The following is a 57,671-nucleotide window of genomic DNA, read 5'->3' as shown; positions in this document are numbered from 1 at the left end:
AACTGGCAACCAATCCTGACCTGGCCAGCCGGGTTCGCGGACTGGCCAGTCAACACCGCTTTTTACGAGATCCGGATCAGGAACTGATTCTGAACCCCTGTTATGCCACTGCCATCGCCGCACATCTGCTGATACCGGGCAGCGAATCCGTTCAGGACATCGAGTTCCCACAACTCACACAGCGTTGGTGCCATATGAACCAAACGTCAGAGCTTACCGTCGTTCAGAACATCGACCAGTTAAGGCTGCAACTGTTCACATAAAGTTTATTTACTGTCTGTGACAGCCGTGGTACAAAACGCGCCGAATTTATCACCAACTGACATTTAAGAATGACCGCGTCACTTTCCGGAAAAGAAAAACTCGAGTTTAACAAGTTACAGAAGCGACTCCGGCGGGAAGCTGGCCGCGCAATCGCTGATTACAACATGATCGAAGAAGGCGACCGTATCATGGTCTGCCTGTCTGGCGGCAAAGATTCCTTTACCATGCTGGACATTCTCATGAGTTTGCAGAAAAGTGCACCGGTCAACTTTGAGCTGATCGCGGTTAATCTCGATCAGAAACAACCGGGCTTTCCTGAACACATCCTCCCGGAGTACTTAAAATCCGTCGGCGTTCCGTTTCATATCCTTGAACGCGACACTTACAGTATCGTTCAGGAAACGGTCCCTGAGGGCAAAACCACCTGCGGAATCTGTTCGCGTCTGCGTCGCTCCACAATTTATGCCTTCGCGGACCAGATTGGCGCCAACAAGGTAGCCCTTGGTCATCACCGCGATGACATTATCGAAACACTTTTCCTGAACATGTTTTACGGTGGCAAACTCAAGGCGATGCCACCCAAGCTGTTGAGCGATTCAAAGTCCAATATCCTGATTCGCCCGCTCGCCTATTGCCGGGAATCAGATATCGAAGAGTTCGCTCGGCTTAAGAACTACCCGATCATTCCCTGTAATCTTTGTGGCTCACAGGAAAACCTGCAACGGCAGAACATTAAAGCGATGTGTCGTGAATGGGAGAAGCAATTTCCAGGCCGTATTGAAAATATTTTCCGAGCGATCGGGCATGTGTCCCCCTCACAATTGGCGGATCGGTCTCTTTATGACTTCGAATCGCTGGAAATCAGCGCCATTCCTATGACGCCAATGAATGATGTAAGTGAATACTCACCGCTTGCTTCAACGGTAGTCAACACCTGGGTTCCAGAGGAGTCGGAACTCAATGGCAATGATACATTTGAGGTAGATCAAACGACAATTTAATGTATGATTGATATCTATCAATATTCAGTTTGTTTGGAGTCTTTGAATGGCACTCACCACAGCCTGTAAAAACTGCAGCCTGCACCCTTTGTGCTTACCTCTGGCATTGTCGCATGATGATATGGATGCGCTGGATGCCATCATCAAGCGAGGACGTCCGGTGCAGAAAGGTGAGCACCTGTTTTACCAGGGCGACGAATTCAAATCGGTTTTCGCAGTACGTACTGGAACAGTCAAGACTTACACTCTGACTAACGAAGGTGAAGAACAAATTACCGGCTTCCATCTGGCCAGTGAGCTCGTCGGGTTGGAAAGCTACGACTCCATTACTTACCCGGCATCTGCCAAAGCGCTGGAAACGACGAATGTCTGCGAAATCCCAGTTGACCGTTTAGATGAACTGTCCGGTAAAATGCCGGAACTGCGTCGCCAGTTGATGCGTCTGATGAGCAAAGAGCTACGTGAAGAACAGCAGATGATGCTGTTGCTGAGCAAGAAAAGTGCAGAAGAACGCATCGCATCTTTTCTGATCAATCTGGCAGCCCGATTCAAACGACGCGGCTTTTCCGGAACCTCTTTTCGTCTGACCATGTCTCGTGCAGACATCGCCAACTATCTGGGTCTGGCCGTTGAAACCGTCAGCCGTGTTTTCACTCGCTTCCAGAAGCAAGGACTTCTCGAAGCCACCGGTAGTGCGAAAGACATTGTGATCAGTAACTTCGATGAACTGACCAACATTGCTTCGCTGGCAGAATGTGAACGTATTGAGTTGGGCGTTGAAGCCGGATAAGTCAAGCAACTGATCAACCAATCGCTCGATCAGTGCTTCTTTCCTGATTCAGATCAAAACCTCTCCAAGACCGATTACTACACTGAATTGTGTGGAGATTCTGTCTAAGAGAGGTTTTTTTATGTATATGGATGCCGTAGTTTTTTCCGGGCTGGCCGTCGTTGGGCTGATGGTGGCGTTCTTTGGTGGTGTTGTGTATTTCCTGCGTAAGGACGCTAAACAGCATTCCCACGAAAAGTAATCAACTGTTTGCCATGAGTTGCTGATACCGACGAATCATCCATCCTGCGATTGAGATCGTCGGTGGGATCTTGGGCAGATCATCAATATCAAACCAGCGGGCATCGGCAATTTCACCGACCGCTGGTACGATCTCGCCGCCGGCGTACTCCGCCTGAAACCCGAGCATGAGCTGATTTGGAAATGGCCACGCCTGACTGTTCAGGTACTGCAGGTTGCGCAGCTCCACGTTCACCTCTTCTTTAACTTCTCGCATCACCGCCTGTTCAGCCGACTCTCCGGATTCAATGAAGCCCGCCAGCGTGCTGTACCAGCCCTGCTCCTTGTGCTTTTCCCCCTGAGCCAATAACACCTCACGACCGCGGGTAATCAAAACGATGATGCACGGCGATATGCGCGGATAGAAACGCAAACGGCAAGGTTCACACTGTTTGGCGAACTCACCTTCAACCTGAGTCACCGGTTGCCCACACTGGCCACAAAACCGATGCTGTTTCACCCAATCAAGATGAGCCCTTGCCCGCGCGCACAACATAAACTGGGTTTCCCCGAGGTAAGCAACATCGCGCAGAGTGCAGGAGTCCAAGGTTTCATCAGAGTTGCGAAGGCGCGCCGTAAAATAGGCGTGACCGTTCAACAGTGCCACAAATTCCAACTCATGCACCTCTCCTGGGAGTCGAGACCCATCCCAAGCGACGGTATCACCGTTCAGGATGATTCGGTCTTCGTACCAAAGGATGTAACGGCTGTTCGGACCCGGTTCAGGGCCCTGCCCGGGCAGTTCTATCCGGTGTGCACCCAGTTCGTATAACATGAAACGTCCATCAGAGTTCTTTCGTCACCCGAATGATGTCATCTTCATGTACGGATTCAAAGCCGTAATGGCGAGCCAGCCCCAGCATTGGCGCATTTTCCGGCAAGACATCCGCCACAATGGTACGAACTTTCAGGCTTTCAGCATAACGGAAGGTTTTTTCCATTAACCTGCCAGCCAGCCCGGTCCCCTGAGCTTGTGGCGCCACCATGATCGAAAACTCAATCTCATTGCGATTAATGTCCCACCAGAGACGCATTTCGCCGATCATCAGTCCTTGGGACATCGCGACAAAAACCATTTCCCGCCGGTAATCAATCTGGCTCATAGTCGCCAACTCGAGATGCTCAAACTTCAGACGGCTGTAGAAGAACCTTAAGCGCAGTTCTTCCGAACTGAAGCGACCAAAAAAGGCTTTGAGTTCCGGCTCGTCTTCACCCCGTATTGGACGAATCATGATGGTTTTGCCGTTTTTCAACAGCACTTTTTCTTCCATATGCGCCGGGTATGGATTCAAGGCCGGACGGAGCTTTTCACCAATGGACGCTGCCGCGCCTAACACAATGGGTTCCGCATCATTCTGCAGTAACAGATTTACTTCAACTCCGGACAGTCTCGGATTATCAATCACCATTTGAGACAAAGCGACACAATGCTGTATCAGGACCTTCATATCACCGGCGACATCCTGGCTGCGTTCCAACAGTACCTGATACCCATGTGAGCGCTGAATCATCTGTTTCGCCAACGATGAGTTGATGGGCACTAAGGCTACCTGCCGATCCGCCAGCATATCGGCATGAGAACCGCCCTCGCCGAAAAAGATCAGCGGTCCATAGGTATTATCCCGGGTAATTCCCAAGCTGAACTGCATCGCATCGACTTTACGCCGCATCGGCTGGACCGCCCAACCCAGGATGCGGGAGTCCGGCATTCTGCGGTTTTTCTCTTCAATCAGTTCCGACTGTGCAACGCGCAGTGCCGCCTCATCAACAATTTCAATCTTGGAACCTCGCCATCGGGCCGCCGGCGTTTTCTGATAAGCAAATGGGTAACTGTAGGTCTGATGCACAATCCGCAGCGCGGCTGGAAAAAAGCGCGGCGTCAATCGGGATACCAGGCGTTCAAAATCGGTATCAAACGTACTGTCGACCAGCGTGAAGCCATAAGCTCTCAAAAGATAACGAGACTCCGGCCAGGTCAGATAGTCGCGTCGGTTCCGGCGTGCCTGATAGATCACACGCTTGGCTTGGTCATGATCTGGTTGAAAGTCCAGGGCATCGGTTGTCGGTGTTTCGCGCAGCTTCTCTTGAGCTTCAGTGTGCTTGGAAAGTGTTATATAGGCGTTTACCGCTTCCGTTGGAGAATCAAAGTTTAGTAATCCACGGCCATCAAAAATCCGCCGGGCTTCCTGGGTCGTCAATCCACCCAGAAAACAGGTGAGAATCAGGCGACGCGAGCGCTTAATGTGTTTAAGCAATGTCTCCGCCACCGAGGTAGAATCTGAACGACGGTTGGGTGAGTGGATGACCAAAATAGCCCCAAGACCGGGTTGTCGCTCTAACTGCTGTAAGAGCCCAACATAATCATCACCAGACGACTGTGGCGGCAGAATTGCGGGATTGCCACCGGTCTCTTCGGTGTACCAGGTATGAGCCCTGATATAGTCTGATTCGATCGGCGAGGCCAACTCTCCCGATTGTCTTAACAGGTTCTGACGGGCAAGCATGGCGGTGCCCATACCGTTACTGACAATGGCCAGATTACGGAAATGCAGTGGCTTTGAGCGGGACAATATTTCCAATCCGCCAAACAGCCCATCGACGGTATCAACCTGCAAAACCCCGGCTCGGGCGAAAAATTCAGCGTCAATCTTCTGAATATCAGTGACACCGTTCGGCAGTGCATCGGTTGAATGGGTGCGCAGTGCCAGTACTTTTTTGGAACGTGATGCGGCCCTGAGTGCGGTTAGCAATCGATTGGCATCACGGATCTGCTCCAGATGAATAAGAATGGCCTTAACCCGCCGGTCTGCAGCCAGATTATCAACGACATCGGAAATCCGGATATCAGCGCTCGCGCCCAATGTCAAAAAATGAGAAAAGCCAATGCCCCGGGCGCCCGCCCAGTCCAGCAGTGCGGACCCAAGTGCAGCGGAATGGCCGATGTATGCAGCAGAGCCCGGTAGCGCATCGAGGTGGGTATAGCTGGCGTTCATGTGATGATCTGGCACCAGAATGCCCAGACAGTTTGGTCCCATGAGTCGTATGCCGAGTTCGCGGGCAAGTTCTCCGATCTTGGTGTTCATAGCCGGATTAAAATTTAACTGACGAGCCAGTCCACCTGTCAGAATCAGGGCAGCGCGAATGTTCAATCGCCCCATCTGTCGTAAAACACGGGGGATCACTTCGGGAGGGACACAGAGAATGGCCAGATCGACCTGGGTTTCAATTTCGCGCAGATAACGAACACAGGGATAACCGAAAACCTGATCGTAACCTTTCAGGTTGACAGCAAATATCGGATGCTCAAAAGATGAACTGCGCAGATTCTGAAGAACCAGGCCCCCCATACTGCTTTCGCGCTCGGAAGCACCGACAACAGCGATCGCCTTTGGAGCAAAAAATGAACTCAGGTCGGGCATGTTTACACCAAAGTCGGGATGTATTCGAAATACTCTAGACCTATAATGCCTGTGAATTCAATGGCCTGCATCAACGATGACGAAAACCGCATTTATTTATCATGAGCATTGCGAACTGCATGACATGGGTGAAGACCATCCTGAGTCACCACGGCGGACGGAAATCATTCGCGAACGGTTGATTGAGTCGGGTTTGATGGAGCAACTCCTGCCCCTGAAAGCCTTTCAGGCCACTAAATCGCAGATTCTTCGGGTGCACCACAGCACTTACGTAGATCAACTGGACCGTATCAACCCCAAGTATGGTCTGATTCAGGCCGATCCAGACACCCTGATGGGGCCTTACACCTATGAAGCCAGCTATCTGGCCGCAGGTGCCGGCATTCAGGCCGTTGACGGTATTATGAACGGGGCGTTTAACCGGGCATTCTGTGCCGTTCGTCCACCTGGACATCATGCCGAACCCAACGTAACGATGGGATTTTGCTTTTTCAACAACATTGCCGTTGCCGCTGAACACGCTCTCAAGCACCACAAGCTTTCTCGCGTGGCCATCATTGATTTCGACGTCCACCAATGCAACGGCACCATCGAAATGTATGAAAACCGTCCTGAGGTGATGATTTGTACGAGCTTCCAGCACCCTTTCTACCCTAACAAACATTGGGCGCTTGAGCACCCTCACATACTGCTGACACCGATGGTTGCGTTTTCAGACTTCCGAGATGTGAAAGAGGCCTGGCAAAACGAATGGCTTCCCGCCTTGATTGAGCACCAACCAGAAATGCTGTTTATCTCAGCAGGGTTTGATGCTCATACCAATGACCCGATGGGGCAGATTAACTGGCAGACAGACGACTATTACTGGTTAACAGAAGAGCTGAAACACTTTGCCGACAGCCACTGCCAGGGCCGCATTGTCTCCATGCTGGAAGGTGGCTATGACCTTAAGTCGCTGGCTGACAGCGCGGAACTGCATATCCGGAGTCTCAGTAACCCATAACAGCCTGATGGCACTGCTGAGTCAGTCCGCCTCCAGATCGCGATAAGGTACTTCCCGATCGGGTTCTTCCAGACTGATCCGGCCCAATGCGCCAGAGCGAAAATCTTTCAGCACAACTTCGCTCACCCGATGCCAGTCGACTTCTTTACCCCGAACACAGGCACGCTTTCTGGCGATCATTGCCATGGTATCCATGGCCGTATCGGCAACTTCAGACAGTTTGTATCTTGCCATCAACGCCTCAGGGTAGCGCTGCGCCAGATAATCCACAGTAAACAAAGCGATGTCTTCATACTCAACGGCCGTATCCCGAATGGCACCGCTGGCTGCCAGCCGATACCCACCCACTTCGCTGTCCGGTGAGGGCCACATGATTCCCGGCGTATCCATCAGAGTGAAATCCTGCGCTAACTGAATTTTTTGTTGATTTCGGGTAACGGCCGGCTCATCACCGACGCGAGCAATTTTTTTCCCGGCGAGACCGTTAATTAATGTCGACTTACCCACATTCGGAATACCAACGACAACCGAACGCACCGGTTTGCCCACTGTTCCCCGATTAGGCACCAACTCCCGGCAATAATCGGTCACTTTAGCCAACTGCTTTCGATTGCTCATAACCATGGGAACGACACGGATATGACGCTCTTGCTCAAGATGCCGCTGCCACTTTTCAGTCACTTCGGGATCGGCCAGATCGGACTTACTCAACAAACGCAGTACCGGCTTGTCCCGCCGTACCTTGGTCAGGATCGGGTTCATACTGGACAAGGGGATGCGAGCATCCAGTACTTCAATTACCACATCAATTTTTGGAATGATCTCACTGATCTGCCGGCGAGCTTTGGCCATATGACCAGGGAACCAGTTAATTTTAGCCATCTGTTCTGTCTGTTGAGGAAAACCCGCAGTATATCACGAGCCAGCCTTCGCCTTCAGCTAGTGTACTGAAGAGACCCGCCCCTTCGGCGCAGATGCTCACTTGGAGTGCCTGGTTATCGCTTACTCACGTTGAAAACCCAAATGACTCATTCGCGGTCTGACAGAAATAAGCCTCACTAATCGAAATGAGGTTGTACTGAAACTAAGAACGATTTCCCTGCAGCCCGCCGGTGTGAATAACAACCGTTCGCCAACGTCGAAGCGCTTCAGACTCGTGCCACCATTGATCGACGGCATGCACCACTTTCGACGTATACACCGGGTCTGTCGACACCCCAGTAGTCTCGGTAAACAAAACTCTGAACGCCTGCTGCTCAGTGGTCAACTTACCAAACCCCCGATCCGCCTGGGGCACTAAAAGCTCGAGTGGCTCTGTAGCAATGCTCATTTCCATGAGCCGCATAACCAGTGACTGATAATGCTGAGGATCTCGATAAACAGGGACACCGACCACCCGAACCCCCTGAGGTGCCGCCCGTAACAAGCCTGCCAATGTTGCGCCCGAGCCTACTGCACAGACAACGCAATCAATATCTGACGGTAAATACTGCCACCACTGCGACGACCCTTTGATGGCTTGTTCTGACCAGCCGCCCTCTTCGATTGCAAAGCTCTCAGGAAAACGTGAGGTCCAAGTTTGCCAAAACTCGGTTTTATGACGTTCCTGATAATCTTTAGGGGGCAAAAATTCAAGCTGCATGCCCCATCGCTGACAATCCGCTAATGTTGGGGTCAACTCCTGTTCCGGAAAACCACGCACCAACCCTACCGACGCCAGACCCGTTGCACGAGCGGCCCAGCTCAACGCATGTAAGTGGTTTGAATACCGGCCGCCGACCGAAATCAATGTGGACGCCTTTTGTTTCGTGGCTTGCTGAAGCAATGGCCTCAGCTTGAACAGCTTGTTACCGGATACAACCGGATTCAGTAAATCTCCACGGAGAATCTGCAGTCCTGGTCGACCGGGCCAGTCTGTTAAAGGGAGTGTTTCAGGAAATACCAGCCCCTTCGAGAGCAAATCATCTGAAGGGGCTTTCGGGTGAGGGAACAACGATTCGGTTAGCTGGACTTGCGAAACATTGCTATGTTTCCGCCAGCAACGCGGTGTTTAACACAGTGATTGCTGATCCCCGGCTGGAAGTCAGAAGGCGTATCCACTCGCTTCACGGGCACACCGCATTCTTCGCACTCAGGGCTGTCGTGATGTACCAACCAGGCCTTGTAGTGCTCCAGGGTTACCGCGCATTTTTGCGCCGCCACGGCCAGCGGTTTCTCTAAATAATCTTCCAGCTGACGGGCCGGCAAGCTGATGTGCCCGGCCCCCGGGTGATAAGCAACGAACACCAACTCCAGCTGTTCCATTTTCGAAAAGAGATCGTTCGAGTCAACCGCGTTATCTTCTGCTTCTGACAGCTCTTCTGCCAATCGCTCGTTTTCAGCCGTTAACTTACGCACCGACTGCGTCAACTCCTGAACTTTAAACTCGGTGGTCTTCAGAGATTCGAGCAACGATTGATTGCGGGCTTCCTGTTCAGCAGAAGTTTTATCATTTCGATCAGATTCTGTTTTCAGACTGGTGACCTGAGATTGGAATCGTTCTTTCTCTGACTGCAAACCCAGAATCTGCGCACGCAACTGCGCAATTTCGTTCTGCTTTTCTTCGAGAGTGTTGTTCAGCTCTGCCATTTCTGTAGTATTTGAGCTATTGGCATCGTGAACCTGCTGTTGATATCCACCCACTTTTTCGGTGAGTTCGGCATTTTGCACTCTTAGCGAGGCGATATCTTCCGCCAACTCTTCCATTTCAACTGATTTGGCTGTCAGCTCTTCTTTCAGATGAATAACTTCCTGAGTTTTTTCATCTTCTGCTTTGTTCTGATTCCTCAGTAACGTCAGGTACTCATCTTTTAACTGATCATATTGATCTTTTTGACTCTCGGCCTGTTCTCGTAACTGAATCTGCTCACGCTCAAGTTTGGTGTTTCTGGACTGCAGCTTTTCCAGCAACACACGATTCTGGTTAGACTGCTGTTCAAGCTCCTGAGCCCGATGACGGTAGCTCTGAGCTTCATTGCGCATAGCACGCTTTACCTGATCGATTTCATCTCGATACTTTTCTTCGAGCCCCTGCAGCGTCTGTTTTTGACGACTGATCAACAGGTCGACCTTTTTCTGGAACTCAGCAGCCTGAGCTTCCAGCTTCTGACGCACTTCATCATCATTGCCCACAACAGGAACATCCAGTGTCGGGACCTCAACGGTTTCAGACATCAGGGGAACTTCAGCCTCGGCCGCGTGAATAACTGGTGGTTCCTGTGCAAAGTCGTCCTCATCCTTGATCAGCCCGAGCTTGTTGCCGGCAACGGCTTCTTTTAATAATTGAAAATGATTGATATCACGCTGATTGGGCTCCCAAAGCTCTCGTTGATACCAAGACACAGAGCATTGACTTCGACAGGCCAAGCGAATGGGACCCGCCCCCAGATCAGGGCCAGGGCCGGCGTTATCAGCCAGGTGACGTAATGGGATGTTCCAGTCTTCATCGGCAAAGCCATTCGCATTGAACTCAATGTTAAAGGTCACAACGCTGTGTATTTTCAGACCCGATGTAATTTTCACATACGCCGCTTGGACTTCTTTGTTTGCAAGCTCAGTAACGCCAACAACACCATCGAGGACCGCTTCAAACTCGGAATAACGCATTTGTTTCACGATCGATTTCCGACCAAAGAAACAGATGGCTTCAAACAACTCTTTACTCTTCCTCGATGACATAGGCCGCCTCAATGCGCTTATAGTTATTACCTGGACACGCCGGTATTCTATTCAAACTGTGCTAAATCAACTGTGAATTGCTCAGCAGTTAATAAGCATGAGAACACTAAAGTGTCAGAATGTGACATAGTTTGCCTTTTACTCCACAGCATTCATTATTGCTATGCGCAGGATCAAATTCCACCAGCCTAGAGTAAATATCCGTTCAACAACCACTTTCAGTTCACTATGGACGAACGACCTATCCGATGGATTGCTAAGGTGAAGAGGCCTGACAGAACAACACCAGCAACCGAAGAACTCAACCGAACACAGGTCGAGCCATTGCATGCCCTGCAAGCCATTTGAGGCTTTAAGCTGATATGGTATGAATGAAGGAGAAGAACTCAGGGGCAGCATTTAAGCTGATAGACAGCCGCAGAAAAAGCAATCAAAGAAACATGGCGTTGGAGATTACTGCTGACGAACAATCAGGCTGAACTCCCTGACCAACCTCATAAATGAGGTGAAAGTGGCGGAACGGACGAGACTCGAACTCGCGACCCCCGGCGTGACAGGCCGGTATTCTAACCAACTGAACTACCGCTCCGCATTATGGTGGGTGTGAACGGGATCGAACCGCTGACCCTCGCCTTGTAAGGGCGATGCTCTCCCAGCTGAGCTACACACCCATAATGCTGATTTTACGTTTACTCAACGCCCTCTTTATCCTTGAGAGAAAGTGGCGGAACGGACGAGACTCGAACTCGCGACCCCCGGCGTGACAGGCCGGTATTCTAACCAACTGAACTACCGCTCCGCATTATGGTGGGTGTGAACGGGATCGAACCGCTGACCCTCGCCTTGTAAGGGCGATGCTCTCCCAGCTGAGCTACACACCCATAATGCTGATTTTACGTTTACTCAACGCCCTCTTTATCCTTGAGAGAAAGTGGCGGAACGGACGAGACTCGAACTCGCGACCCCCGGCGTGACAGGCCGGTATTCTAACCAACTGAACTACCGCTCCACGGCAAGATAGTACGCTTCTCAGCGACCCTTTAGACTTGGGTAAAGTAGCAGAACGAACGGGACGCGATGGCCCGGCATTCCGGCTCGCGACATAGCTTTTGCTTGGTCGCGTGATCAGGCTGAAACTCCCTGATCGACCTCAATACTGAGGTGAAAGTGGCGGAACGGACGAGACTCGAACTCGCGACCCCCGGCGTGACAGGCCGGTATTCTAACCAACTGAACTACCGCTCCGCATTATGGTGGGTGTGAACGGGATCGAACCGCTGACCCTCGCCTTGTAAGGGCGATGCTCTCCCAGCTGAGCTACACACCCATAATGCTTAATACTACTGCCTTTCGGCACCTTCTTGCAGGTCAGTCATAGAGACTGCTTGTCAAAAAGTGAGGCGCATTTTATCGATTTTCCCAATGAAGTCAAACATTTAGCTTACTTTTATTGCGCTATTTTTTAGTCTACAAAAACCAGCACCATTGCTGGCCAATAGGTGATCAGCAATACCACCGCTAACAAGACAATCATCATTGGCCAGGTTGCCCGGTACAGCTCGGCAATTGATCGCTTAAACCGATAACTGGCAATAAACAGGTTCATCCCAACCGGTGGGGTGAAATAGCCTATCTGCATGTTCGCGACAAAAATAATCCCCAGATGCACCGGATCGATACCATACTCCATCGCGATCGGCAAAATCAGCGGCACAATGATAATCAGGGCGGCAAAAATATCCAGAATCGCACCTAACAGCAGTAACCCGATGTTCAAGCACAGCAGAAACGCCCAACGACTATCAATGTTTGCCTGTACCAGCTCAAATACTTTGGCCGGAACCTGCATATCAACGAGAAAGTTGGTAAAGGCTAATGCAACACCCAGAATCAGGAGAATACCGCCCACCATTTTCATCGACTCAGCGGCGATGCGCGGTAAATCTTTGATTCTGACTTCCCGATAGACAAACACTTCAATAATCAACACATACAACGCCGTAATCGCGGCAATATCCGAGATCACCAACCAACCGCCCAATATCCCGCCTAAAACAATCAACGGAATGGCCAACTCCCACTTCGACACATTGAGGTGCTGAAGTACTTTGCTCATTTCAAACGAAGTTAATGGTAACTTTTGATGTCGGTGCACCCAAAGGGCATAGAGCCACAAAGATAAAATCATCAACAGAGCCGGGATGAACCCGGCAATGAAAAGATCCTGGATATCAACGTTCGCCACATCCATCTGTTGGGCCACGATACCGTACAGGATCAGCGGAATCGCAGGCGGCAGCAATAACCCCAGACTTCCTGAGGTTGTTACCAGCCCCAACGAGAATCGATCCTGATAACCGGCCTGCTTTAACGCTGGCAACAGTAAGGCACCCAAGGCGACAATCGTGACCCCGGAGCCACCGGTCAGCATGGTAAAAAATGCACTCGCCAACAGAACGATCAGGACCATGCCTCCTGGCAACCAGCCAAATGCGGCCTGTGAAAGGTTTACCAGGCGGTCCGCCGTTCGACTCTCACTGAGTAAATAACCAGCGAAGGTAAACAATGGCAAAGCAATCAACAGAGTATTTTCTGTGAGACGATATAACTCGATTGGCAAAACCATCAGATCTATGCCGGATGACCAAAAGCCCGCACCGGCACTGCTGAGAATGATGACAAAAAGCGGCGCCCCGAGCACCGCAGCAATTACAATCAGGGCAATCATCAAACTGTTCATGACAGCCCCTTCCAAGGCAAGGTCAATGCAGACCCAGCGAATCGCAAAGCCATCACAGCAAAGCCAATCGGCATAATCAGTTCAAACGGCCAAGCCGGCAAACCGGAAAAGGTTTGCATGCCATCCAGATACTCAAAATAGACAAATCGACCGGAATGCCACGCCATGATTGCGCAGGCACAGGCCGCAAACCCTTCGGTCAGTGACGTGACGATGATCAGGGGTCGCCCGGTTAAGTAATGCTTCAGCAAGTCCACTGAAATGTGCTCTCGTTCCCGCGTTGCGACCATCGCGCCCAATAAGGCAACCCAGAGCACCAGCAATCGATTGAGCGGATCAATCCAGAAAAGGCTGGTATCGAACACATTTCGAAGTACAACCTGAAGAACTGCGAACAGCATCATCAACAGTAAGACCCCCACCAACGCCAGTCGCTCAGCCCAGGCCCAAGAACGTGATATTGCGATGAACAGTGATTTCATGGTGACTGACGAACCTGATTCAACAAATCGGTAATACGCTGGTAAAGACCACGATCAAACTCACCGGAATCAATTAACACATCGATGGCTTCGCCCGCTTCTGCTTCGATCTGGCGACGGGCTTCGTCGTCTAACGAGGTAATGGTCAAGCCCAGGCTTGTTAACGCTTCAAAGGCTTTGCGATTATCTGTTCGCGCCAGTGCATCCAGACTCTCGGTGGCTTGGGTGAGCTCCTGCGTTACCACGGCAAGATCATCCTCGCTGAGAGGTTGTAAGGCTCGCTCTGATAACGCAATGAGCCCGTAGGTATACATGAACGGCGCGTCCGTCAGATAATCGACCCGACTGTACCATTGCAACGTTATGGCACCGACAGGCGGAGCCACCAACGCGTTAATCGCTCCGGTCTGCAAAGCCGTAAGCACGTCTGAAATGTTCAGTGCGATCGGATTGATATTAAACGCCTTGGCAATTTTGGCTGAAAAAGGATCATTGGCCGGCAACCAGAGTTTTTGTTCTCGCAACGTTTGGAGATCATCGACCGGCTCATTGGTCATGGCATAAGCAAAGCCGCCCTCTACCAAACCAAAGGTGATCCAACCACTGTCCCGAAACCCCTGAACCAATTCAGCATCGAACTGTTGCCGAACAGCATCCACCTCGGAAAAATCGCGGAACAACAGAGGAGCATTTAACACCTGTGAGTCCGGATAGGTGGCGGCCAGCGCGCCACTGTGAATAAAAGCCCCCTGCAACTGGCCAATACGGATCTTTCTTTGCACCGAGCGGCCATCGCCCATAACACCGCCAGGGTAGAACTTAAGCGTGACCCGTTGATCAGTCGCGGTTGCAATACGCTCACCCGCCTCACGCAGTTCCTTTAAGACGGCGTTTCCATCTGGATATTCAGTGGCAATTTTCAGAACCGTTGCCGAAACTGAGGAACTCAACAGCACCATTAACAGGAGCACTAATCTCATGTTGTTCACCTTAAAAATACGAATCTGACGACGCCAGCAACGCCCTTGCCTGCTCCTGAGCATAGACATTCTGCAGTGTGTAACCATCGACATAAGGATCTAGCGCCAGGGCTTCTTCTAAAAGCCGATCATGAAGCGCCTTATCAAAGAGCAATCGGGCAAAGTTACTCGCATAGTACACGTAGATGATCAGGTTCTGTTGCTCCCCTGCCTCAATTGCCCGTTCGTAATACCCTCTCGCAATGTCTGGTTTCCCGCCAAGACTGGGCGGTAAAATGCTGTTCATAACACCGAGATACAGTTGAGCGGTGCCCTTTTCGTGATTCGGTGCGATCGACACTACTTGCTTGAGTACAGCTTCTGCCTGGCCAAGTTGCGCTATCGCCAACCAGTCATCGGAGTTCGCCTGAATGTACCCCGCCCAGGAAGAACCTACGGCGTATAAATAAGGCAGGTCAGCTTCGCGATCCCATTGCGGCAGCTCATTGGATAGTCGATCGAGTTCCCATTCCGCCATACCACAGGCTTTTGAATCGTGTAAGCAAAACGCCTGAAAAGCGTGCTCTAACGCTTTTTCCGCCAACTTCTTACGACGTGCTTGCTGATCGTCAGGCACAAACACACCCGCATAGGCGCCGTTTAAAGAGGACGCGGTCAATTGCATTGAAGCGCTCTTCGGATAGGTTTCAGTGAGGGCGTCCACCATCAACAGATAACTTGGTAACCCTTCTTTAACGGTCTGTAAATCGTCGCTGTTGAGAATCGCCCCTGAAAGGTTAGAGGGCAGCTTTGTTGTGGCACAACCGGTCAGTAACATAAACAGCACTATGGTCGACAGGTGTTTCATTAACGTCATAATCTTTGGTCTCTCCAAGCCGATTTTGCCGCTCAGTATTAGGGTCGATTGTGAACAATACATCACAGCGGTCAGTCTTTCAGTCCGCGTCGTTTATCTCTTTTCTCGGAAATCGGATACTGCGTATAGATGGCCCAATAATCTGGCAACTTAAATCGCTCCCGCACCTGCTCACTGTAGGCTTCTTTTCTGGCTTTTGTTGCATCATACCCTTTGAAATGTAGCGTTTGCAGACAATCGCCGCACACCGATGGCTTGCCGTCGAACACCTTTTCACTGGTAGAAATTTGAAATGTACCCTGCTCGCCCGGGAAAGAAGCGCAGACACAAAGGTGATACCGGTTGTGGTCTTTGACCAAGACCCGGCTGTTTTTGTATACCAGAGTAAAGTCCAGTAACCGACTCAACTGGTGCGAGTCGACACGAATCCCTGTTCTTGCCAGGTCGGAACGCTCCTGACCCGTCAGATGAAAAGTTGGATCAAAAAGTTCAAAGTACCCCAGTGCGTCGGTACCTATTTTTTCCCGCATCGCATTGAAGGGTGCGAACGTCATAAAATCGGGTAGTTTCATCAGCGATATCGGTCCAATATAGTCGCAATACGGCTTTCCGCGTCAGTTCGCAACCGAAACTCAACCCGCCGTGAACGCTCGCTGTCTTCTTCACCACTTGTTTGCAGAATGGGCTTTGACGACGACAGGCCATTCGCTGTCATGTGTTCTTTAAGCCAAGCCTTCTCTGCCTGGACAGCAGGCAGTTGCAGTAGAAACTCCAGCGTTGAGCGCGTGCGGGCTTGACTGAGCCCCATGTTCAGGATGTACGCCTCATCCTCTCCACGGCTAACCCAGCCACTGGAGGTATGGCCTTCGATTCTGACTTCAGCGATGTCTTCTCGGTACTTTTCAGACGCAATAATATTCAAATATCTGGGGAAAAAGTCGCTCAGAATGACTTCAAACTCATCCTTCAGATCATTTTCACCTTTGTCAAAAATCAGTTCAGGTCGCCCAAAGCGTATACTCAGATCCGGATTGATTTCCGCCCCCCAGGTTTGCAGGTCAGGTTCAAACTCGTTGACCAGATCCTGATAGAGTTGCGTTCTGAGCTTATCGTAGAGTACAGCCACATCGCGGATTTTGTTCCGTTCAATTTCAGCATTGACCATGAACACGATGGCAACCAGCAAAAACACCATCATCAGCCCGGCCATTAAATCGCTGACGGAGACCCAGTGCTCTTCCTGTTCAATATGCTCTTCGTCGTTTCTCATTTGTCGGACTCGGCCATTCGAATCAAATCCTGCAACCGATCGGTCAGTGGCATATAGTCGTTAACAAATTTTTCGGACAGCGCCGTCAGCTGATAACCAAAGGTGGTTAACGCTTTAGACAGCTCGGCTTCCATCCCTGCTTCCAGTTGCTTGAGCTGCTTTTCATTCTGGCTGAGCAGAGACGTCAACTGCTCGCCCATCACCTGCTGAGATTTCTCGGTTCCTTCTATGAGCAACTCACTGACCCGGCCGGATGTTTGCTGAATACCCTCAGCGGTGGACTCCAGCAGAGTTCGCATTTGTTGTGATTGCCCCTCAACGGTTTCCTGAAGCCCCTTGGTCAATAGCATGATCCGATCTTCCAACTGAGGCAGCCCCTTCTGAGCATCGACGATCAGAGTGCTGAACGTTGTAAGATACTCCCGCAGATTTTCGGACTGGCTTTGCAGCGCACTTAACAGGGTTTCCATGTCTTCGGCAACCGACGTAAATGAGCGTGTCTGCGTGATCAAGCGCTCAAAAGACTCTGCGGCAACGACAGAAGACTTCGCACTGCGCTCATTTGCTTCCAGGAGCGATTCTATTTGGGTTTTGTTGTCTTCCTGCCAGGTCAGCATCCGACCCACGGCATCGTTTAATCGCTTAAAGTTGTCTCCATACTGCTCTTCAATACGGGTATTAAACTCTTTCATGACATGCGTAATGGCTTTTTCCAGGGCCGCGGTGTTCGCTTCTGTCATGTCCTGTTGATAGGTCGTCAATGCCGACAAGACCTGCGAATGCTGTTCGCGTTGCTGCTCAAGAAACTGATCACGCCATTGTAGCCAGTTCTGCTGATCCTCTTTGTCGTCAGTCGCAACTGCATTCGCAATGCGCTCTAGATGCCAGGCCAGATCGTCCATGGTCGCCGTCATTTTGGACTCTCGATGAGCCCGAACCCGCATGCTGGCAACCGCGTAACGGAACTTAATCGACAACGCCCCTAAAAGACCGGCAATGGACGTCCAGAATGCGGTTTTAAGTCCTTCCAGTAGCTCTGGAACACTGTCTTCAACAGCACCGGTATTAAACTCACTCAAGCCGAGCGCCACCCCTAAGAAAGTTCCGAAAATCCCGACACTGGTCAGAATACTGGGCGAATAGTTTGCGGTATGAGCTGAATAGACTGGGCCATGAAAGTAAATCATGAGCAGTACGATGACCCCGATGATTATCCAGGTCAGGGTCGAAAAAGACTGTAATAGTTCCATAATGTTGCCAGTAGAATGCGGATTGACCGCCACCTTGCAAAAATCAGTGGCCTGTTAAATAACACAATACCAATTTTTAAAGCCATAAAAAAAGGCGCCATTGCGAAAATGGCGCCTTCCCAGCGAAATCGATTCTGATCAACCGAAGTAGGAGAGCATAACCCCTGCGGCTACGGCTGACCCGATAACCCCGGCGACGTTTGGTCCCATCGCATGCATCAGTAAGAAGTTCTGGTTGTTCGCTTCCAGACCAACCTTGTTTGAAACCCGCGCGGCCATCGGCACGGCGGAAACCCCTGCAGATCCTATTAACGGATTAATCGGCACCTTGATGAACAGATTCATCAACTTAGCCATCAGTACGCCAGTGGCCGTACCGACGCAAAACGCAACCAGACCTAACGCCAGAATGCCCAGAGTTTCCACATTCAGAAACGCCGACGCGCTCATTTTCGAGCCAACGGCCAGACCCAGCATGATCGTGACGGTGTTCATCAACGCGTTCTGAGCGGTATCGCTCAAACGGTCGACAACACCACTTTCTTTCATCAGGTTCCCCAGGCAGAACATGCCCAGCAAAGGCGCCGCCGACGGCAGGAACATGGCGACCAAGAGCAGTACGACGATCGGGAAAATGATTTTCTCACGTTTGGAAACCACCCGAAGCTGTTCCATTTTGATTTTCCGCTCATCACTGGTGGTCAACGCCTTCATGATTGGCGGCTGAATCAGCGGAACCAGGGCCATGTAACTGTATGCGGCCACCGCAATAGCACCGAGCAACTCAGGTGCCAGCCGACTGGCAACGAAAATGGAGGTCGGACCATCAGCGCCGCCGATAATACCGATGGCGGCAGCATCCTGCAGGCTGAAATCGACCCAGCCCATAGAGCTCATCCATACCGCACCAATCACCGTGCCGAATATACCGAACTGAGCAGCGGCTCCCAGAAACAACGTTTTGGGGTTCGCCAAGAGCGGTCCGAAATCGGTCATCGCGCCAACACCCATGAAGATCAGCAATGGGAATACACCGGTGCTGATGCCGACTTTCGAGATGTAATACAGCAGGCCACCCACTTCGCCCATACCAGCCCCTGGAATATTGACCAGAATGGTGCCAAAACCAATAGGCAGAAGCAGTAGCGGCTCAAAACGCTTTGATATCGCCAGATAAATCAGGACCAGACCGACCAGCATCATGACAAATTGCCCAAATGACAAATTGTACAGACCTGAATCCAATATCAGTTGTTGAAACTTATCCATGAACTCGGCTCCTTAAAGCGTCAGCAGAGTATCGCCAACAGATACGGAATCGCCTTCTTTCACAGCGACTTGACTGACCGTACCGGCCTGCGGTGCACTGACTTCCGTTTCCATTTTCATGGCTTCCAGAATCATCACAACCTGACCCTCTTCAACGGCCTCCCCAGGGCTGACCAACACCTTAAAGATGTTACCGGCAAGCGGCGCTGGCACTTCGACGCCCGCGGATTCGGTTGGCTGCGGTGCTGCAGAAGCTTCCCCACCCTCGGTAATTGACGGGTTGTAGGTTTTTCCGTTGACAGTAACCGAGACGTCGCCTTTGGCATCCACAGAAGCCACATAGGATTTCCCGTTGACTTCGACGGTATAAACGCCTTCGCCACCAGCGGCCTTCGACGATGGCGCTGCGTCGGCTTCGGTCGGCGCGGGTTCAAACGCATCCGGATTGTCTCGATTTTCCAGGAACTTCAACCCGATTTGCGGAAAGAGCGCATAGATCAGTACATCATCAACTTTCGAATCAGCCAGACGGATGCCTTTTTCCTTGGCAATGCTTTCGAGTTCTGCGGTCAACTTGTCCAACTCGTTTTCCAGCAGGTCAGCTGGGCGGCAGGTAATCGCTTCAGCACCATCGAGCACCTTTTTCTGCAGGTCTTCATTGAACGGTGCCGGGGCTGCACCATACTCACCTTTCAGGATGGCCTGGGTTTCTTTAGAAATGGACTTGTACCGTTCCCCGGTTAATACATTCAGCACGGCCTGTGTTCCGACAATCTGAGAAGTCGGAGTTACTAATGGAATGTGACCAAGGTCTTCACGAACCCGGGGGATTTCAGCCAACACGTCATCAAACTTATCGGCGGCACCCTGCTCTTTGAGTTGGCCTTCCATGTTCGTCAACATGCCACCCGGTACCTGAGCAATCAGAATACGGGTATCGGTACCACGAAGCTGGCCTTCAAACTTGCTGTATTTCTTGCGGATTTTCCGGAAGTAAGTCGCAATGTCTTCAAGCAGTTCCAGGTCCAGACCAGGGTCCCGCTCGGTGCCCTTCAACGCGGCTACCAGCGCTTCGGTCGGTGAATGACCATAGGTCATCGACATTGAGGAAATAGCGGTATCAACATGATCGACACCGGCTTCAATGGCTTTTAACTGAGTCATGGAAGACAGGCCCGACGTCGCATGGGTGTGGAAAGAAATCGGGATATCCAGCGATGACTTCATCTGACTGATCAGATCGAAAGCATCATAAGGAGTCAAAATGCCGGACATGTCTTTGATCGCAATCGAATCTGCACCCATGTCCTCAATCTGTTTGGACAACGCCAACCAGTTTTCAGTGGTATGCACCGGACTCGTGGTGAAAGAAATGGTGCCCTGCGCATGAGCGCCCTGTTTACGCACCGCTTCCATTGCGCGTTGCAGATTGCGCGGATCATTCATGGCATCAAAGACGCGGAAAACGTCGACACCATTGGTAACCGCACGCTCGACAAACTTATCGACGACATCGTCGGCATAGTGCCGGTACCCTAACAGGTTCTGTCCACGCAGCAGCATTTGCTGACGGGTATTGGGCATCGCTTTTTTCAACTCACGAATACGATCCCATGGGTCTTCTCCCAAAAACCGGATACAGGCATCAAAGGTTGCCCCACCCCAGGACTCAAGAGACCAGTATCCAACCTGATCGAGCTTTTCGCAGATCGGCAACATGTCGTCGATACGTAAACGCGTTGCAAACAGAGACTGGTGAGCATCTCTTAGTACAACATCAGTGATTTTTATCGGATTTTTATTTGTTGTCATGGATTCTTACCTTTCAGAATCGAATAGTGCCGCAGCAACTGTTCAGGATGATTTTTGATGAATCTGTTTAATGGCCGCCGCCACGGCTGCGATTTCAGCGAGATCTTCACCTGAGTTACGATTGGAAACTTTGGAAGGCGTTTCAGGCTCTGCTGTGCCTGGCATTTGCATGATGATTTTTGACATTAACATGGTTCCGAAAACCAGTAACGTCAGGAAGACAAAAACGCTCCCCATCCCCATAAGCATGAGGTTGACGCCGCCCTGAATAAGCTCAGACATGGATTGATCCTTGTATGACCCGAGTAATTGTTGGCTGGACAGGGACCGAGCCATCGGACTTGGCTACGGACATTAACTGGAACATCAAAGCTCGCTCTGGCTATTGCCATCGCAAACCCGACACCATTTTCCAGTCACCTGTCGTTCAGAGTTCAAATGCCCTGAATTAACACCGTAGGTTACCTTATATTGACAAATCGAAGCAATAAAACCGCCGAACCATTGTTGCAACGATGCATTTCAGGGCCTCATGAGTCCTAGTCAGCAAAACGAAAATTTACGGTTGCAATAGGCATCGCCAAAACGCACAAAAAACTCGCCCCCGGCATGACAGCCCGGTATCCTTGCCACCCGAATTACGAACCGTTTGTTGTGATATGAGTATCTATTTGGCGCCGATGGAAGGCTTGGCGGATCACTATCTGCGCAAGCTCATCACCCAGTGCGGTGGGTATGACCTGGCCGTCTCAGAGTTTGTACGTGTTGTTGATCAGTTACTGCCCAAGCGCGTTTTTCTTGAGCAGGTCCCTGAGTTACACCAACAGGGTCGCACTGGCGCTGGCACCCCGGTACGGGTGCAACTTCTTGGCAGTCACCCCCAAGCTCTGGCCGAAAACGCCCTGCGCGCCATTGAGCTAGGCTCACACGGTCTCGATCTCAACTTCGGATGCCCAAGCAAAACCGTCAATGCCTCCAAGGGTGGCGCGGTACTCTTAACGGAGCCGGAAAGCATCTATGCTGTGGTTCGTTCTGTTCGAGATGCGCTTCCAGGCGATCAAACGCTGTCGGCTAAAATGCGACTTGGCTTTGAAGATAACTCCTTAATGTGGGAATGCGCCCACGCAATACGCGATGGTGGTGCGAACGAAATCATTGTGCATGCCAGAACGAAACAGCAGGGATACACGCCACCCGCCTACTGGCATCTGCCAGCGGATTTCGAAGCGCGCCTGGGTATCCCGATGATCATTAATGGCGAGATTTGGACACCGGCTGATGCCGGTCGCGCCCAACATGAAGCCAACTGTTCGTCGATCATGTTAGGTCGTGGTGCCGTTCGTAACCCATGGTTGGCGTCCGAAATTACGGGCCGTCACAATCAAAAGTCCGATTGGTCGCAGGTTCATCAGTTGGTTGTTCAGTTCTGGCAAGAGGTTACGCAACAGATGTCACCACGCTACTGCGCCGGACGTCTTAAGCAGTGGCTAAACCATCTCAGACTGAGCTTTGTTGAAGCAGAACGATTATTTCAGCGCATTCGACGGCTGAACACGATTGATGAAATCAACCAGGTTCTTCCCGGCTTTGGTGATGCGAACTAAATAAGACCTGGCTGACCACCATCTTCTATCAACAAAGATAATGCTAACCGGGTGGAAGATGACTTTAAGAGGGAGTTGGCGCGCCCGGCACGATTCGAACGTGCGACCGCCTGGTTCGTAGCCAGGTACTCTATCCAGCTGAGCTACGGGCGCGTACAGACCATGTCTTTTTTATACAGAGCTCATGTCCTCTGTTAAATTGGCGCGCCCGGCACGATTCGAACGTGCGACCGCCTGGTTCGTAGCCAGGTACTCTATCCAGCTGAGCTACGGGCGCTGACTGCAAAAGCAGTAAGTGGCGGAGAGAGAGGGATTCGAACCCTCGATGAGATTTCTCCCATACGCCCTTAGCAGGGGCGCGCCTTCAGCCACTCGGCCATCTCTCCAAACAACGGCGCGCATATTACCACGGTTTTTTTAAAATGAAAGAAAAAACTCAATAAAATTAACAGATTAGCGAATTTTATCGATGTGGAATATGAGCCGGAGTGACGGTCAGAACTTACTCGTCATCCTCTTCCGGATGCCCCATTTCCTTCTGAATACGCTGATAAATTTCTTCGCGGTGAACTGCGACATCTTTCGGCGCATTCACCCCGATTCGAACCTGATTACCCTTGACCCCGAGTACAGTCACCGTTACCTCATCGCCAATCATTAATGTTTCACCAACTCGGCGCGTTAAAATCAGCATTCACCAATCTCCTAAAATTCCTGGAACATTCCTGTTTTCCAGATGCCCACTCCTGTGCTTGAGGGCAAAAGTACAACAATCATGCCTAGTATTGTCTACAAATTAAATAAATAAAGCACAAACAGGGGAAAAATCACCCGGTGCTATCGTCTATCGGGTCACTCGCTTTGAATATCAAGCTCAAAGGCCGTGTGTAACGCTCTGACGGCCAGCTCGAGATACTTTTCTTCCAGCACAACAGAGACTTTAATTTCTGATGTTGAAATCATCAGAATGTTAATATTTTCAGCGGCCAGGGCATCAAACATCTTCGACGCCACCCCTGCGTGAGAACGCATGCCGACACCGACAATAGACACCTTAGCAATGGCGTTGTCTCCACGCACAGCCTGAGCGCCTAAATCTTCTGCGACCGATTCAAGCACCTGAACCACTCGCTGATAGTCATTTCTGTGCACAGTAAAGGTAAAATCGGTCGTGTTATCTTCCGCGACATTTTGAACAATCATGTCCACTTCAATATTGGCGGCGCTGACCGGCCCCAATATTCGGCTTGCCGCGCCAGGGATGTCAGGTACGCCAACCAGCGTCAGCTTGGCTTCGTCACGATTAAAGGCAATGCCTGATATTACGGGTTGTTCCATTTTCTGATCACCTTCAAATGTAATCAACGTGCCAGGCCCGTCAACAAAGCTTGACAGTACTCTGAGCGGTACTTGATATTTGCCAGCAAATTCAACCGAGCGTATCTGTAAAACCTTAGAACCCAAGCTGGCCATTTCCAGCATTTCTTCAAAGGTAATTTGCTCAAGACGTCGCGCCTTTTCCACGACACGAGGATCCGTCGTGTAAACACCGTCTACGTCGGTATATATCTGACACTCGTCAGCCTTGAGCGCAGCTGCAATAGCCACGGCGGAGGTGTCGGAGCCACCCCGGCCTAACGTTGTAGTATTACCGGACTCGTCCACACCCTGAAAACCGGCAACGACGACAACACGACCTTTTTTAATATCTTCCTGGATGGCATCGACACCAATCTCACGAATACGGGCTTTGGTGTAGGCACTGTCGGTGAGTATCTTGATCTGATCACCGGTATAGGACTTGGCGTCACATCCACGCTCGTGCAAGGCCATTGCCAACAACGCAATGGTAACCTGCTCACCGGTCGAGACCAGAACGTCCAACTCTCGCGGGCTGGGTTGGTCGGTAATTTCTGATGCCAGACCGAGCAGTCGGTTCGTCTCGCCACTCATTGCAGAAACGACAACAACAACGTCATGCCCTTCATCACGAAATGACTTAATTTTGTCAGCGACCGCTCCGATACGCTCAACTGAGCCAACAGAGGTGCCACCGTATTTCTGTACGTAAAAGGCCATATCGCTTCACATCAGTTTGACAGTTGTTGTTCCACCCAGGTCGGTACGGCCTGCAGCGCGTCCGGGATTTTATTAATGTCGCCGCCTCCGGCCATCGCCATGTCGGGCTTACCTCCGCCTTTGGCGCCCATCAGAGCTCCCACATCTTTAATCAGATTGCCGGCTTTGAAGGTAGCGGTCAGGTCTTTGGTTACACCCGCGGCTAACTGTACTTTTTCGCCATCGACCGCAACGATCAGGATGACGGCAGAACCGAGTTTCGACTTCATCTGGTCCATGGTTGAACGCAACGACTTAGCATCAACGCCATCCAGCCTTACAGCCAACACTTTAACGCCCTGAACGTCTTTAACCTCGCTGGTTAAATCACCGGCAGCCGCCGACGCCAGTTTATCCTTGAGTTTCGACAGCTCTTTTTCCAGGTCTTTACTGTGTGCAACCGCTTGTTGAACCTTGGATTCAAGTTGATCGACTGAGCATTTAAACTGCCCGGAGAGACGATTAACGACAGCATCCCGCTGGCGAATCTCCGCCAGCGCGTAGGGTCCGGCGACCGCTTCAACTCGCCGAATACCGGCCGCAATACCGCTTTCAGCAACAATCCGGAAGAGACCAATGTCGCCGGTCCGCTGAACGTGCGTGCCCCCACACAGTTCTTTAGAATAGGCATCTTCACCCATGGTCAGCACACGTACCTGATCATCGTACTTCTCTCCGAACAGCGCGACGGCACCTGCCGCTTTAGCGCTGTCGATATCCATCAGTTCCGTGGTGACTTCGGCGTTTGCCATAATGTGATGATTTACCAGCGTTTCAATTTGAACGAGCTCTTCAGCGGTCACCGCCTCTAAATGGGAAAAGTCGAACCGCAGCTTGTCGTGGGTAACCAATGAGCCACGCTGCTGTACGTGCGTCCCCAGTACTTCACGCAAAGCCGCGTGCAGCAAGTGAGTAGCACTGTGATGACGAGCTGTATTTTCACGCTCATTGCGCTGAACCTTTGCGGCAACACGATCATCAGTTTTCAATACGCCGTCAGTAACGCGCACCTGATGTAAGAAGTGACCTTGATGCTTCTGACAATCGATCACTTCGAGGCTTGCTGCTTCGGTGGTTATCACACCACGATCACCCGCTTGACCACCGGATTCCGCGTAAAATGGTGTCTGATCGAGAATCACCACCCCTTCATCACCGACTGACAACTGAGAAACGGTGTCTTCACCTCGCAACAACCGGATGACCTGCCCTTCCGCCGCCAGTGTCTCATAGCCTAAGAAATTGGTTGCGCCATCCAGAGCCAGATCAAGGTCCCGATCCATTTTGAATTTGTTCGCAGATTGTGCCCGTTTACGTTGTTCGGCCATGCGTGATTCAAAGCCGTCCTGATCGATATCCAAGCCTTTTTCTCTGGCAACGTCAGCGGTCAGGTCGGCCGGAAAGCCATAAGTATCATAAAGTTTGAAGACCAACTCACCCGGAATCACGTTACCCTCAATGTCAGCAATGCCCTGCTCAAGAATGGTCATGCCGTTTTCCAGAGTCCGGGCGAACTGCTCTTCTTCTATCTTAAGTACTTTGCGAACGTGATCGGCCTGTTCGGCCAGCTCAGGGTAGGCTTCACCCATTTGATCAACAAGATCATCCACCAACTTAAACAGGAAGAGGTCTTGGCAACCCAGTTTGTAACCGTGACGCACTGCGCGCCGGATGATCCGTCGGAGAACATATCCCCGTCCTTCATTAGAAGGAATCACCCCATCAGCGATTAAAAAGGCCGTCGATCGAATGTGATCGGCAATGACGCGCAGAGAACGATTTTCAATGTCTGTGCAGCCGGTAACGCGCATCGCTGCCCGAATGAGGGCCTGGAACAGATCAATCTCGTAGTTACTGTGAACCCCCTGCAGGATCGCAGCCAATCGCTCCAGACCCATGCCTGTATCAACAGAAGGTTTGGGTAACGGGACGCGGCTGCCATCCGCTAACGTATCGAACTGCATGAAAACCAGATTCCAGATTTCTATGTAACGGTCGAGATCATCGTCGGGGCTGCCCGGAGGTCCGCCAGGAACCTCTTCGCCATGATCGTAAAAAATCTCAGAACAAGGTCCACAAGGGCCGGTATCGCCCATCATCCAGAAATTGTCTTTATCGCCCAGTCGGGACAATCTATTCGGATCAACACCAATGTCGTTAATCCAGATATCAGCGGCTTCGTCATCGTCTTGATAGACCGTAACCCAGAGCTTTTCCTTTGGCAGACCCAACTCTTCAGTCAGAAAGGTCCACGCAAAACGTATCGCGTCCTGTTTGAAATAATCACCAAAGCTGAAATTGCCCAACATCTCAAAAAAGGTGTGGTGGCGAGCCGTATACCCAACGTTTTCGAGGTCATTGTGTTTACCTCCTGCACGCACACAGCGTTGAGCCGTCGTTGCCCGGCTGTAATCACGACGATCGGTTCCCAAAAACACATCTTTAAACTGGTTCATACCAGCATTCGTGAACAGCAACGTTGGATCGTCACCGGGTACAAGGGAGCCCGCTGGCACAACCCGATGTTCATGCTTTTCAAAAAACTCTAGGAAACGGCGTCTAATTTCGGAGGTTTTCATGCGTAATTTGGGTCTCTTTCCGGGTTCGGCTTCAAAAGGGTGTCAATAGTACACACAAGCGCGGCCAGTGGAAATAGCTCGATAGACCCGGGGTTGCTCGCTTTGGGAGCGACTGGGAGGGATAAATGGTGACGAAAAGACGGCTTCAGTCGGACGCGGATTGCTTCAACGTATCACAGACATACCGTATACAATCTGATGAGTATCCTCGATAAGACAGGAATCGATACACCTTCGCTTGCTGTTCAAAGCTGACACCGTTTGGGAACTTCCGCTTTGCCACGTCCAGAGCGGCTTCAAACCAGTCATGATCGAGCGATCCCAGAGCTTGCTCAACACGCTCTGCGATACCACGCTGGCGAGCTTCATTAACTATCCGAATAGGCCCTCGCCCTTTCATCAGCTGACTGCGCACCCACATTTCGGTGAAACGCTCATCTGATTGCAGTCCCTGCTCTTGAAGACGAGCAATCACCGCCTCGATTTGATCTGATTCTTCTGGAAACTTACGCGCCAATTTAGCTTGTAGCTCAGACTCTGAATGCTCCCGTCGGGCAAGGATATTCAGCGCCGTATTCCATACAGATGACATATTTGCCTCATAAGTAAAACGCCGGACTAAGGTCCGGCGTATCGAGAACTAGCGTTCAAGCTCAGGCTTTTTCAGCTTTCGATGCTGATGTCTTTGGCTTAGACTCAGCTTTTTCCTCAGCCTTAGCGTCGGCCTCAGCGGGCTTCACATCACTTTGATCTTCAAGATATTTAGCGCGAATCGCCGCTTCAATTTCCTGGGCCATTTCTGGATTCTCACCCAAAAACTTGGCGGCATTGGCCTTACCTTGCCCGATCTTGTTGCCTTTGTAGGAGTACCAGGCACCGGATTTTTCGACCAGTCCAATTTTCACACCCAGATCAATCACTTCGCCAAGGTGATAAATGCCCTTGCCATACATGATCTGGAACTCAGCCTGTTTAAACGGTGGTGCCACCTTATTTTTAACCACTTTCACCCGAGTTTCGGAACCGACAACCTCATCGCCATCTTTAATGGTTCCGGTTCGACGAATGTCCAAACGAACCGATGAGTAGAATTTCAGAGCATTACCACCAGTCGTGGTCTCAGGGTTACCAAACATAACACCAATTTTCATACGGATCTGGTTAATGAAGATGACCAGACAGTTGGCGGTTTTGATATTACCGGTGATTTTACGCAGTGCCTGCGACATTAAACGAGCTTGCAAGCCGACGTGGTGGTCACCCATTTCACCTTCAATTTCGGCTTTCGGGACAAGCGCTGCAACTGAGTCGACAATGATGACATCCACTGCATTCGAACGAACCAGCATATCTGTAATTTCAAGGGCTTGCTCGCCGGTATCCGGCTGAGAGACCAACAGGTCATCAACATTAACACCCAACTTACCGGCATAGTTTGGATCCAGCGCGTGTTCAGCATCCACAAACGCGCAGGTTCCGCCGGCTTTTTGCGCTTCAGCAATAACCTGGAGAGTCAGTGTGGTTTTACCCGAAGACTCCGGGCCATAAATTTCGACCACCCGACCTTTTGGCAGACCACCAATGCCCAACGCAATATCAAGCCCCAGAGATCCGGTCGAAATTGCGGGTACATTGACCTTTTCCTGATCACCCATGCGCATCACTGAGCCTTTACCGAACTGCCGTTCAATCTGACTAAGCGCCGCCGAGAGGGCTTTTTCTTTATTGGTATCCATGATGATCCCTTCCAAAAAATTATAAGTGCTGTATGAATGACCAGTATTTAAACACGTTTATTTTCCTGATGACAAGAAAATTTTTGTTAAGCACTGACCTGCTCTATCGGAGCAACAATGTGGAGGCTATGACAGCTCGTCGCCGCTTGAAATAAGAGAATGTAAAACCTCAAGCGCCGTCTCAACCGTCTGTCGGCGAACCTCTGAACGACTGCCAGTAAAATGATGGCAATCAGTGCGATTAAAACCGTCAGGTCCGGACCATGCAAACCACACCGTGCCGACGGGTTTTTCTGGGGAGCCGCCATCCGGTCCGGCGACACCACTGACAGCAACACACCAATCACTCTGACAATAACGTCGTCCATGCGCTGCCATTTGCTGAACAACGGTTTCACTGACCGCACCACACCGAACAATATCGTCGGAATGCACCCCAAGCTGCACTTTCATCGCGTTAGAGTAAGTGACCACACCGCCAGTAAACCACTGAGAACTTCCTGGCAGGTCCGTACAGTACGCTGCGATACCGCCACCCGTACAGGACTCTACCGTAGACATAGTCTGTTGCTTTGCCATGAGTCTCGCTGCGAGTTTTTCCAGTTCCATCAAACCTCCGGGTTTTGCTCTGTTGGCGATTGCCCTATGATTAGCCGCCTATTATCAACCGGCCATTTCAGGAACAACATGACCAAACAGGGCAAGTCAAAAACTGAACACACTCCAATGATGCAGCAATATCTGAAGATTAAAAAGCAGCATCCGGACGATCTGGTGTTCTATCGGATGGGAGACTTTTACGAGCTGTTTTTTGACGATGCGAAACTTGCTGCAAAGTTGCTGGACATTACCCTGACAAAACGAGGGCAAAGCGGCGGCCAACCGATCCCGATGGCCGGAATCCCGTTTCATGCCGCAGAAAACTATATTGCCCGACTGGTACAACAGGGGCAGACGGTGGCCATCTGTGAGCAGATCGGCGATCCAGCCACCAGTAAAGGACCTGTCGAGCGACAAGTGGTCAGGGTACTGACCCCGGGCACCCTCAGCGACGAGGCTTACCTGCAAGATCGACAGGAAAGCCTGCTGGCGGCTCTTTTTAACCACGCCGAAACCTGGGCCATTGCCGTACTGGACGTCGCCAGCGGCCGTTTTAATGTTTTACAAACACCCACGCAAGAAGAGGCGTTAAACGAGCTCGAACGTCTCAAACCCCGTGAGATTCTGTATGCGGAAGATCAAACCCAATACGAACTCAGCTATCAGGCCACTTGGCGGGCTCAGCCTGTTTGGTTATTTGATCTCGACAGCGCGGTTGAACAACTGAACCATCAATTCGGAACCAAAAGCCTGAGTGGCTTTGGTGTTGAAACTCTGACGGAAGCATTGAGGGCTGCCGGTTGCTTATTAAACTATGCCCGCGAAACTCAACGAGGCGAGCTGCCCCACGTCAATGCCATTGCGCCCGAGTTAACCAGCGACAGTGTTATCCTTGACAGCGCCACCCGACGCAACCTGGAAATTGACATCAACGTCCGGGGTGAAGAAAGCCATACATTATTCGCCTTGATGGATCATTGCAGTACGGCCATGGGCAGTCGCCGTTTACGACGCTGGCTGAATCGTCCACTGCGCGATCAGGATCAATTACGACAGCGCCAGGCCGCCGTCGCTATTCTGCTGGATGACTTCCGCTTTGAGCAGTTTCAACAACATCTCAAACCGATTGGCGACATTGAACGCGTCTTGGCACGAGTGGCCCTTCGTTCGGCCCGGCCTCGAGACCTGATCCGTCTTCGCGAAGCCCTCGCTGCCCAAACCGACCTGCAGAGTTTATTAGAGACCTGTGACAACAATGTCCTGCAAACTCTGCGCTCACAGTTAAACGTCGATCCAAAATGGCTCGATGAACTTAGGTCAGCGATACGCGACAACCCTCCGGTGGTCATTCGCGAAGGCGGTGTCATTGCCGAAGGTTACGACCATGAACTGGACGAACTGCGGGGGCTGGACTCCAATGCCGCTGATTTTCTGGCTGAAATGGAAACAACCGAACGAAATCGTACCGGGCTGTCGAGCCTTAAAGTCGGGTACAACCGGGTTCACGGTTACTATATTGAAATCAGCAAGGCTCAAGCCGCCGATGCGCCGGTAGAGTACACGCGTCGCCAAACCCTGAAGAATGCTGAGCGCTTTATTACTCCCGAGCTGAAAACGTTTGAAGACAAAGCCTTGAGTGCACGCAGTCGCGCGCTGGCGAGGGAAAAGCATCTTTACGATGAACTGGTTCAAAAACTGGCCGAAAACCTACCAGGCCTGCAGCAATTTTGTGAGGGATTGATCGAGTTAGACGTCTTGGTCAACCTGGCGCACTGTGCTGACCGGTTTGACTGGAATCAGCCAGAGCTGACCCATCAGAATATTCTGACCATTGAAGGCGGACGTCATCCGGTGGTTGAAGCGCTAAATGACACTCCCTTTGTCCCGAACAGCACTCAGCTTAGCTCAGACTGCCGAATGCAGATTATCACTGGTCCTAACATGGGCGGTAAATCCACCTATATGAGACAAGTCGCCCTGATTGCACTGTTAGGTTGTATTGGCAGTTTTGTGCCTGCAGATCGGGCCGTTATTGGCCCTCTGGATCGAATATTTACCCGAATGGGGTCTTCGGACGACATCGCCGGAGGTCGGTCTACGTTCATGGTCGAAATGACCGAGACTGCCAACATTCTTCATAATGCAACGCCCAACAGCTTGGTGATCATGGATGAAGTGGGCCGGGGAACCAGTACATTCGATGGCCTCTCTCTGGCATGGGCCAGTGCCGAACAGTTGGTGAGTCAGGTTCAGGCACTGACGTTATTTGCGACCCACTACTTTGAAATGACCACGCTCGGTGAGACCGAAAACGCCGTTCAAAATGTTCATCTGGATGCGACTGAGCATGATGATCGATTGGTCTTTCTGCATCGTGTTCAGGAAGGCCCGGCATCACAGTCCTACGGTATTCAAGTCGCTAAACTCGCTGGTGTACCAGAAACCGTCATCACCCGGGCACGTCAGCGGCTGGCAGAGCTTGAGGCGCAGCCTTCGGCCCCTACCGTCAAACCGGAGCCATCGAGAACGGCAGTTGTCGATTCGGCTCCCGCTCAGGCAGATCTGTTTGCGACCGCACAACATCCGATCATCGATGAACTGGAGCAACTGGATCTGGATAATCTGACACCCCGACAGGCACTCGAATGGCTTTATCGGAATCGGGAACGTTTATAAGTCGACCACAAAACCCGAATCGGGTATATGATTCAATCATTAAAAATATTTTTATATTTCCATCAGGAATAAGCATGCATCCTTTTGGTTTCAAACTTACCTTGAGCGAGATATGAACCGCCACTAGAATACCGGCACTGAAATTCCGGGAGAGAGACAAACATGGCTTTTGTTGTTATCGAAAACTGCATCAAGTGCAAATACACTGACTGCGTTGAAGTATGCCCAGTCGACTGCTTTTACGAAGGGCCAAATTTTCTGGTGATTCATCCCGATGAATGCATTGACTGCGCACTGTGTGAACCGGAATGTCCAGCCGAAGCCATTTTGTCAGAAGACGAAGTCCCCGCTGATCAGATCGACTTTATCGAACTGAATGCAGAGCTTGCTGAAGTTTGGCCGAACATTACTGAACAAAAAGACCCATTGCCAGACGCCGATGAGCAAAATGGCGTCCCTAACAAGCGTACTGAGTTGGCTCGCTGACACTCAATATCCGGCGCCAGCGATCGCTTGGCGCCAGACACTCAACTGCTTTTCAATAACAGAAAACCAGCCGCACCTAACATGATCGAACCAGCGCCTTTGTTCAGCAGACGAGCTTTGCGAGGCGTTTCAAAAAACGTCCGTGCCGACGCGGCAAGCGTTGCGATCAGCATTAACCCCATCATCAGACTGATCAACGTTAACACCGACACCAGAAGAATATCTCCGCCACTCAAGCGCTGCACGTCCAAAAACGTTGGTAAGAAGGCGATATAGAACAGGATAACCTTGGGGTTTGACGCTGAAATGGTGAACCCTTGAATAAACGCCAACACAGCCCCTCGACTGCCCGTTGGGCCGTCAAGTGCTGACGAAGACACCGGCGCTGTCCACATTTTCCACCCCAGATAGGCAAGATAGGCCGCACCGACAACTCTGATCAACAAAAATACTTCACCCCACTCCTGGGCAATGACGGCCAAACCAAAACACGCGGCGATCAGATACAGAATGTCGCTGACGACCATGCCAAATGCTAATAGCCAGCAACTGCGCCCTCCGGTCGACAATGCCCGGGCAATAATGGCAAAGACCCCTGGTCCGGGCGTTACACCAAAAATAAAGACGATGATGAAGAACGAAAATGCGGCTTCAAAGGTCATGAATGCCTGATCCCTGTCGATATCGGTACATAAAAAAAGCCTGTCTAGGACAGGCTTTCATTATACGGTTCCGAGGCTTTTAAGCACCAAAAAGTGCCGTCGATGTCAGGCCTTGCTTCTCCATGATATCCCGCAGCCTTCTCAGCGACTCGACCTGGATCTGTCGGACTCGCTCTCGGGTTAAGCCGATTTCCCGACCAACATCTTCCAAAGTGCTGGTTTCATAGCCGCGCAGGCCAAATCGTCGGGCAACGACTTCACGCTGTTTTTCAGACAACTCATCAAGCCAACGATCAATACTGGCTTTCAGATCATCGTCCTGGAGTGTATCGCTTGGATCACTGGCCCGATCATCAGAAATGGTTTCCAGCAAACTCTTTTCCGAGCTCGGACCAATTGGCGTATCAATTGACGTGACGCGTTCGTTGAGCGCCAACATCTTTTTCACGTCTTCGACGGGTTTTTCCAACAATTGGGCAATATCTTCCGGTGTTGGTTCATGATCCAGCTTTTGTGCCAGTTCACGCGCGGCCCGAAGATAAACATTCAGCTCTTTAACAACATGAATCGGTAGGCGAATCGTCCGCGTCTGGTTCATAATGGCCCGTTCGATGGTCTGACGGATCCACCAGGTCGCGTAGGTTGAGAATCGGAAACCACGCTCGGGATCAAACTTTTCAACGGCACGGATCAGACCGAGGTTGCCTTCCTCAATCAAATCCAGCAGAGTCAGTCCGCGATTAAGGTAGCGTCGGGCGATTTTAACAACCAGACGAAGGTTACTTTCAATCATACGTTTACGGCCGGCCGGCTCACCTTTGCGAGCCAATCGAGCAAAGTACACTTCTTCCTCTGGACTTAATAAAGGCGAAAACCCAATTTCGTTTAAATACAGCTGAGTGGCATCTAACGATCGCTGAAGATTACCGTTGGCGTTCAGGGCCTCCTGAAACTCGCCATCATCGCTCTCTTCTGCCTCAGCCTGGGTATCTTCAAATGCGGGGTTGTTCGCTTCGTTGATGGACAGTTCTTCGAAATTGCCGCCCATCAGATCTTTGAAGGTTTTAATCTGTTCATCAGCGATTGTCGCTGTCTGTTCCCTGAGATCCGCCATAATCTTTCACCTGTGATTCTGACTTACATTAACGGCAGGGAAGGCGTAATCCTTAACGATCTGGCAAATACGTTAAAGGATCGACCGGTTTCCCATTGCGCCGAATCTCGAAGTGCAAACCGGGCTGGTCACCCTGCTTACCCATCGTGGCAATCTGTTGACCCGAACGAACTCGATCTTTTTCTTTGACCAGCATTTCGTCGTTAAACGCGTATGCACTCAACAGCGAGCCGCTATGCTCAAGGATGATCAGGTTCCCATATCCCGGTAAACCATTGCCTGCGTAGACAACAACCCCATTTGTTGCCGCAACTACAGAATCACCAATTCGTCCCCTCAGATCAATGCCTTTTCGATCAGACACTCCAGCCCTATATGTTCGCACTATTTTCCCATCATGCGGCCAAGCCCACGATGCAGGCGGGGTTGATGTAACCGGTTTTAGGTCTTGTTGTGTGTCATTATTTTGACTGGGCTGGGAGTTAACATTTTGTGACGATGACGAACTTTGCGCGGGGGGGCGTGCCACTGCGGGTCGAGAAGGAGATGTCGGCGCTGCAGAAGACTCCCTGAGTGCCAGCGACTGACCCTCATAGATCCGATAATCTGAGCCAATTGAGTTGGCTCTGGCTAGCTTCTTATAATCCAGGCCAAATCGGAACGCGATTGAATACAGCGTATCACCGGGTTTAACGAGGTAGTAGCTCGGATTAGCGACTGATTGAGGTGCTCCTGCGGATTGTGTCGGCTCGGGCGACCTTGTTAGCGGCGTTCGGGGTTCCAATGACGAAAATCGCGCATCATTGATACAGCCACTTAACAGCAAGGCTGCAACAAACATGTACCTTATTTTTGACGCCGTAAACACCGACCCTTTCACCCCGCAAATGACAATGGTTATCAAACTTTTTGATCTGCAACCCGTCTCAGTTTTGCCTGTTTTATTACTGTAAATCAGTCAAACACAGTTTTACATGTCAAAAACATCTAAAAAGAACTATAAAAACCCCAAAAAAAGAGATTTCTATCACAGAAAAAATTTGATTTTCTCTATTTACCTGATCGAGCATGCAGAATTGAAACCACAACGATCCCAACAAAAAACGTCAAAACCGACAATCCAAGCCAGGCAGACTCCGTAGTCACCGAGGCGTATTCAGCAGGCAGATACCACCCTTCGTCAGTTTGCCAGGGCCAAACTTTTACTAAGGCCCCCATGACAAACCCCAGCATGCAACTGATCACAGCATTGTGCCACCGGCTCAACGCCCATTGCAGAATGCGGCTGACTGTCAGTATCCCTGCGGCGCAGCCTAAAGCAACCCACAGAATTGTGACCAACTCCCGCGCATGCACAGCCTCAACGATCACCGGGTATAACCCTAACAACAGCAGCATAAAAGAACCTGAAATGCCGGGTAGCAGCATGGCCGATATAGCCAGCGCGCCACCCAAAAATAAGGTTAAGGGTGTCGCTGTTACTTCCGTTCCAGACGCGGTAATGAGCAACAGGGCAATAATTAATCCAACCAGCAACAACAAAAGATCCGCACCGCTCCAATCCCGATTTCGCACCAGAAAAAACAATGAGGCCAGAATAACACCCATAAAAAACGCCCATACCGCGGGCGGACAGACCGTTAACAGCCAATGCATGAGGTTGAGCATAGAAAACAGGCTGATCAAAATACCACTGCCCACGCACAGCAGAAAGGTGCCATCAATGGACTGCCAGACGTTTCGGAACTCGCCCCGCCAGAGTTGTTGAACTAACGATGGACGAAACGCCGCCAGTGCGGCAATAAAGCGCTCATAAATACCGGTAATCAACGCCATGGTTCCACCGGAAACACCCGGCACAGCATCCGCAGCGCCCATTGCTGCGCCTTTTAGTGCCCAGACGATATAGTCCTTTTTCACTGTGTTTTTACTCCGCTTAACATTGGTACGAAGACCACCGGTTCAATTTGTTGAATGTCGAAATCTTCGCCGCGCTTATCGATCACCGTAAGATACTGTATTTCTTCACCAATCGGCATAATCAAACGCCCACCATCGGGTATCAACTGGTCCAGAAGCTCCGGCGGCGGTGACTTTGGCGCGGCCGTTCCGATGATCACGTCAAAAGGCGCCTGCGTCGGCCAGCCTAAAAATCCGTCTGCCATTTTCAATTGTGTATTGGTCAATCTTAACGTCCGCAATCGAGCCCGGGCTTTGTCCTGAAGGGGTTTAATACGCTCAACACTGAAGACTTCATCGACCAGTTTGGCCAAAACGCAGGTTTGAAATCCTGACCCGGTGCCAATCTCAAGCACCCGTTCATGATGGGGAGCGGCCAGTACCAGTTCTGACATACGCGCCACAATATAGGGTTGTGACAAGGTCTGCGAATAGCCGATCGGAACGGAGATATCCTCATAGGCTTTATGACCCAAGGCCTCATCGACGAACAGATGTCTCGGTACCTGATCAAAGCAGGCAAGTACCGCCGGGTGCCGAATGCCTTGCTCGATAAGCCGCTCAATCATGCGGGTTCGGGTACGGGATGAGGTCATGCCGATCCCTGTTAACGCCGGGTTTCGTTCACTCATCGACGTTTCCTGCCTCTGACTCAGTGTCCAGTTCAAACAGCTCGCTCAGGACAGTCGTGGCGTAAGCACCTGCCGGCAAAAAGAATGAAAAGACCGGATCTCCCTCGACGAACTCCAGCTCCGGTTGTTCGACAAACAATCGAAGCTTTCGAAATTGCCGCATGACTTTCCGACTTTCCAAGGCGTCAATCACTGCTTGATGTTCGGCGAGCTCACCTCTCTCGCGCTGATCCAGCTCTGGATAGGGTTCGCGGTTCAATCCAATCAGACTGGCACAGGCTGATAACTTTCCATCGGCACATCGTTGTACCGTGTCATCGTCAACCTCCGCACAATAAAAGCCGGTCTTCCCCTCGGTAAACTGAACAAAGTCGCCGGGAATCACCTGATCCCAGGTATTGGCTTCGATTCGATTCGAAAGCAGGTCATTAAACAGCCAGGAACGCACCGCAGAGAGAAATATAGACTGTTGATGACGAGGCCGTTTTTCCTGACCAAGCAGCAAAGCAACGCCGGTTTCAATATTCTGCCCCTGGCGACCAAAGCGCTGCGGACCAAAATAGTTTGGTACCCCTGTACGACAAACCTGAGACCAGTTTGACCGTATTACAGCCTCATCTGCACCAGTATTACGAACACGAATCCTAAAGCGATTCCCGATCAACTGACCGGTCTTCAACTTCCGATGATGACGGTTAACCGACAAAATCCGAACTCCGTCAACGTGAAAAAGGTGCTCCGACGGTGCCGTTTTGCCCGGCAAATGCACGGAAAACGTCTGACGGGTAATGCCATGACGATCTTTGAGCCCGGCATAGCTGACATCGCGAGGCTTACAGCCAGCCCAACGGGCGAGTTGACGAGCAACCCAAGCCGTATTCTGCCCATCTTTTTCGACCTCAACCCAGAGATGCTCGCCCTCGCCACTCGGTAGCTCAGGTAAACGTTCTTCAACTCTGAAATCGTCATTGTGTTGCTTTAGCAGGCCCGGGACCCGCTCAAGCCGCAGGCCGGTAGGCCAGGATAGCGTGGTCATTGCGCAGGACTCCGCATCAGCAGGCAGACTGCATGGACGGCAATACCCTCTTTACGGCCAACAAATCCAAGCTTCTCGGTCGTTGTGGCTTTGACATTAATGGCGTCAGCATTCACCTCAAGTACAGCGGCGATGGACGATTTCATCGTCGGTTTATGCGTGTTCAATCTCGGTGTCTGAGCAATCACCGTGATATCGGCGTTGCCCAGGGAATAGCCGGCATCAGTAACCTGACGATAAACCTGACGCAAGAGCTCCCGCGAATCAGCACCACGGTACTCGTCACTGGTATCAGGAAAATGCTCGCCGATGTCTCCCGCGCCAATTGCGCCAAGCAGCGCATCGCTCAGCGCATGCAGCAGGACATCACCGTCGGAGTGAGCCAGCAGCGCATGAGGGGCAGGAATATCAACGCCGCCTAGCCGTATATCACTTGGGGGCGATTGCTCATCAAAACGATGCACATCGTAACCATGCCCGATTCGAATCATGTTTCAGTCTCTTTACTTGTTAAGAACAGTTCAACAATGGCCAGGTCGTCGGCATGCGTCAGCTTAATATTGCGCCGTGAACCTTCAACCAGACCAACATTACCTTCATTCAGTTCGATTGCCGATGCTTCGTCCGTTACCGGAACAGACTGAGCAAGGCACCGCTGCAGCGCGGTGTGCAACTCGCCCAGCCGAAAACATTGAGGTGTCTGCACGGCCCAGAGCGTGGATCGGTCCAACGTTTCCACCTTCGTATCACTGAGTCGCCGTTTCGTGGTGTCCGTCACCGGGGTCGCTAATACGGCGCCGTCTCCGGAAGACTGACAGTAGTGGTACAGTTTCTCGACATCCGCTGTGGAAACGCAAGGACGGGCGACATCGTGCACCATCACCCAATCGTCCGCGGACACCCGTTGCTGCAACCAATGCAGTCCATTCAACACAGAGCCGTAGCGCTCATCCCCGCCATTGACGGTGGTCACCGACGGGTAGTTTGCCGCGATGTTTTGACCGAGCGAATCCCCTTCGGCCAGAACTAAGATGATCTGATCAATGAACGGGAGTGATTGGAACGCCGACAGTGTCCACTCCATAACGGACTTGCCGGCCACGAGGGTATATTGTTTGGGATGTTCTGACCCGAAACGTCGTCCAACACCAGCAGCGGGCAGAATTAAATGACAACTCACGGGGCATTACTCATCAGCAATCAGAACAAAGGTTTCACCGGGTTTTATCAACCCCAGGTTCTGCCGCGCGAGTTCTTCAATCGCGTCATTGCCGGATTTAAGATCGTCGACGCGAGCCTGAAGATTAGCATTAATCCGTTGCTGGGCAGCTAGCCGAGACTGCTCTTCGGCCACGCTATCCAACAGTCGACGATGATCCAGGTATCCGTTTTCAGCAAACCAAAAACGATACTGCAGCAACACAATCAGTATCAGCAATGCAATCTGGACCAGTCTCATATCCGCTCTCTTCAGGTGAAGACGCCATTTTCACGCATAAAAAAAAGGGAGCCAAGCCCCCTTTTTAAAATAACCGGATTATTTTCTCAGCTCAGAGAATCAAGCCTGGCCTTTTACTTCCGCCAGACCGCGGTATGGCGCTTTGTCACCCAGCTCTTCTTCGATACGAATCAGCTGGTTGTATTTAGCAACCCGGTCAGAACGGCTCATAGAACCGGTTTTGATCTGGCCTGCAGCGGTACCAACCGCGAGGTCAGCAATGGTTGCGTCTTCGGTTTCACCGGAACGGTGAGAAATCACAGCCGTATAGCCTGCGTCTTTGGCCATTTTGATCGCAGCCAGCGTTTCTGTCAGAGAACCAATCTGGTTGAACTTGATCAGAATAGAGTTTGCTACACCTTTTTCGATACCTTCTTTCAGGATCTTGGTGTTGGTTACAAACAGGTCATCACCGACCAGCTGGATTTTTCCGCCGAGCAGTTCAGTCTGGTGTTTAAAGCCGTCCCAATCCGACTCATCCAGGCCGTCTTCGATCGAAACGATCGGGAACTGCTTGGTCAGTTCTTCCAGGTACAGGTTGAACTCTTCTGAGGTGAAGACTTTACCTTCACCTTTCATGTTGTAGTTGCCAGCTTCTTTGTCATAGAACTCAGATGCCGCACAGTCCATAGCCAGGGTCACGTCTTTGCCCAGCTCGTAACCTGCTTGTTCAACCGCTTCTTTAATCGCTGCCAACGCTGCTGCATTGCTTTCCAGATTAGGAGCAAAGCCACCTTCGTCACCAACGGCGGTGTTCAGGCCTTTCGATTTAAGAACTTTCGCCAGGTTATGGAACACTTCCGCACCAATGCGCAGGCCTTCCTTCAAGGTTTTCGCGCCAACTGGCTGAATCATGAACTCCTGAATATCAACGTTGTTGTCAGCGTGCTCACCACCGTTGATGATGTTCATCATTGGCAGAGGCATTGAGTACTGACCGCTGGTGCCGTTCAGATCCGCGATGTGAGCGTACAGAGCAACGCCTTTGGCTTCAGCTGCGGCTTTGGCGTTAGCCAGAGACACGGCCAGAATAGCGTTTGCGCCGAAGTTTGACTTGTTTTCGGTACCGTCCAGGTCAATCATGACTTGGTCGATCGCTGCCTGATCCAGAGCATCTTTGCCCAGCAGCGCTTCGCGAATCGGACCATTGACGGCGTCAACTGCTTTGGTAACACCCTTACCCAGGAAACGGCTCTTGTCACCGTCACGCAGTTCTAATGCTTCACGGGAACCTGTTGATGCACCGGATGGCGCCGCTGCACGGCCTTTAAAACCACCTTCCAGAACAACATCCGCCTCAACGGTTGGGTTACCGCGGCTATCAATGATTTCACGAGCTTTAATTTCTACGATCTTTGCCATTGCTTAACTCTCCTGAGTAATAAACCAAATCGGGCTCTATTGTTCGGATTTGGCAGAACAAATTCTTGTTCAGGGTCAATCAAAATGTAGTTTTCTTACAAATTAGGCCCGCATTATAGGCATATACCCAAAAAATGCGAGCCTGAGGCAACCATTCATCGAGAATGATCGTTCACAGCTGAAATAAAACCACTAAATAGCCCATGCCCTTTTCGCGGCGTTGAAGTGAACTCCGGATGGAACTGACAGGCAACAAACCAAGGGTGGTCCGGATTTTCAATGATTTCCACCAGGGCGCCATCTGAAGACCGACCTGCAATGCGCAAACCAGCTTTTTCCAGGTCCTGAACGTAGTGATTGTTAACTTCGTAGCGATGGCGATGGCGCTCAACGATTCGATCTTCACCGTAGGCATCACGGGAAAGACTGCCTTCGGCCAGCTGACACTCCTGACCGCCCAGGCGCATCGTGCCGCCCAGATCCGTGCTTTCATCTCGCTCAACCACTTTACCGTCCGCCTCAATCCATTCGGTAATCAGACCGACAACCGGATGGCGGCTTTGGCGATCAAACTCGGTGGAGTGTGCGCCATCAAAGCCACAGACATTGCGGGCATACTCAATGACGGCCACCTGCATACCCAGGCAAATCCCCAGATACGGCACTTTGTTCTCCCGGGCATAGCGGGCCGCCTGAATCTTTCCTTCGACACCCCGGTGGCCAAATCCGCCGGGTACCAGAATACCCGATACGCCATCCAGCAAACCGGTGCCTTGCTTTTCCAGCTCTTCGGAATCGATGTATTTGATGCTGACTTTGGTTCGGGAACGGATACCGGCGTGATCAATCGCCTCAATCAACGACTTATATGCATCCAGAAGATCCATGTACTTACCGACCATGGCAATGGTCACTTCGCGGTCCGGGTTCAGTTTTCGATCGGTAACGTCTTCCCAATCGGATAAGTCAGGTGTTTCGCAATCCAGACCGAAACGCTCCACGACGAACGCATCCAGTCCGGCCTTGGCCAACATACCCGGAATTCGGTAAATGGTGTCAGCATCCAACAACGGGATAACAGCGCGCTCTTCAACGTTGGTAAACAGGGCAATTTTTCGTAATTCGGTTTTACCGATGGGTCGTTCAGAACGACAAAGCAACACATCCGGCTGCAGACCAATGGTACGGAGCTCTTTTACGGAGTGCTGAGTTGGCTTGGTTTTCACTTCACCGGCTGTGGCAATGTAAGGCACCAATGTCAGATGCATTGACAGTGCGCGTCGGCTGCCCAGTTCCACTTTTAACTGACGTACGGCCTCAAGAAACGGCAGCGACTCAATGTCACCGACAGTCCCGCCAATTTCGACCAGCGCAACATCCGCATCGCCCGCCCCTTCAATAACCCGGCGTTTGATTTCATCCGTGATATGAGGAATAACCTGTACCGTACCGCCAAGATAATCACCACGACGTTCTTTTTTCAGCACATCCTGATAAATCCGACCGGTGGTAAAGTTATTGCGCCGGGTCATGGTGGTATTCACAAAGCGTTCGTAGTGACCCAGATCCAGGTCGGTTTCGGCGCCGTCTTCAGTAACGAAGACTTCACCATGTTGAAATGGGCTCATGGTGCCCGGGTCGACATTGATGTAGGGATCCAGCTTAAGCAGCGTGACCTTCAGGCCTCGAGCTTCCAGAATTGCAGCCAATGAAGCGGAAGCGATACCTTTCCCCAAAGAGGAAACCACACCGCCGGTGACGAATATATAACGAGTCATAGAAGATCCCATCTAAAAAACAAAACCATCCCGGTGATGCGGGCGCGTCACTGGGAATTAAAATCAGGAATTGAGCTGTTCAAGATGGGAGATCAGCATAGCAAAGACGGGGGGTATCCTCAATCGGATTTTTGCCAATCCAGCACAAATCCGGGATTGTCACCAACGGCCAGATGGTCTGCGGACATCAGTTCATCGCCGGCGGCGACCAACTCTTTTCCGCTGAACAGTAGCGGCATCCGGTCGCGCAACCACGGTTTGACGCGGTACTCCTGTAACAGGCGCTTCAAGTCTCTTGATCGGGAACGCCCAAGCGGACGCAACATTTCACCCCCGGCCCTCAACCGCAAAGATAAATCGGGCAGTGTGACACTCAACCGGGGCCCTTCAGTGACCGTCTTAAGACGGACCGATCCGACGCCGGGCCAGACCAAGGCCTCATCCATCTGAACCAGAGGTGCCTGCGACGGAAGCGGCGAATCGGCCACCCAGTACAACGCCGGTCCATGTCGCTGGATAGTGCCTTCGCCGATTCTGACGGAAGGTCGAGCATCTTGCCGGGCATGGACAACTTCATCGAGAACGACTTCCAGTCGCGCTTTTGATGGAACTTTCTGACCCACGGTCGTCAGCCACTGATGCAAAAGCGACAAGATCTGGTCACGACTCAACTCGTCAAGTTGCACCATCTTTAGCCCCTGGTCATGAGACAACCGGTGCGCCAATGCTTCGCTCATATCAACAGACGACGTCTCCGTCCCGGCGATCAGCTGTTGCGTCTGCAGAATGCGCTGCCGATAACCCGGCCAGCGAGACTCAATCTTCGGTAAAACCTCATGCCGGAGAAAATTGCGGTCAAACCTTGTATCCTCATTCGACTCGTCGTCAATCCACCGCAACCCATGATGCTGAGCCATGAGTTCAATATCCTGTCGACTGGTGGTTAATAACGGGCGAATGATTCGATAACCATCCCGGTTTGATTCCTGAACCATCCCCTGAAGACCATGCTGGCCAGCTCCGCGCAACAGTCGCAGAAAAAAAGTTTCTATCTGGTCGTCAAGATGGTGACCCAGCAACAGGGTTCCGCCTTCGGGCATCACATTGGCAAACGCGTCATAGCGACGATCACGGGCATCCGATTCGATGCCCTGCCCGCGATTACCCACCTCAACAGTGCGGACGATACACGAACACCCTAACTGCTCGGCCTGAGCGACGCAGTGCTCTTGCCATTGTGTCGCGAACTCAGACACCTGATGATTAACATGGATGGCCGTAACCTGATCGGCTCCATAGGCCTGGCAAGCCAATGAGAGGAGCAAAATAGAGTCGACGCCACCGGAGTATCCGACATAGACAGGTGGTTGAAAATTTCGACGCAACTCACGTTGCAAATCCAGGAACATGTTTTCAATTTGGAGGGACGACACAGACACGCGATCCTAATCTAGCAGCCACAAATAGCGAAGTTTTTCACGATCACCGCGTCGCCACAACTCGGAACCTCGCGGAACGGCCAGCCGTTCCACATACACCGCGCCAAGCTTTTCACAAGTTCGAATCGAAGCATGATTATCGGGATTACAGGTTATCCAGAGCTGATGGTAGTGATTAGCCAGCGCAACTGTTTTCAACAACCGACAGGCTTCAACGGCATAACTGTGACCACGATAGGCCTTATCGATGCCGTAACCAACCTGACCGCCATAAAGAACCAACGGCTCGGCGTCACTGAGCCGTAAATCAATCTGTCCGACACGAGTGCCATCATGAAACACAATATCAAATAAATAAGCAGGCACCCCTTCCAGGGCTTCGTGCTCATCCAGCACTCGATTCAATACCAGCGCCAGCGTTTCACCGACGATTGGTTCGTTGAGAGAAAAGGTTGTGGATATGGCGTTCGTCACCCAGCACCTCCGGCCGGTCAGCCCTGTTCATCAGGGCAACAATGGAGATGAGTCGGCCTGCCAGGAACGAACAATCGGTAAACCGTTGATTCCGAAGGCTACGCGCTCATGCAGTCTGTTCATGAACGCGCTCCAGGGCTCGATCAAGCTCCGTAAGACATCAAACGCTCGTAACGCGTTGACAACAAATCATCCAGAGGCAACGTCTTCAGGGCCTCCAGCTGAGATTCTAAGGTCTGCTTGAGGCTGGCGGCCATTTCATCGTAATCACGATGAGCCCCGCCGAGCGGTTCTTTGATGACATGGTCTATCAAACCCAACTCTTTAAGTCGTGGCGCCGTAATGCCCATTGCCTCGGCAGCATCCGATGCCCGCTCTGCTGTTTTCCAGAGAATAGAGGCACAGCCTTCCGGCGAAATAACGGAATAGGTGCTGTATTGCAACATGTTCACCCGGTCCCCGACACCAATGGCCAACGCCCCACCAGAACCGCCTTCCCCGATCACCGTACAGATGATCGGCACCTGAAGAGAGGACATCTTCAACAGATTATAAGCGATTGCTTCGGATTGACCACGTTCTTCAGCACCAATACCCGGATAAGCGCCCATGGTGTTGATAAAGGTGATGACCGGCATCTTAAACCGTTCAGCAAGCTGCATCAGCCGCAATGCTTTGCGATAACCTTCTGGCCGCGGCATCGCAAAGTTGCGTCGTACGTTTTCCGCAACTTCACGTCCTTTCTGATGCCCGATGACCATGACAGGCTCACCATTCAGCCGAGCCGTTCCACCGACAATCGCAGCATCGTCTGCATAGTGACGATCACCATGCAGCTCATCGAAATCGGTAAATATCCGCTCAATATAATCCAGGGTATAAGGACGTCGGGGATGACGGGCAACCTGTGACACCTGCCAGGAGCTTAACTTACTGTAAATCTGCTCTGTCAACTTGCGTGACTGAGTGCTGAGCTTATCGATCTCACCGGAAATGTTCAGATCGTTTCGGTGACCAACCAGGCGAAGCTCATCAATTTTGGCGATCAGTTCAGCAATTGGCTGCTCAAATTCTAAATAATCCGGATTCATGTCTATTCCTATGTCGGCTGATGCCCTGATCAACACTGTTGGGCGTTTCAGCTCTATTGAGACGTTTTATCAGTATTCGGATCAGACTAATGGGTTGTCCGACACCGAGCAAGAGGCCCGGTGTCGATTGAGCTATGAACAAAAGTAAACAATAGTCATCCGTTATTGCGCCGTGCGCCAGAACAAATGACCAAGCCAACGCTCAAGGCTCAGTACCGGAACCGATACTGGTCGTCACCAAACTCAGTTTTCAGCTGGTGCAGCACCTCATCTTCGAGAGGAATCCGATAATCCCCGCCGAGCTCAATCATCCCGTTTGCCCGGTCATTGCGGTAAGCAATCCAGACCTTGCAACCCTGATCTTCCGGCAAATCGGCACGAAGGATTGGCTGCAATCGATTCAGGAAATCCCGGGAGGCTTCCTGCTGGACTCGGAACTCAATACCTTTGATCAGCGCCTGACGAGCTTCGACCAGTGTATAAACCCGTTGAGCCCGTATTCTGGGGCGATCATTGTAATCGTCCCAACCAGCTTCGGCTTCCACCACAATGACGGTGTCCGGGACGATGAGGTCTTTAAACTCAGTATAAACATCACCGAACAATGTCATTTCGATCCGACCGGTCCGGTCATCCAAAGTGACAATGGCCATGGTGTCACCACGTTGGGTTTGCCGCGTTCGTACGCCCATCACCAGACCCGCGAGGGTCTTGATATTACCTCTGCGCGCCCGTTTCAGTTCCTCAGCCGAACCATCCAGCTCACCAAGCCGTAACGTCGCCACCTGACGGACTTCATTTTCGAACTCATCGATGGGGTGACCTGTCAGATACAGACCCAAAGTATCTTTTTCGCCGGCCAGTCTGATTTTCAGCGTCGATTCCCGAACATGCGCGTACGGCTCATACACATCACCGGTTTCTTCAGCTTCAATCGCGCCAAACATGTCCATCATACCGGCCGCTGCGTTGGCGGCGCTCTGCTCTGCGGTCTTGACGGCGTCCGGCGTCGCTTCCAGCATCAACTGTCGATTGGGACCGATCGAATCCAGAGCACCCGCCTTGATCAACGCTTCAATGGAGCGCTTATTGACCTTTTTCGGATCAATGCGCTCACAAAAATCAAACAGGTCTTTAAACGGACCACCACTGCGACGGGCATTTACGATGGCTTCCACCGGCCCCTCGCCTACGCCTTTGATCGCACCAAGACCGTAAATGATCTGGTCTTGTTCGTTAACCGTGAAGTAGTAATCGCCGGCATTCACATCTGGCGGCAGGACATCGATGTTGATCTGTCGACACTCTTCGACAAAGATCACCACTTTTTCGGTGTTCTGAAGTTCCGATGACATGGTCGCGGCCATGAAGGCGGCCGGGTAGTGAGTTTTGAGCCACAGAGTCTGATAGGACACGAGAGCATAGGCGGCGGAGTGCGACTTGTTAAAACCATAGCCGGCAAATTTTTCCACCAGGTCAAAGATTCTCATGGCCAGGTTGCCATCCACCCCCTTGCCGATGGCGCCTTCTTCAAAAATGGCACGCTGCTTGGCCATCTCTTCGGGCTTTTTCTTACCCATGGCTCGACGCAGCATGTCTGCGCCGCCCAGCGTATAACCGGCAAGGACCTGGGCGATCTGCATCACCTGTTCCTGATACAGAATAATCCCATAGGTTGGCGCCAGAATCGGCTCCAGCCACTCATGCTGATATTGCGAGTCCGGATATGACAGTTCTTCCCGACCGTGCTTACGGTTAATGAAGTTATCGACCATGCCGGACTGCAGAGGACCGGGCCGGAACAACGCCACCAGGGCGATCATGTCTTCCAGGCAGTCTGGCTGCAGACGCATCACCAGATCTTTCATCCCCCGGGACTCGAGCTGAAACACAGCGGTGGTTTTCGCCTGTTGCAACAGTTCAAAAGACGCGGCGTCATCCAGCGGAATGTGGGCAATATCGATGGGTTCTTTACCCTGAGCTTCGAGCCGCGGATTGATGATTTTCAATGCCCAGTCAATGATGGTCAGGGTCCGCAGACCGAGGAAGTCGAACTTCACCAGGCCAGCCGCTTCCACGTCATTTTTATCATACTGAGTGACCAATCCCGTGCCGTCTTCTTCGCACAACAGCGGCGAAAAGTCCGTCAGTTTGGTGGGGGCAATCACCACGCCGCCGGCGTGTTTACCGGTTTGCCGGGTAATACCCTCGAGCTTCAGGGCCATTTCCCAGATTTCAGCCGCTTCTTCGTCCTCTTCCAGGAACTCCTTCAGCTCCGCCACCTCGTCCAGGGCTTTGGTCAGCTTCATGCCCGGGTCAGGCGGAATCAGTTTCGACAGTTTGTCGGCCAGGCCAAAGGGTTTGCCCTGAACCCGAGCCACGTCGCGTACCACCGCTTTCGCAGCCATGGTCCCGAAGGTCACAATCTGAGAGACGGCCTGTCGTCCGTACGTTTCAGCCACATAATTAATCACGCGTTCGCGACCTTCCATACAGAAGTCCACGTCAAAGTCCGGCATCGAAACCCGCTCAGGGTTTAGAAAGCGCTCAAACAGCAGATCGTATTCAATCGGGTCGAGGTCGGTAATATCGAGCACCCAAGCCACCAGCGAGCCTGCACCGGAGCCCCGGCCCGGTCCAACAGGAACGCCGTTGTTTTTGCCCCACCGGATAAAGTCCATCACGATCAGGAAGTAACCCGGAAACCCCATCTGAATGATGATATCGAGTTCGAACTTGAGTCGATCAAAATACTGCTGGCGGCGCTCTTCGAAATCCGGTTGCTTCGGGTCTAATGCCACAGCCAATCGACGTTCAAGGCCCTCAGCGGACAACTGACGAAAATAGTCATCCATGGTGAGGCCTTCGGGCACCGGATAATCGGGCAGGAAGTACTTACCTAGCTGAACGGTGGCCGAGCATCGCTGCGCGATAAGCACCGAGTTTTCCAACGCTTGAGGGATGTCCCGAAACAACTCGGTCATCTCATCGGAGGATTTCAGATACTGTTCTTCAGCATAGCGGCGAGGCCGCTTAGGGTCGTCAATGGTGACGCCGTCATTAATGCAGACCCGGGTTTCGTGCGCCTCAAAGTCTTCCCGGGTCAGGAACATCACATCGTTGGTCGCGACCACCGGAACGCCATACTTCCGACCCAGAGCCACTGCACCTTGCACCAAAGACTCATCCTGATCACGACCTGTCCGTTGCAACTCCAGATAATAACGATCGCCAAACACTGATTTCCAATGCTGCACCAGAGATTCCGCGCGATCGTTGTTGCCCCGCAGCAACGCGTAACCGACATCGCCCAATCGGGCACCAGACAAGACAATGAGGCCTTCGTTTTTTTCGGCTAACCATTCCACGCGGGTGATAGCACGATCATGTTTTTGGTTTTTCTGAAAGCCGTCCGAAATGAGTTCCGTGAGATTCCGATAGCCGGTCTCGTTCATCGCCAGCACCGTCATCAGGAACGGGGCATTGTCGTCATCGGGGTTCTCGATATACAGATCCGCGCCCAAAATCGGTTTAATGCCAGCGCCGAGACAGCCGTTGTAAAACTTAACCAAGCCAAAAAAGTTACTGATATCAGTGACGGCAACCGCTGGAAACTCCAGCTCACTGGCTCGGTTGATGAGATCTTTGATTCTGACGATGCCGTCCGTCAGCGAATATTCGGTATGAAGGCGCAGATGTACAAATGAAGTCATAACAGTGTCTTATTGTGAAATTTCAACGAGCTTTCGAACCGGTGCAAAAGACCGCCGATGCTCTTTGAGAGGTCCAAACTTTACCAAGGCTGCCAGATGTTGCGCGGTACCGTAGCCTTTGTGTTGATCAAAGCCATATTCAGGGTGCTGTTGGTGAAGGTCAAGCATCTGCTGATCGCGGGTTACCTTGGCCAGAATGGAGGCAGCGGATATCGCCGGTACGGAACCGTCGCCCTTTACAATTGCTTCGGCGGGGCACGGTAAGCCCGGCGGCAACCGATTGCCATCAATCAAACAAAAGTTCGGTGCGACCGACAATGCCTCGACTGCGCGACGCATCGCCAGCATGGTTGCACCCAAAATGTTCAGTTCATCGATTTCTTCCACACTCGCTTCTGCAACGGCATAGCTTAACGCGTTTTCACGAATATGTTGGCTTAGCGCGAGTCGACGAGCCGGGCTCAGCTTTTTCGAGTCATTTAAGCCATCAATCGGGCGAGCCGGATCCAAAATGACCGCCGCCGTGACTACCTTGCCGGCCAAGGGACCGCGACCAACCTCATCAACCCCGGCCACATGGCTCAGCTCAGCGCCGAAATCAAATCCATTCTGCGTCATAGGGTAACCAGCGACAAAACCGCTTTGGCTGCTTCTTCATCGGCATTGCGGGCCATGTACTGATGCCAGTGTTCCGCCCGTTCAACGAACGCGCGCCGGTAGGCCTTGTCGGTCAGCGCCGTCTTTAAATCTGCACTCAGTTGCTCTGGCGTTGCGGCTTCCTGAAGCCGCTCTGGAACCCAGTACCGCTGCTCAAGTATATTAGGCAACGATACCCACTCCGTTGTCGCCAGAGACGATATCAGCCAGTAAGAAAAGCCACTCATGCGGTAAGCCACCACCATGGGTTTCTTCAGCAGCATGGTTTGTAATGTCGCGGTACCTGAGGCCACCAATACGGCATCACTGGCAGTGATGACAGCATCTGCTTGCCCGTCGATCACCTGATAGTGAAACCCGGGTGAGTGTGCCTGCAGCCACTGCGTGATCTGCTGATTACGGGCTTCGTTTGCAGCCGGAATCAGAACCTGTAACGTTGGCAGCTCTTGGGCAACGGCGCTCATGGTCTCGGCAAATATCGGTAATAAACGAGACACCTCAGAAGATCGCGATCCGGGCAGCATGGCGACAACGGGTTGATCTGAGAGCAGCTCAAACTGCTGCCTTGCCTGCTGAGTATCGGGCTTCATCGGAAGACGATCAGCCATGGTATGGCCGACAAATGTGACCGGGATCGATTCCTGCTGATAGAAGTCTGCCTCGAATGGCAGCAAGGTCAGCATGTGATCAACGGCTTGACGAATTTTTCGAATGCGCCCTTTTCTCCAGGCCCATACCGATGGTGACACATAGTGTACGGTTCGGATGCCGGCCCGTCGCAAACGTTTTTCCAGACCCAGATTGAAATCTGGCGCATCGATGCCAATGAACACATCCGCTTGCCATTGGCAGCACCATTGAAAAAACGCCCGGCGCACTTTCAATAACTCAGGCAGACGTCCGAGGACTTCCGAAATGCCCATAACGGACAGTCGCTCCATCGGAACCCGACTGACCAACCCTTCGGCTTCCATCAAGGGTCCACCAATACCGGCAAACTCAATATCCGGATAATGGGCTTTCAGAGCCTTCATCAGACCCGCCCCTAAGGTATCACCACTGGACTCTCCCGCCAGTAAAGCGACTTTCAAGGGCTTCGCCATCAGCGCGCAATACCTCGACGAGATCGTTCAACACTGTCGATAAACACCTGCAGTTCAGGGTGCTCTGCAACCATGGGATGCAGCTCAGCCATCGCTTCCGTCACGGTTTTGCTTTCACGATATACAGTTTTATAGGCTTGACGCAGCGCTTTGATAGCGTCCCGGGAATATCCCCGACGCTTCAGGCCCTCAACATTAATACCATGTGGCGTGGCGGGATAACCCTGCATGGTCACGAACGCGGGAATGTCTTTCAGTACGGTAGAGCCGGCACCAACAAAGGCGTGGGTACCAATCTGACAGAACTGGTGAACTCCGGTATTACCGCCAAGGATGGCGTGATCATCAATCACGCAATGGCCAGCAACCTGAGCACTGTTGGCCAGGATAACGTGATCACCCACAATGCAGTCATGGGCAACATGGCTGTAAGCCATAAACAGGCAGTGATTGCCGATGCGGGTTTCTTCGGCGTCCTGAATGGTACCGCGCTGCAGTGTGGTAAACTCACGAATGGTGTTGTCATCGCCAATGATCAAGCGGGTCGGTTCACCCTTGTATTTAAGGTCCTGGCACTCTTCGCCGACACTGGCAAACTGAAAGATACGGTTGCGTTTGCCGATAACCGTGGGGCCCTTGATCACAGTGTGAGGGCCCACTTCAGTCCCTTCACCAATCACAACATCCGGTCCGATGACCGCATAAGGTCCAATGGTCACATCGTCAGCGATGCGTGCAGCGGGGTCGATAATAGCGGTCGAATGAATCACGCGTCCGCCTTACGCTCAGCGCACAGAATGTCGGCGCTGGCGGCTAACTGGCCGTCAACCGTCGCCTTCGCAGATACTTTCAACATGCCACGACGCTCAGACACGTATGTGACTTCCATATCCAAGCGATCACCCGGTACCACCTGACGCTTGAACTTGACATTATCGAGTCCGGCAAACAGATACAAATAGCCGTCTGATGGTCGATGACCGGAACCGAGAAAACCAAAGACTGCCGTTAACTGAGCCATGGCTTCACAGATCAGCACTCCTGGGAAAATCGCCTTATCCGGGAAGTGTCCCTGAAACAGCGCTTCGTTGGCTGAGACATTTTTGTAACCACAGATACGGACACCCGGTTCAATCTCAGTCACCCGATCTAAAAGCAAAAATGGGTAGCGATGTGGCAGCAGCGCTTTAATCTGCTCAATATCTAACGGCAGAGTTTCTGTCATTCTCCGGTTTCTCCTGATAACTTTTTTTCTAACGCCTGCAAACGCGTCTGTAGGGACTCCAGCTGACGGATTCTGGCAATCTGCTTACGCCATTCCCGGTTCGTCGTTGCGGGCAACCCGCTGGAGTATAGACCAGGTTCTTTGGTGCCCTTAGTGACCATCGCCCGGCCGGTGAAGTGACTGCCGGCAGCAATATCAATGTGCCCGGCGAACCCTGCCTGTCCGGCAATGGTGCAGCCGGCACCAACATGGGTGCTGCCCGAGATGCCCACCTGACTCGCCATCGCCACACCTTCATCAATGCGCACGTTATGACCCAGCTGAACCAGATTATCGATGATGACATCGTCGGCGATAACGGTGTCCTCAATAGCGCCACGGTCAATGGTCGAGTTCGCGCCAACCTCAACGCGATCACCAATCACCACCCGTCCCAGTTGCGCAATGGCCTGCCAGCGGCCCTGATTCGGCGCATACCCGAAACCACTGCCACCAATGACCACTCCGCTTTGGAACACACAATCGGCGCCGATGATACAATCATGCTGGATGGTGACGTTTGGTCGAAGGACCGTACGCGCACCGATCACGGTGTTGTCTTCAACAACACACCCATGCCCGACTTCAACGCCGTCAGCCAACTGAACGCCGGCACAAACAACCGCATTGGCGCCAATAGCCACGCCCTCACCTAGGGTTGCTGATGGATCGACCGCGGCGCTGGGATGAATCGAGGTCAACTTTGGGCGCTGATCAAACAGATGAGACGCGCGGGCATACGCCAGGTAAGGGTCCGCCACAACCAGTGCGATGGTGCCTTCCGGGCAATGTTCCACTTCCTTCTCGCTCAGAAATACGGCACTGGCGGCTGTTGCTGCCAGATCCCGTCGATACTTAGCGCTGGATAAAAAGGACAGGTCCCCTTCGGAGGCTTTATCCAAGGGTGCTGCGGCCTGAATAACGGTCTCCAGCATGGCGTCCTCAATCGGTCGCACCTCGCCGGCCACCCGAACAATATCTGCCAGTTTCAACATGGCGACTCCTTAGAATTTACTCAGTCGGACTGTTCGACTCGGCCTGTGACTCATACCACTCATCGAACGCGGCCATGACGGTTTCGGTAATATCTGGAACATCTTCGTTCCAAAGTACAGCCTGGCTATCAATCACCAACGATACACCATTCGCTTCAACATACGCCGAGACCACTTCCCGAATTGCCGGACGATACTGTTCAATGAACTCTTGTTGCTTTTGCTGCTGAACCTGTTGGATCCGATTGGATAGCTGTGCCTGATTGGCCGCCAGAACCTGAAGCTCCTGTTGAAACGTCTGCACCTCGGCTTCGGTCAGAATGTCCTTATCCGTTTCCAGACGGGACTGACGGGTCTGAATCTGCTGGGCAATGTCATTCAGCTGATCCTGACCGGGTCTGAGAACTTCATTCAGACTGGTCTGGGCATCGGCTGCGGCCGCACTGTTGAACAGCACGGCTTGATAATTCATCACAACAATGTCTGTTTCTGCCTGAACGGTACCAGCGGATAACGCCAGGCCGGCAGTCAGAGTCAGGATGGCTATCGCTCGATTAAACATACAGTTCTCTCCTTTGGCGGCATCAATATGAAATGCCGATATTGAATGCAAAGTTGGTGGTCAGATCATCGTCTTTCGCGTTAAGCGGCCAGGCGTAACTGAAGCTCAGCGGCGCGATGGCGGTAATCCAGGTGACATCAACCCCAGCCGACAAACGAATCTCTGACAGGTCTACCCCGTTTTCGCAATTCGGGTTGTCCGCTCGACACTGATCCGTGAATACATTACCTGCATCAACAAACAGCGCCGTTCGGAAAGCGTCCTGATTCTGCGCAAAAGGCGTGGGAATCAGCAACTCAGTACCCGCTTCCAGTTTGATGTTGCCGCCTATAGGACTGGCGTCAAATGCTGGCAGATTGTCTTCACCCAACGGTGCTGTACCCACTGGCCCCAGAGAACCGTTTCGGAAGCCGCGAACAGACCGGGCGCCGCCCGAGTAAAAGTTTTTATAGAAAGGCAGCCGGTTGTTGTCACCATAACCGCCACCGTAACCAACATCCGAATGGAAGCGCAATGCCAGATTATCAGCAAAGTTGATGTACGTCTGACCGGCCGCAGTCAATCGGTAGTAGTTAAGATCACCCGCCGGAGTTGCCACTTCAGCATTAAAACTCAAAGACGATCCATCATCGGCTTTAAGCGTGCCGTTGAGGGTATTGTAGTTCCAACCAAACAAGGCTGTTGCAATGTTATATTCATCGCCGTTTTGCTCACGAAAATCCGTCATCTCGAGTGTTGCCGAGGTATCGCTCAGGAAGAGTTCATCCCGGCTGTATCCCAGACCGTAGCTGACTCGCTGATTCTCGCTGATCGGATAACCCAGATTAATCCGTCCGCCATAACTGTTGGTGGCGTAGGTACCAAAGGTGGTTTCACTGTAATCTGAATTTTTGTAATACAAATCCGCGCCCAGGCTGACGCCATCAATGGTGAAGTAGGGATTATCGACGGAAAGCTGATAGTTTTGTGTGGACTCGTTAACCGTGATGCCCGCCGAAAAGTCGACCCCCATGCCGGCAAAATTATTCTGCTGCACTGAAAACTCGCCAAAGAAACCCGAACCCGCCGCATACCCTCCGGCAATATTAATCTGGGAATCCTTGGCTTCGGCAACGGTCACGAGCAGATCGACCAGATCATCTCGACCGGGAATCGTCTGCGTTTCTATATTGACCCGGGTAAAGTACCCCAGTCGTTCGAGCCGCGCCTGGGACTGGCGAATCTTATCGTTTATCACCAGCGCCCGCTCAAGCTGTCTCAACTCCCGGCGGATGACCTCATCGTTGGTTGCCGTATTGCCCTGTATGATGATCCGGTTAATGTACACCGGCTTACCGGGGTTTACCTGGATGACGACATCGACCGTTTGTGATTCAGCCTGCGGTTGACGGAAGTCTCTGACTTGCGCGAAGGCATAGCCGTTTTCACCCAGAAGCGACTTGATGTTACGTACGCTGTCATTGACCTTGACGCGAGAGTAGGTTTGTCCGGCTTCAATAGACACCTGCTGTAAAATGTCGTCATCAAGCCCTTTCAGATCGCCAACAACTTCAACAGAAGCCACGTCATAAGGCACACCCTCACGGATATTCAAGGCGACGGTGATGTCAGCTTTATTTTCGGAAATGGATACCTGCTGTGAAACGACGGAGAAATCCAGATAGCCACGATCGAAGTAAAAGTCTTCCAATCGCTGCACGTCGCCGGTCAATGCCGCTTTGGAGTAATTATCGGCTTTGGAAAGGACCTTCCAAAAAGGAATCGAGTCGGCTTCGGCCATGTTCAGGGTGTCACGCAACTCAGCCGTAGAAAACACCTGATTGCCAACAATTTGATAATGTTCAACCCGAGCTACCGGCCCTTCCTGGATGTCGAGATGAACCTTGACCCGGTTACGGGTCAACGCGGTAATCTCTTCAACCACGGTTGCGTTATAGCGCCCCTGTAAGCCGTATTGTTTCTCGAGCTCCAGTTGAATGTTTTCCAGCAGCGACTGACTGTAAATTTCTCCTTCGGCCAGACCAACATCTTCAAAAACGCGCTCCAGCGTTTCCGTCGGAATCGTCGAGTTACCATCAAAGGAAATCGATTCAATAGCAGGGCGCTCTATCACCACAAAGACTAGCGAGTTTCCTGAACGCTCTACACGGACATCATAGAAGTAACCCGTCGAATACACGTCTCTCAGCCATTCGGATGCGTCCGCTTCGTCGACCCGGTCGCCCTGGTTCAATGACAGTTCTGCGAGCACACTGCCCAACGATACCCGCTGCAGCCCCTCTACCCGAACTTCTTCTACAACAAACGATTCAGCCAGTGCTACCGCTGACATGGCCGTCAGCAAGGCGATAGCGATTGTATTTCGAACGACTCCCAAGTTTTGTTACCTTCTTATCCTGAATACGAAACGGCAGGCATTCTGTCCAGAAGCAAGCCCCCATGAAACCGTCTTTACAATAAGCGACCAATGTCATTCACAAAGGCCAGAAACATCAGTGTGGCGATAAACGCCAGACCTAATTGTGCCCCGATCATCTGAACACGATCCGACAGCGGTCCGCCTTTAAGCCATTCCAGACCATGCATGACCACATGTCCGCCATCCAGCACGGGAACCGGCAATAGGTTCACGATGGCGAGACTGATACTGATCAGAGCCAGAAAGCTGACAAAGGCTTCAAACCCGGACCCGATGGAGGTACCGGCCATCTGTGCCATGGAAATCGGCCCACCTACCTGACGCAAGGAAACCTGACCCGTCACCATTTTACCCAGCATCTGATAACTCAGAGCCACCATATCGAGCGTGTCAGCCACTCCGCGTGTCAATGCCTGTAATGGCCAATAGCGGGTCGTCATGCGCTGTTCGTCCGGCCATTGAGGGGCTTGTGCCGCCGCACCGACATAACCAATGACCTGGCCATCCTCCAAGGTGCGTGCAGCCGGTGTGAGCCTGATGGTTTGATTGATCCCTTCACGATCAATGGTCACGTCCAGTGTGTCGTCCGGGCGCTCCCGAACGACCGACACCCACTGCTCCCAGCCGGTCATCGACGTGCCATCCACGGCAACAACTCTATCACCAGCCTGCAAACCGGCGCGTTCGGCGGCACCACCGGACTCGACACGGGAAATAACCGCCGGAAAGTTGGGCAACCTCGGTAACAGGCCGAAGTCCTGAACCGGGTTGGGCGAGGCTGAGCTTGCCAGCCAGCGATCAATCGGAATCGAATGTTCAACGCGCTGACCATTCCGGGCAAGTGTCAGTTCCACCGCCCCGGTATCACCCACCCGTGACGCCAGAGCCAAACCAAGTTCGGTAAAGGAGTCTACGGTTTCACCATCGACCGACAACACCCGATCGCCGGCCACAATATCGTACCCCTCAGTCAATGATCCGG

Annotated in this window: 53 protein-coding genes and 10 tRNA genes (2 of these 63 only partly in view); 9 read left to right on the top strand and 54 right to left on the bottom strand. The window is 51.8% G+C overall.

Annotation, left to right across the window (positions count from 1 at the left end; all coding sequences use genetic code 11):
* The 4 genes from MED297_RS04265 to ccoM all read left to right on the top strand — a co-directional run.
* Positions 1-263: the 3' portion of a hypothetical protein gene (locus MED297_RS04265; RefSeq protein WP_008042659.1), read on the top strand. Its footprint begins 187 nt before the window's first position; only the last 263 of its 450 coding nucleotides appear in the window; the start codon falls outside the window, past its left edge; the stop codon is at positions 261-263.
* Between the two features lie 69 nt (positions 264-332).
* Positions 333-1,265, top strand: a complete 933-nt coding sequence (ttcA, locus tag MED297_RS04260; protein ID WP_008042658.1) for a tRNA 2-thiocytidine(32) synthetase TtcA — start codon at positions 333-335, stop codon at positions 1,263-1,265.
* Between the two features lie 46 nt (positions 1,266-1,311).
* The gene (fnr, locus tag MED297_RS04255; protein WP_050762860.1) at positions 1,312-2,055 is read left to right on the top strand and encodes a fumarate/nitrate reduction transcriptional regulator Fnr; all 744 of its coding nucleotides are present in this window, start codon (positions 1,312-1,314) and stop codon (positions 2,053-2,055) included.
* Between the two features lie 121 nt (positions 2,056-2,176).
* Positions 2,177-2,296: a cytochrome c oxidase subunit CcoM gene (gene ccoM, locus MED297_RS22680; protein ID WP_008042654.1), complete on the top strand. Its 120-nt coding sequence runs from the start codon at positions 2,177-2,179 to the stop codon at positions 2,294-2,296.
* Here the strand turns inward: ccoM and nudC are convergent, their stop codons facing one another.
* Positions 2,297-3,109 (bottom strand): NAD(+) diphosphatase, encoded by an 813-nt coding sequence (gene nudC / locus MED297_RS04250; protein ID WP_008042652.1) that lies wholly within the window; start codon positions 3,107-3,109, stop codon positions 2,297-2,299.
* Positions 3,110-3,119: 10 nt separating this feature from the next.
* Positions 3,120-5,753, bottom strand: coding sequence for a bifunctional acetate--CoA ligase family protein/GNAT family N-acetyltransferase (locus tag MED297_RS04245; RefSeq protein WP_008042650.1), 2,634 nt, complete (start codon positions 5,751-5,753; stop codon positions 3,120-3,122).
* A gap of 76 nt (positions 5,754-5,829) precedes the next feature.
* On the opposite strand from MED297_RS04245, the gene MED297_RS04240 reads away from it, so the two are divergent.
* Positions 5,830-6,756, top strand: coding sequence for a histone deacetylase family protein (locus MED297_RS04240; RefSeq protein ID WP_008042647.1), 927 nt, complete (start codon positions 5,830-5,832; stop codon positions 6,754-6,756).
* A gap of 21 nt (positions 6,757-6,777) precedes the next feature.
* Here MED297_RS04240 and ylqF read toward each other — a convergent pair whose 3' ends face one another.
* From ylqF to MED297_RS04140, 20 genes are all read right to left on the bottom strand, one after another.
* Positions 6,778-7,638 carry a ribosome biogenesis GTPase YlqF gene (gene ylqF / locus MED297_RS04235; RefSeq protein WP_008042645.1) on the bottom strand — a complete coding sequence of 287 codons (861 nt, stop codon included), beginning with the start codon at positions 7,636-7,638 and terminating at the stop codon, positions 6,778-6,780.
* 202 nt (positions 7,639-7,840) lie between these two features.
* Entirely contained in the window at positions 7,841-8,716 is an 876-nt protein-coding gene (locus MED297_RS21055; RefSeq protein WP_008042644.1) for a 1-aminocyclopropane-1-carboxylate deaminase/D-cysteine desulfhydrase, read from the bottom strand.
* 41 nt (positions 8,717-8,757) lie between these two features.
* Positions 8,758-10,473, bottom strand: coding sequence for a coiled-coil domain-containing protein (locus MED297_RS21050; RefSeq protein WP_050762858.1), 1,716 nt, complete (start codon positions 10,471-10,473; stop codon positions 8,758-8,760).
* A gap of 512 nt (positions 10,474-10,985) precedes the next feature.
* Positions 10,986-11,062 (bottom strand) — tRNA-Asp (locus tag MED297_RS04220).
* A 6-nt stretch (positions 11,063-11,068) separates the two neighbouring features.
* Positions 11,069-11,144, bottom strand: a tRNA-Val gene (locus tag MED297_RS04215).
* Positions 11,145-11,195: 51 nt separating this feature from the next.
* Positions 11,196-11,272: transfer RNA gene (locus tag MED297_RS04210), tRNA-Asp, on the bottom strand.
* A gap of 6 nt (positions 11,273-11,278) precedes the next feature.
* Positions 11,279-11,354, bottom strand: a tRNA-Val gene (locus tag MED297_RS04205).
* A gap of 51 nt (positions 11,355-11,405) precedes the next feature.
* A tRNA-Asp gene (locus MED297_RS04200) sits at positions 11,406-11,482 on the bottom strand.
* Between the two features lie 159 nt (positions 11,483-11,641).
* Positions 11,642-11,718: transfer RNA gene (locus MED297_RS04195), tRNA-Asp, on the bottom strand.
* 6 nt (positions 11,719-11,724) lie between these two features.
* Positions 11,725-11,800: transfer RNA gene (locus MED297_RS04190), tRNA-Val, on the bottom strand.
* A gap of 135 nt (positions 11,801-11,935) precedes the next feature.
* Positions 11,936-13,213: a TRAP transporter large permease gene (locus MED297_RS04185; protein ID WP_008042642.1), complete on the bottom strand. Its 1,278-nt coding sequence runs from the start codon at positions 13,211-13,213 to the stop codon at positions 11,936-11,938.
* A complete protein-coding gene (locus tag MED297_RS04180) occupies positions 13,210-13,695 on the bottom strand; it encodes a TRAP transporter small permease (RefSeq protein ID WP_008042641.1) in 486 nt (161 codons plus the stop codon). Before MED297_RS04180 ends, MED297_RS04185 begins: the two co-directional genes overlap by 4 nt.
* A complete protein-coding gene (gene dctP, locus MED297_RS04175; RefSeq protein ID WP_040556441.1) occupies positions 13,692-14,675 on the bottom strand; it encodes a TRAP transporter substrate-binding protein DctP in 984 nt (327 codons plus the stop codon). Before dctP ends, MED297_RS04180 begins: the two co-directional genes overlap by 4 nt.
* Before the next feature lie 10 nt (positions 14,676-14,685).
* Positions 14,686-15,531, bottom strand: coding sequence for a TRAP transporter TatT component family protein (locus MED297_RS04170; RefSeq protein WP_161599269.1), 846 nt, complete (start codon positions 15,529-15,531; stop codon positions 14,686-14,688).
* Positions 15,532-15,602: 71 nt separating this feature from the next.
* Positions 15,603-16,103, bottom strand: coding sequence for a hypothetical protein (locus tag MED297_RS04165; protein WP_008042638.1), 501 nt, complete (start codon positions 16,101-16,103; stop codon positions 15,603-15,605).
* Positions 16,103-16,801, bottom strand: a complete 699-nt coding sequence (locus MED297_RS04160; RefSeq protein ID WP_008042637.1) for an OmpA/MotB family protein — start codon at positions 16,799-16,801, stop codon at positions 16,103-16,105. Before MED297_RS04160 ends, MED297_RS04165 begins: the two co-directional genes overlap by 1 nt.
* Positions 16,798-18,051, bottom strand: coding sequence for a hypothetical protein (locus tag MED297_RS04155; RefSeq protein ID WP_040556440.1), 1,254 nt, complete (start codon positions 18,049-18,051; stop codon positions 16,798-16,800). The genes MED297_RS04160 and MED297_RS04155 overlap by 4 nt, the downstream gene beginning before the upstream one ends.
* Before the next feature lie 138 nt (positions 18,052-18,189).
* Positions 18,190-19,320 (bottom strand): sodium ion-translocating decarboxylase subunit beta, encoded by a 1,131-nt coding sequence (locus MED297_RS04150; RefSeq protein ID WP_008042635.1) that lies wholly within the window; start codon positions 19,318-19,320, stop codon positions 18,190-18,192.
* Positions 19,321-19,332: 12 nt separating this feature from the next.
* Complete coding sequence (gene oadA / locus MED297_RS04145; RefSeq protein ID WP_008042634.1) at positions 19,333-21,132, bottom strand: sodium-extruding oxaloacetate decarboxylase subunit alpha; 1,800 nt, start codon at positions 21,130-21,132, stop codon at positions 19,333-19,335.
* A 42-nt stretch (positions 21,133-21,174) separates the two neighbouring features.
* Positions 21,175-21,414: an OadG family protein gene (locus MED297_RS04140; RefSeq protein WP_008042633.1), complete on the bottom strand. Its 240-nt coding sequence runs from the start codon at positions 21,412-21,414 to the stop codon at positions 21,175-21,177.
* A gap of 14 nt (positions 21,415-21,428) precedes the next feature.
* Between MED297_RS04140 and MED297_RS22020 the strand changes: the two genes are divergently transcribed.
* Positions 21,429-21,584, top strand: coding sequence for a hypothetical protein (locus MED297_RS22020; RefSeq protein ID WP_154650831.1), 156 nt, complete (start codon positions 21,429-21,431; stop codon positions 21,582-21,584).
* A gap of 207 nt (positions 21,585-21,791) precedes the next feature.
* A complete protein-coding gene (locus MED297_RS04135) occupies positions 21,792-22,736 on the top strand; it encodes a tRNA-dihydrouridine synthase (RefSeq protein WP_008042631.1) in 945 nt (314 codons plus the stop codon).
* Positions 22,737-22,812: 76 nt separating this feature from the next.
* On the opposite strand, the gene MED297_RS04130 is transcribed toward MED297_RS04135, so the two are convergent.
* From MED297_RS04130 to MED297_RS04090, 9 genes are all read right to left on the bottom strand, one after another.
* Positions 22,813-22,889, bottom strand: a tRNA-Arg gene (locus MED297_RS04130).
* Between the two features lie 47 nt (positions 22,890-22,936).
* A tRNA-Arg gene (locus MED297_RS04125) sits at positions 22,937-23,013 on the bottom strand.
* Between the two features lie 19 nt (positions 23,014-23,032).
* Positions 23,033-23,122, bottom strand: a tRNA-Ser gene (locus MED297_RS04120).
* Between the two features lie 116 nt (positions 23,123-23,238).
* Complete coding sequence (gene csrA / locus MED297_RS04115) at positions 23,239-23,430, bottom strand: carbon storage regulator CsrA (RefSeq protein ID WP_008042629.1); 192 nt, start codon at positions 23,428-23,430, stop codon at positions 23,239-23,241.
* A gap of 158 nt (positions 23,431-23,588) precedes the next feature.
* Positions 23,589-24,815 (bottom strand): aspartate kinase, encoded by a 1,227-nt coding sequence (locus tag MED297_RS04110; RefSeq protein WP_008042627.1) that lies wholly within the window; start codon positions 24,813-24,815, stop codon positions 23,589-23,591.
* Between the two features lie 11 nt (positions 24,816-24,826).
* Positions 24,827-27,433: an alanine--tRNA ligase gene (alaS, locus tag MED297_RS04105; RefSeq protein WP_008042625.1), complete on the bottom strand. Its 2,607-nt coding sequence runs from the start codon at positions 27,431-27,433 to the stop codon at positions 24,827-24,829.
* 145 nt (positions 27,434-27,578) lie between these two features.
* The gene (locus tag MED297_RS04100; protein WP_040556439.1) at positions 27,579-28,025 is read right to left on the bottom strand and encodes a regulatory protein RecX; all 447 of its coding nucleotides are present in this window, start codon (positions 28,023-28,025) and stop codon (positions 27,579-27,581) included.
* 61 nt (positions 28,026-28,086) lie between these two features.
* Positions 28,087-29,169, bottom strand: coding sequence for a recombinase RecA (recA, locus tag MED297_RS04095; protein ID WP_040556438.1), 1,083 nt, complete (start codon positions 29,167-29,169; stop codon positions 28,087-28,089).
* Positions 29,170-29,295: 126 nt separating this feature from the next.
* Positions 29,296-29,778, bottom strand: coding sequence for a CinA family protein (locus tag MED297_RS04090; RefSeq protein ID WP_008042615.1), 483 nt, complete (start codon positions 29,776-29,778; stop codon positions 29,296-29,298).
* Positions 29,779-29,856: 78 nt separating this feature from the next.
* Between MED297_RS04090 and mutS the strand changes: the two genes are divergently transcribed.
* Together mutS and fdxA are read left to right on the top strand one after the other, a co-directional pair.
* Entirely contained in the window at positions 29,857-32,445 is a 2,589-nt protein-coding gene (mutS, locus tag MED297_RS04085) for a DNA mismatch repair protein MutS (protein WP_008042614.1), read from the top strand.
* A 162-nt stretch (positions 32,446-32,607) separates the two neighbouring features.
* A complete protein-coding gene (fdxA, locus tag MED297_RS04080) occupies positions 32,608-32,931 on the top strand; it encodes a ferredoxin FdxA (RefSeq protein ID WP_008042613.1) in 324 nt (107 codons plus the stop codon).
* Between the two features lie 41 nt (positions 32,932-32,972).
* On the opposite strand, the gene MED297_RS04075 is transcribed toward fdxA, so the two are convergent.
* The 23 genes from MED297_RS04075 to rseP all read right to left on the bottom strand — a co-directional run.
* Positions 32,973-33,593: a LysE family translocator gene (locus MED297_RS04075; protein WP_008042612.1), complete on the bottom strand. Its 621-nt coding sequence runs from the start codon at positions 33,591-33,593 to the stop codon at positions 32,973-32,975.
* Between the two features lie 79 nt (positions 33,594-33,672).
* Complete coding sequence (gene rpoS, locus MED297_RS04070; RefSeq protein WP_008042611.1) at positions 33,673-34,707, bottom strand: RNA polymerase sigma factor RpoS; 1,035 nt, start codon at positions 34,705-34,707, stop codon at positions 33,673-33,675.
* Positions 34,708-34,759: 52 nt separating this feature from the next.
* Positions 34,760-35,071: a murein hydrolase activator EnvC family protein gene (locus MED297_RS22485; RefSeq protein ID WP_008042610.1), complete on the bottom strand. Its 312-nt coding sequence runs from the start codon at positions 35,069-35,071 to the stop codon at positions 34,760-34,762.
* Between the two features lie 686 nt (positions 35,072-35,757).
* Complete coding sequence (locus MED297_RS04060) at positions 35,758-36,627, bottom strand: DUF368 domain-containing protein (RefSeq protein WP_040556435.1); 870 nt, start codon at positions 36,625-36,627, stop codon at positions 35,758-35,760.
* Positions 36,624-37,298, bottom strand: a complete 675-nt coding sequence (locus tag MED297_RS04055; RefSeq protein ID WP_008042608.1) for a protein-L-isoaspartate(D-aspartate) O-methyltransferase — start codon at positions 37,296-37,298, stop codon at positions 36,624-36,626. The genes MED297_RS04060 and MED297_RS04055 overlap by 4 nt, the downstream gene beginning before the upstream one ends.
* Entirely contained in the window at positions 37,291-38,334 is a 1,044-nt protein-coding gene (gene truD / locus MED297_RS04050) for a tRNA pseudouridine(13) synthase TruD (protein ID WP_008042607.1), read from the bottom strand. Before truD ends, MED297_RS04055 begins: the two co-directional genes overlap by 8 nt.
* The gene (ispF, locus tag MED297_RS04045) at positions 38,331-38,825 is read right to left on the bottom strand and encodes a 2-C-methyl-D-erythritol 2,4-cyclodiphosphate synthase (RefSeq protein ID WP_008042606.1); all 495 of its coding nucleotides are present in this window, start codon (positions 38,823-38,825) and stop codon (positions 38,331-38,333) included. Before ispF ends, truD begins: the two co-directional genes overlap by 4 nt.
* Entirely contained in the window at positions 38,822-39,514 is a 693-nt protein-coding gene (gene ispD, locus MED297_RS04040; RefSeq protein ID WP_040556434.1) for a 2-C-methyl-D-erythritol 4-phosphate cytidylyltransferase, read from the bottom strand. The genes ispF and ispD overlap by 4 nt, the downstream gene beginning before the upstream one ends.
* 6 nt (positions 39,515-39,520) lie before the next feature.
* Positions 39,521-39,793, bottom strand: coding sequence for a septum formation initiator family protein (locus tag MED297_RS04035; protein WP_008042604.1), 273 nt, complete (start codon positions 39,791-39,793; stop codon positions 39,521-39,523).
* 99 nt (positions 39,794-39,892) lie between these two features.
* Positions 39,893-41,194 (bottom strand): phosphopyruvate hydratase, encoded by a 1,302-nt coding sequence (eno, locus tag MED297_RS04030; RefSeq protein ID WP_008042603.1) that lies wholly within the window; start codon positions 41,192-41,194, stop codon positions 39,893-39,895.
* Between the two features lie 155 nt (positions 41,195-41,349).
* Positions 41,350-42,972: a CTP synthase gene (locus tag MED297_RS04025; RefSeq protein ID WP_008042602.1), complete on the bottom strand. Its 1,623-nt coding sequence runs from the start codon at positions 42,970-42,972 to the stop codon at positions 41,350-41,352.
* A gap of 119 nt (positions 42,973-43,091) precedes the next feature.
* Entirely contained in the window at positions 43,092-44,405 is a 1,314-nt protein-coding gene (gene tilS / locus MED297_RS04020; protein WP_154650830.1) for a tRNA lysidine(34) synthetase TilS, read from the bottom strand.
* 12 nt (positions 44,406-44,417) lie between these two features.
* Positions 44,418-44,885, bottom strand: a complete 468-nt coding sequence (locus MED297_RS04015; protein ID WP_008042600.1) for a GNAT family N-acetyltransferase — start codon at positions 44,883-44,885, stop codon at positions 44,418-44,420.
* A 143-nt stretch (positions 44,886-45,028) separates the two neighbouring features.
* Entirely contained in the window at positions 45,029-45,976 is a 948-nt protein-coding gene (gene accA, locus MED297_RS04010; RefSeq protein WP_008042599.1) for an acetyl-CoA carboxylase carboxyl transferase subunit alpha, read from the bottom strand.
* Positions 45,977-46,185: 209 nt separating this feature from the next.
* Complete coding sequence (gene dnaE / locus MED297_RS04005; RefSeq protein WP_008042594.1) at positions 46,186-49,689, bottom strand: DNA polymerase III subunit alpha; 3,504 nt, start codon at positions 49,687-49,689, stop codon at positions 46,186-46,188.
* 9 nt (positions 49,690-49,698) lie between these two features.
* On the bottom strand, positions 49,699-50,307 hold the full coding sequence (gene rnhB / locus MED297_RS04000) for a ribonuclease HII (RefSeq protein WP_008042593.1): 609 nt from the start codon (positions 50,305-50,307) through the stop codon (positions 49,699-49,701).
* Positions 50,304-51,449: a lipid-A-disaccharide synthase gene (gene lpxB, locus MED297_RS03995; protein ID WP_008042592.1), complete on the bottom strand. Its 1,146-nt coding sequence runs from the start codon at positions 51,447-51,449 to the stop codon at positions 50,304-50,306. The genes rnhB and lpxB overlap by 4 nt, the downstream gene beginning before the upstream one ends.
* Positions 51,449-52,219, bottom strand: a complete 771-nt coding sequence (gene lpxA, locus MED297_RS03990) for an acyl-ACP--UDP-N-acetylglucosamine O-acyltransferase (protein ID WP_008042591.1) — start codon at positions 52,217-52,219, stop codon at positions 51,449-51,451. The genes lpxB and lpxA overlap by 1 nt, the downstream gene beginning before the upstream one ends.
* Positions 52,216-52,674: a 3-hydroxyacyl-ACP dehydratase FabZ gene (gene fabZ / locus MED297_RS03985; protein WP_008042590.1), complete on the bottom strand. Its 459-nt coding sequence runs from the start codon at positions 52,672-52,674 to the stop codon at positions 52,216-52,218. Before fabZ ends, lpxA begins: the two co-directional genes overlap by 4 nt.
* Entirely contained in the window at positions 52,671-53,708 is a 1,038-nt protein-coding gene (lpxD, locus tag MED297_RS03980; protein ID WP_008042589.1) for a UDP-3-O-(3-hydroxymyristoyl)glucosamine N-acyltransferase, read from the bottom strand. Before lpxD ends, fabZ begins: the two co-directional genes overlap by 4 nt.
* 16 nt (positions 53,709-53,724) lie before the next feature.
* Positions 53,725-54,270 carry an OmpH/Skp family outer membrane protein gene (locus tag MED297_RS03975; protein ID WP_008042588.1) on the bottom strand — a complete coding sequence of 182 codons (546 nt, stop codon included), beginning with the start codon at positions 54,268-54,270 and terminating at the stop codon, positions 53,725-53,727.
* A 22-nt stretch (positions 54,271-54,292) separates the two neighbouring features.
* Positions 54,293-56,647, bottom strand: coding sequence for an outer membrane protein assembly factor BamA (gene bamA, locus MED297_RS03970; protein ID WP_040556432.1), 2,355 nt, complete (start codon positions 56,645-56,647; stop codon positions 54,293-54,295).
* A 74-nt stretch (positions 56,648-56,721) separates the two neighbouring features.
* Positions 56,722-57,671, bottom strand: the 3' portion of a protein-coding gene (gene rseP / locus MED297_RS03965; protein WP_008042585.1) for an RIP metalloprotease RseP. It continues 397 nt past the right edge of the window; 950 of the gene's 1,347 nt are visible here — the last part of the coding sequence; the start codon falls outside the window, past its right edge; the stop codon is at positions 56,722-56,724.

This window comes from Reinekea blandensis MED297, assembly GCF_000153185.1.
GTDB classification, from domain to species: domain Bacteria; phylum Pseudomonadota; class Gammaproteobacteria; order Pseudomonadales; family Natronospirillaceae; genus Reinekea; species Reinekea blandensis.
This window is presented reverse-complemented; position numbering and strand designations above follow the sequence as displayed.

Coding starts and splice junctions, on each gene's coding strand:
- ttcA (WP_008042658.1), top strand. CDS start 333: ATGACCGCGTCACTTTCCGGAAAAGAAAAACTCGAGTTTAACAAGTTA.
- fnr (WP_050762860.1), top strand. CDS start 1,312: ATGGCACTCACCACAGCCTGTAAAAACTGCAGCCTGCACCCTTTGTGC.
- ccoM (WP_008042654.1), top strand. CDS start 2,177: ATGTATATGGATGCCGTAGTTTTTTCCGGGCTGGCCGTCGTTGGGCTG.
- nudC (WP_008042652.1), bottom strand. CDS start 3,109: ATGTTATACGAACTGGGTGCACACCGGATAGAACTGCCCGGGCAGGGC.
- MED297_RS04245 (WP_008042650.1), bottom strand. CDS start 5,753: ATGCCCGACCTGAGTTCATTTTTTGCTCCAAAGGCGATCGCTGTTGTC.
- MED297_RS04240 (WP_008042647.1), top strand. CDS start 5,830: ATGACGAAAACCGCATTTATTTATCATGAGCATTGCGAACTGCATGAC.
- ylqF (WP_008042645.1), bottom strand. CDS start 7,638: ATGGCTAAAATTAACTGGTTCCCTGGTCATATGGCCAAAGCTCGCCGG.
- MED297_RS21050 (WP_050762858.1), bottom strand. CDS start 10,473: ATGTCATCGAGGAAGAGTAAAGAGTTGTTTGAAGCCATCTGTTTCTTT.
- MED297_RS04185 (WP_008042642.1), bottom strand. CDS start 13,213: ATGAACAGTTTGATGATTGCCCTGATTGTAATTGCTGCGGTGCTCGGG.
- MED297_RS04180 (WP_008042641.1), bottom strand. CDS start 13,695: ATGAAATCACTGTTCATCGCAATATCACGTTCTTGGGCCTGGGCTGAG.
- dctP (WP_040556441.1), bottom strand. CDS start 14,675: ATGAGATTAGTGCTCCTGTTAATGGTGCTGTTGAGTTCCTCAGTTTCG.
- MED297_RS04170 (WP_161599269.1), bottom strand. CDS start 15,531: ATGACGTTAATGAAACACCTGTCGACCATAGTGCTGTTTATGTTACTG.
- MED297_RS04165 (WP_008042638.1), bottom strand. CDS start 16,103: ATGAAACTACCCGATTTTATGACGTTCGCACCCTTCAATGCGATGCGG.
- MED297_RS04160 (WP_008042637.1), bottom strand. CDS start 16,801: ATGAGAAACGACGAAGAGCATATTGAACAGGAAGAGCACTGGGTCTCC.
- MED297_RS04155 (WP_040556440.1), bottom strand. CDS start 18,051: ATGGAACTATTACAGTCTTTTTCGACCCTGACCTGGATAATCATCGGG.
- MED297_RS04150 (WP_008042635.1), bottom strand. CDS start 19,320: ATGGATAAGTTTCAACAACTGATATTGGATTCAGGTCTGTACAATTTG.
- oadA (WP_008042634.1), bottom strand. CDS start 21,132: ATGACAACAAATAAAAATCCGATAAAAATCACTGATGTTGTACTAAGA.
- MED297_RS04140 (WP_008042633.1), bottom strand. CDS start 21,414: ATGTCTGAGCTTATTCAGGGCGGCGTCAACCTCATGCTTATGGGGATG.
- MED297_RS22020 (WP_154650831.1), top strand. CDS start 21,429: ATGACCCGAGTAATTGTTGGCTGGACAGGGACCGAGCCATCGGACTTG.
- MED297_RS04135 (WP_008042631.1), top strand. CDS start 21,792: ATGAGTATCTATTTGGCGCCGATGGAAGGCTTGGCGGATCACTATCTG.
- csrA (WP_008042629.1), bottom strand. CDS start 23,430: ATGCTGATTTTAACGCGCCGAGTTGGTGAAACATTAATGATTGGCGAT.
- MED297_RS04110 (WP_008042627.1), bottom strand. CDS start 24,815: ATGGCCTTTTACGTACAGAAATACGGTGGCACCTCTGTTGGCTCAGTT.
- alaS (WP_008042625.1), bottom strand. CDS start 27,433: ATGAAAACCTCCGAAATTAGACGCCGTTTCCTAGAGTTTTTTGAAAAG.
- MED297_RS04100 (WP_040556439.1), bottom strand. CDS start 28,025: ATGTCATCTGTATGGAATACGGCGCTGAATATCCTTGCCCGACGGGAG.
- recA (WP_040556438.1), bottom strand. CDS start 29,169: ATGGATACCAATAAAGAAAAAGCCCTCTCGGCGGCGCTTAGTCAGATT.
- MED297_RS04090 (WP_008042615.1), bottom strand. CDS start 29,778: ATGGAACTGGAAAAACTCGCAGCGAGACTCATGGCAAAGCAACAGACT.
- mutS (WP_008042614.1), top strand. CDS start 29,857: ATGACCAAACAGGGCAAGTCAAAAACTGAACACACTCCAATGATGCAG.
- fdxA (WP_008042613.1), top strand. CDS start 32,608: ATGGCTTTTGTTGTTATCGAAAACTGCATCAAGTGCAAATACACTGAC.
- MED297_RS04075 (WP_008042612.1), bottom strand. CDS start 33,593: ATGACCTTTGAAGCCGCATTTTCGTTCTTCATCATCGTCTTTATTTTT.
- rpoS (WP_008042611.1), bottom strand. CDS start 34,707: ATGGCGGATCTCAGGGAACAGACAGCGACAATCGCTGATGAACAGATT.
- MED297_RS04055 (WP_008042608.1), bottom strand. CDS start 37,298: ATGAGTGAACGAAACCCGGCGTTAACAGGGATCGGCATGACCTCATCC.
- truD (WP_008042607.1), bottom strand. CDS start 38,334: ATGACCACGCTATCCTGGCCTACCGGCCTGCGGCTTGAGCGGGTCCCG.
- ispF (WP_008042606.1), bottom strand. CDS start 38,825: ATGATTCGAATCGGGCATGGTTACGATGTGCATCGTTTTGATGAGCAA.
- MED297_RS04035 (WP_008042604.1), bottom strand. CDS start 39,793: ATGAGACTGGTCCAGATTGCATTGCTGATACTGATTGTGTTGCTGCAG.
- eno (WP_008042603.1), bottom strand. CDS start 41,194: ATGGCAAAGATCGTAGAAATTAAAGCTCGTGAAATCATTGATAGCCGC.
- MED297_RS04025 (WP_008042602.1), bottom strand. CDS start 42,972: ATGACTCGTTATATATTCGTCACCGGCGGTGTGGTTTCCTCTTTGGGG.
- accA (WP_008042599.1), bottom strand. CDS start 45,976: ATGAATCCGGATTATTTAGAATTTGAGCAGCCAATTGCTGAACTGATC.
- dnaE (WP_008042594.1), bottom strand. CDS start 49,689: ATGACTTCATTTGTACATCTGCGCCTTCATACCGAATATTCGCTGACG.
- rnhB (WP_008042593.1), bottom strand. CDS start 50,307: ATGACGCAGAATGGATTTGATTTCGGCGCTGAGCTGAGCCATGTGGCC.
- lpxB (WP_008042592.1), bottom strand. CDS start 51,449: ATGGCGAAGCCCTTGAAAGTCGCTTTACTGGCGGGAGAGTCCAGTGGT.
- fabZ (WP_008042590.1), bottom strand. CDS start 52,674: ATGACAGAAACTCTGCCGTTAGATATTGAGCAGATTAAAGCGCTGCTG.
- lpxD (WP_008042589.1), bottom strand. CDS start 53,708: ATGTTGAAACTGGCAGATATTGTTCGGGTGGCCGGCGAGGTGCGACCG.
- MED297_RS03975 (WP_008042588.1), bottom strand. CDS start 54,270: ATGTTTAATCGAGCGATAGCCATCCTGACTCTGACTGCCGGCCTGGCG.